This is a genomic window from Nocardia sp. bgisy118 (assembly GCF_057708605.1).
Window position 1 is genome coordinate 1 of the sequence record NZ_JBYISM010000012.1, and the last position, 56,823, is coordinate 56,823.

The following is a 56,823-nucleotide window of genomic DNA, read 5'->3' on the forward strand; positions in this document are numbered from 1 at the left end:
CCCCCCCCCCCCCCCCCCCCCCCCCCCCCCCCCCCCCCCCCCCCCCCCCCCCCCCCCCCCCCGCTGCCGCTGTGCGCAGCAGGTGCGCTCCCAGCCGGGGCAGCAACTCCGCCTTGACGGCCTGCCAGGAGCGGATCTCCGCTGCCGACAGGAGCGTGGCGGGTTCGTCCCGCATCTGGAGCCAGACCGTGCATGCTGCCGCCAGCACCGACATGGTGGCCACTGCCGTGGCCGGGCCGCTGCCCATCGCGATCGCACCGTTGCCACGCAGAATCATCGCGTCCGCCGACCCCATCGCCTCGGCGAGCCTGCGGCCTCGGTCGGCCTCGCGGACCAGCAACGCGGACGGATACACCGGTATGTAGTCGCCGAGCCAGCACGCCTGACCATGTGTCGGGGCGATGCGGTCGGTGCGCATGCCGACGGCCAGCGAGGCCGCCGGCTGCGCACGAGCGATCGCTCCGGTCGCCGGGTAGCGCTGGTAGAGGGCCAGGTGGGCCCATGCCTCGGCCGGGCACCCGGGTGGCAATTCCGTGGCGGTCAACGGGACGCGGAGGCAGTCCGAAGCCGCGACGGTCGCCAAATCGGCCGCGGGGGTAATGACCATGTGGTCGACGTCCCTGGCGGAGACGTGCCCGAATGCGTCGACGAGCCCCAGCGCGGCCAAGGCTCGCGCCGCGTCGGCAACTTGGATATCGGTGGGGGAGCGCATAAGAGGTAACTGTATGCACTCAGGGGCGGCGGCACCACGCCGGAAGCAAAGTCGATGACCCTGCCGGGAACTCGTTCCGCTAGGTGAAATCTGCGAGCGTCCAACGTGACCAGCATCACTATTGAAGGTCAAGGTGTATACACTTCTGTTCGAAAGGATCCACCATGACCAGCGCTTTGACCGCCGCAGCATTCCAGGCGGTCGACACCCTCGACGCCGAGGGCTTTGCCGAGCTTTTCGCACCGGACGGCAAGATCACCTTCGGCAATTTCCCCACTCTCGAAGGCCGTGATGCGGTCGAGGCGGGCTGCGCCGGCTTCTTCGGCACGGTCGGTGGGATGCATCACGACATCGTCAACGAGTGGATCGTGGGCAAGAACACGATCGTCGAACTCGTGGTCACGTACACGCGTAAGGATGGCGGAAAGGTCCCGATCCCGGTGGTGTCGATCTGGACCGTAGGTGACAGCGGCCTGATCGACGAATACCGGGTCTTCTTCGACTTGGCGCCGGTGTTCGCATGAGCACGCGCAAGGCGACAGGACGCGTCGCGGTCGTCACCGGAGGCGCTGCCGGCATCGGGCAGGCGTTCGCCGAGCGCCTGGCCGTGGACGGACATGTGGTCGCCGTCGCCGACGTCGGCCCGGCGGACGAGACCCTGCGCCTGATCGAGAAGGCGGGCGGCCGCGGGTTCGCCGCCCATTGCGATGTGTCCTCGCCCGAGTCCGTGCGCGCATTCGCCGCCGAGGTCGAGGGCGAGGGCGAGCTCGGGCAAGTGGACGTCTTGGTGAACAATGCGGGCACAGGCCAGACCTTGATTGTCGACGGGCGGATGGATGCGGGCATGAACGAAAGTGAAGGACTTCATCGTGGCCTTCGTGACGGCTGAGAACGCCGGGCAGAACGTCCCGGCCTGACCCGACCGGCCGGACCTCCGCATGTGAGGTCCGGCCGTCCCGTCAGCCGTTGTCTCGACCATGACCACCGGCTGAATGCGTTCGTCTGGCCGGGAGGCTGTCGTACCGCCGGTGCGGTCGGCACCGGACCAGACTGGAGCGAGGCCCGCCGTCAGGTGAGGTTCTCCGCGATCGCGGTCGCGGCCGCCCTGGCGTCGGGCACGAGATCGATGAGGTGCCTGCGGCTCGAGCTCGCCGCCGGGCACGCCAACACGACAGCGGCGACGACCTTGCCCGACCGGGTGGTGACCGGGACGCCGACGGCGTTGACGCACTGCTCGCTTTCCTCGAGGCTGAGGGCATAACCCGTGCGGCGGACGACACCGAGCTCGCGACGCAGCGTGACAAGATCACGCATCGAGCCATCGCGCATGCGGACATGGCGGTTGGGGTAGAGCGCGACCAGTTCGGTGTCCGGAAGCTGGGCCAGGAGTACCTTGCCACCCGATGTGGTGTGCGCGGGGAGGAGAAGCCCGACTCGACTGGCGACGCGGAGCGCGTGGTTGCTCTCCACGCCGTCGACGAATCGGCAGCCGTTGCCCTGCAACGTCGCCAGAAAGGTCGTGTTGCCTACCTTGCGCGATAGCGCCGCCAGATAGGGGTGGGCCAGGGCGGCCGGGTCCTGCGGCGGCTCGGCGCCCGACGGCAACTGCGCCAGCCGAGGTCCCGGCAGGTAGACGCGTTTTCGGTCCTGTTCGGCGAACTCGTGTCGCTTGAGGGTCGATAACAGCCGGTGTGCGGTCGGGGGCGTCACCGACAGCAGCTCGGCGGCGTCGGCCACTCGCAACCGGCCGTGCTCGCGAAGAGCAATGAGGAGTGTGAGGACGTTCTCGGCTGAGGAGACCGACTCGTGCGACGGCATTGTCGCCGTGGTCATGACGCCACCATTCTGTTCTCCAGCCGGCCGATGCCGTCGATCTCGGTGACGACCAGGTCGCCGACGTGCAGGAAGGTCTTGCGCGGCATGCCCACCCCGGCCGGTGTTCCGGTCAGGATGACGTCACCCGGCTCGAGTGTCAGTACGCGGCTCGCGGCGGCGATCAGTCGTGGCACCGTGATCACCATGTCGGCGGTGGATGCTTCCTGTTTGATCTCCCCGTTGACGGTCAGCCGGAGTGTGAGGGCATGCGGGTCGCCGATCTGCCAGCCGGGAACGATTCCAGGCCCCAAAGGGCACGATCCGTCGAATGCCTTGTGCTGGACCCAGTCCCAGCCGAATGGCGGTTGGACCGCATCCTTCCTCGGGAACCGTCCGCGTGCGGACAGGTCGTTCGCGACGGTGTAGCCCGCGACGTGTTCGAGGGCTGTGCGCTCGTCGATATCGCGCCCGCCGGTGCCGATGACGACGGCCAGCTCGGCCTCCCAGTCCACGTCTGCGTTATCCGGCAGCCGCACATCGTCGTGCGCACTGACCACCGTCGTTGTCGGTGGCTTGAGGAAGAAGAACGGCTCGCCGTCGGGGTTCGGGCGCTGTGTGCCCATCTCCTGCGCGTGTCCGTAGTAGTTCGCCCCGGCGCAGAGTATCTTGCGGGGGTAGGTGAGAGGGGCGATCAGCTCGGCGTCCGGCGCGACCTCGAGTGCCGAGAGCTCGAGATTCTGGAGCAGCGGCGTGAACTCCTCCCACCGGTCGAAGACGTCCAGGAGAGTGCGAGCGGACAGCGACTGCGGCGCTCGACAGACTTTGCCCTCCGCGAGCACACCAATGCTCGGCTCGGCTCGGTTGTTCTCGACGAATTGGACGAGGCACCAACGCTGCGACGACATGCAAACCCCTTAGATCAGTGAGCTCACTAAAGTGCACACACTTTCGCGGGGGTTGTCAAGCTCGCTCGGCCCCGCTGTTCCGCAGGCCGAAATTTGCTGGGCAGTCACTTCTTCTCCCGACGTGCGAGACGAGAATTGTCCAGTGCCTGATTCCGCAAGGCGTGCCGAGCCGGATCCCGACACAGTGCTGGGCAAGGTGATGTCGGTGCTGCACGCGTTCGAGGTCGAGGACCAGGGAGTCGGTTTCGCCGAGTTGCAACGGCGTACGCGGCTGCCGAAGGCAACGCTGCACCGCATACTGGGCGATCTCGAGTCGACACGCCTGCTGGATCGGGTCGGCGGCGCCTATCATCTGGGCAGTCACCTTTTCGAACTCGGCATGCGGGCCTCGGTCGAGCGAGGCCTGATCGAGGTGGCCACACCCTTCCTCGAGGACCTCTGCGAACGCACCCATGAGTTGGCGCACCTGGGGCTCCTAGAGAGCCACGAGGTGGTGTACGTCGCGAAGATAGGTGGCCACCGGCAGGTGCGCTCGCCTTCTCGACTGGGCGGCCGGATGCCCTTGCACGCCACCGCCATCGGCAAGGCGCTGCTTGCCCATGCTCCCGCGGACGTGCGGCGGGCGGTCCTTGCGGAACCGCTGCCACGACTGGCGCCGCGGACGATCACCGCACCGGGGACACTCCGTAATCAGCTCGACGACGTGGTCGAGAGCGGGATCGCCTTCGAGTTCGAGGAGTCCGCCATAGGGATTGTGTGCGTCGCCGCGCCGGTGCTCGACGCCGATGAGCGGGTGGTCGCGGCGGTCAGCGTCACCGGTCCGGTAACCCGTTTCCGCCCGCGGCAGCACGCGGCGTCGGTGCGCGCTGTCGCGGACGGGATCGCAGCGACCCTGGCGCGGCGCGAGGCACTCCGGAAGCGGGATTGACACCGTCGCCGTCCGCGTCGCCTTGAAGTCCGACAAGGCGAATGACAACGGTGTCGTTCCTCTCTGCTACGGTTTCGCGTCGCACACCTCGGGAGGAAATCATGATCAAGTCTTCGTCCGTCACCGCCGCGCTCGCCATCGCTGCGGGCGCGCTGATCGCGCTGCCCGCCACGCCCGCGCACGCCCAGTCCCTGAACTGTGCGAAGGCCATCGAGCTGATCAACATCGCCATCGACACCACCGGCGGCACCATGGACGAGGCGACCGCGACCGCGCTGTCCGGCAGGCTGAGCGGCCTGGCCGAGACGGCGCAGGGCGCCGAACGGGATGCCATCGCGGCCTACGCAGGCGCTCTGATCGATGACGAGGTCGTCGACCTCACGCCGTTCACCGACGGACTCAACCGCGCCTGCGCCTGACCGCGCGCCCACCGGCTGCGCGGTGGATTCCCTGTCGGCAGCGGCATCGCCCAGGAGTCGGCAGGGAATTCGCGCAGTCGTCAAGCGTCGACCACCAGCAGCGGTCCCGGGAATCGGGACACGCACGGGTGGAAGATCTCCGCGGTATCCGCCGCGACATCGGTGCGATGGTCGGGACATTCGGCTTCGCCCCTGAGCACGCAGCTTCCGCGCGGCCATCCCGCCACTTTCGACGGTGTCGCGCCTTCCGTATGGAGCTTGTGCATGCGTGACAGGCGCGTACACCGAACCCCCGCTGCGGCGGTCGTGCGCTATGTAGTGGCCGTCGCCAGCTCGATCAGGCGGGCGCGGACCAGGTCGGGGCGTTCGTCGGCGATGAAATGTCCACAGCCGGTGACGGGTTCGAAGGTGTAGTCGTCGGCACGGGCGGTTTCGGGGGCGGCCAGCGAAGGATGGAGAGCGGCGTCGTCCAGTCCGAAGAGCGCGCGGATGGGGATGGTGGCGCGGCGGCGCTCGGGATTGCGTGCGCTGTTCGGGATTTCGCGCACCCAGAACGTTCGGTAGGTGTCGGTGGCGGCGCGGGCGCAGACCGGATCGCGGAAGCGGTCGGCAAAGATTCGCACCACCTCGGGGCTGACCGCGCTGCGGTCGGTGATCGCGGCGGGGATGAGTCGTTCGAGGACGCGGGTGCGCTGTTGTAACGGCATGCCCGCGATGGCGAGCAGCGGTTGATAGACGAGGAAGCGCCAGACATGGCGCAACACCGTTGCCGCCGGGACCCATGGATGCGCCATGTTCAGTGCGAGATAGCCGTCGAAACGTTCGGGCTGGCGCAGCACCATCAGGTATCCGACATAACCGCCCCAGTCGTGTCCGACGAGCAACACGCGCTCCAGGCCCAGCGCATCGAGGAGCGCGAGCACGTCGGAGGCGATGTCCTCCTTCGCCCACCGATGCGGCGGCGGGCCCGACCAGCCGTAGCCCGGCAGATCGGGCGCGATGATCCGGAGTCCCTCGGGCGGGTCGGCGAGCAGATCCCGGTACGCGTAATGGTGCTGCGGCCAGCCGTGCAGCAGCACGACCGGACGGCCGTCGACCGGCCCGGCTTCGGTGACGTGGAATCGGACGCCACGGGCGGTGCTGAACGACCGGCGCACGCCGGGTATGACTGGCGGTTCGGAAACAGCGATACCGTCGGTAACAGGCATGCTGGTCACGATAGTTCGCCGGGCGGGTTCCGGACTACCGTCTGCGGGTGGATCCGGCCACCGACCGTGGGTGGAGAGAACCGTTCGGCGCCGTCGTCGCATGGGGGAGCGTCGGCCGGTGAACGTGCCGCCCGATCATGGCGGGTAACCGCTCACCGTGCTTCGTCATCACGTCGTTGCTGTTGGGGCAGTGGTCGTATTCCATGGCCGATGCGACACGACCGCTCGACACGACGTGCTCGGCGACGCCGTCTCGTCCAGCACCCGCATTTCGGCCGCGGCCTTGCGTACGTTCGGGAAAAGAAAGGCGTGCCAGGAGCTTTCGCGCACTTCGACGTCCAATTCCACGGCGAGGACATCACAATCCGGCCGGGCTCTCTCGGCTGGGTTCCGGTCCGCGATCAGTCGGGCACCGAACTCGAACCTGGCCACCAGATTCCGATCGACGTCCTGCGTGCACGAACGGAGGCAGCCGAAGCGATTGCACGGAATCCGTATGTAGGAAGGCCGCACATGACACCTGAGATCGCGGAAAGGGTCCGCAATAATGCCGACTGCTTCGTGAAGAGCTCACTCGTGCCGAGGTCGCGGAACTCGAGGCCGACCGCCCGACGGAGTGAATGTTCGGCGCAGGAATCGTCACGATGCAGGGCAAACAGCCGGACGGTCGTGAGGGTGGCGCGGTCGGCGAAACCGGGCACCGATAGTCAATAGGTGGGTCGCCGTCGTCGGTGCTATCGTTCGGGCGCGGCCGGACCGACCGGTACGGCCGGTATTGCGTTGGGGGGTCCCATGTTCAATTGGTATGTAGGTCTGCTCGCCGTCAGTGGTGTCGTCATGATCGCGATGGCCCTGATGGAGAACGGGCAGAGCAAGGCTTCGCGCATCATCAACGCCATCTTGGGGCCCATCTACCTGGGCTATGCCATCTACCTGGCCTTCATCTTCGAGAGTGGCTCGTACTGGGTCTTCTTCCAGGCGTTCATCCTGCCGGTGCTGCTGGTGGTGGATTTCTTCCGGAACCGAACTCCGCGCCAGAAGCTGACCGAGACCCAGAAGGCGTGGCGTGAGCATCAGCGTTCCGAGCAGAAGCGGTAGGGCGAGTACACGCAAATCCGGTGCCCTACTGCACCATTCGATGTGTTGGTGTAGCGGACACGTGGCCAGGTCGCAGCGCACGAGCTACTGGGTCGGGGCCCTGGACTGTCTACTGCCAGATGTCGTGCCGCAGTTGCGGAGTCATGAGCTGCGGTGTGCCAGGTATCTATCCGACCGTCGCGTCGCGCGTCTGCCCGATAGTCGACGCAACGTCATTCGGGGTATGCGGCGATCTCGTTGTCGCCTTTCGTGCTGCCCGTGTTCGGCAGCGCCTAGCGTGGCGGATAGTGCGGCGAATACCCCACAACTAGACAGGGACGACAACGATCAACCTGCGTCAGGTTGGCCGAAGATGGTACGGCCACGGTCGACGGTGACCACCGAGCGACTGAATGACGTTGTGCTCGTTGATGGCAACCTTCCGTTCCATCGAGCTCGCTCCACCCGCTGAATGATCGCAGGTTCGGTTCGGATGCTCTCGGTGCGTTCGTGGTTGCCATGTCGGGTATCGGATCGGGATCTGGAGGCGGGGTGTCAATCGTCGTCTGGCGCCGATGTCGCGACGGGGTCGCGGTGTTGTGCGCCGTCACTCCGGCCGGACATCGACCGAAGTTGGGAGTTGAGCAGGTCCAGCAGGTAGGCCAGTTTCTCGGGGTCGCCTTCGCCCTGGATGCGTCCGGCGGTGAACGCGTCCGCGATCGTGGTGCGTCCGCCGATGACGGCGGCCACGGTGGCCGAGTCGGAATGCAGAACGGCGTCGACGGGTGTGTCGTGTGTGCCGGACAGCACGTCGGCGTGTCCGTCGGCGATCCGCAGCCGGGTGACGCTGTCGTCTACGTGGAACTCGTATTCGGCGCACAGTCCGGGTGATTGTCTGGCATTGAGGCTGTCGGCGAGGAACACAAGCCACCATTCGGCACGGAAACTCTCCTCGGCCGACCGAGGGGCGTCGGTGAAATGGCGTGCGCCCCACATCGCGAGCGGGACGGCGGCTCGGCCGAGTTCGCGACCGATATCGGTGAGTTCGTAGGCAACGTGGACATTGGGCGGATCGAGCAGGCGCCGCCTGAGCACGCCCTCGGCCTCGAGTTGCCGGACGCGGGTCGCGAGCAGGCTGGTGCCGATGCCGGCGAGCGCCTCGGCCAGATCCGAATACCGTTTCGGCCCTGACATCAACTCGCGCACGATCAGCAACGTCCAGCGTTCGCCGACCACGTCCAGAGCGTGCGCCAACCCGCAGTACTGGTCATAGGAACGTCGACGCACCATGCGGTCACCCTACCAAGCAAGGACCTGAAATCGACGCTATCTGCAAATATGTATAGCTCACTTTAATTTCTTATGTTAGCGTGGTCGCGGGTCGGTCGGGGTCGGTGGGTTCCGAGCAAGCGTCCGACGTCGACCGAGACGGAAACACCTGGTCGTGAGGAGTACCGGATGTCGGAAACGGCGACTGTCTGCACATTGGACGGGAACGTGGTCATCGACGGTGCCGCGTTCGCTGCCGAGGCCGAGCGGCTGACGAACGGGGCGTTGGTCGAGGAGTGGATTGCTTGGTATCACCCCGAAGCCGTCGTCGAATGGATCGTCGACGGCGCATACGAGCGGCACGTCGGTCTCGATGAGATCCGGCCCAAAGTTGTGCGACTGCGACCCGAAGGCGGTCGACTGGGCCTGCCCGCCGATTTCCTCATTGCCGCCGACGGACGGATTCTCGCCGCCAGATACGGCGAACATGCGGGCGACCAATGGTCGGTCGACGAACTTCTCGATCTCGCGGCACAACACACCATCTGAGACAAGGAGAACCGACATGGCACGCGCCACGACGACCACAACATCGAGCTCGGCCGAGCCGAAAACGGAGTTGATCGACGAGAAGGCCGAGTTCGTCGACTATTTCGCCGCGGGTCTGGCGAAAGGCAACCGGGACGAGTTTCTCGAGCACTTCCTGCCTCGCGTCGCTGCCGACGTTCGATACCGGCAGCCACTGGCGCGGCGCGGATTCGGACCGGAAGGTTTCCGGCGAATGTTCGACGGCGTATTCGCGGCCGCACCGGACCTGCACGGCGTCGTGCACCGGTGGGGACCCACCGACGACGGTGTGCTCGTCGAATTCACCCTCACCGGGACACTCGGCCACCGATCCGTGTCGATCGACGTCGTCGATCGCATCGTGCTGCGTGACGGCGGAATCGCCGCCAACGACACCTACTTCGACTCGGCATCGCTGGTGCCGCGGCTGCTCGCGCATCCGATCCTGTCGCTGAAGCTGTTGCCGCGATTCTTCCCGACCGCCGCCGAACGCGCGGCATCGCGCAAGCACTCCCGCACCGAAGGGATGCAGCCCGTGACCACCACACCCACCACCGGCGTCCGCGCCGACGCGCTCGACCGCATGGCCATCGGGCGGCTCGTTCTCGCCGCCATCTCGCTGACCGCCCCCAGACAGTTCGCCAGGGCGGTCGGGATCAAGAGTTCCCCGGAGCTGACCTACCTGACCCGGATCTACGGGGCACGTGCCTTGGTGATGGGTCTGGGCTACCTGACCGGCAGCGAGGAGGAACGCGCCCGCTGGAAGCGGTTCGGGCTGGTCGTCGATACCTCCGACACCCTCACCGGTATCGCCCAGCTGGTTCGTCGCGACGTTCCAGTGCGTGCCGCAGTCAGCATGCTTGCACTGACCGGCTCCTATGCCGCGGTCGGCGCGGCCGAGGTCGTGTCGGACCGACGAAGGTGAACTCGTCCAGTGTGGTCCACGAGTGACATCAGCCGCGAAACGGCAATAGGCGTTCTGCAACGCTGAAAGTCGGCATGCCAGGGTCCGGGAACGGCGCCTGTGATAGATCCGATTCGCCGTTGACCAGGGAAAGTCGGGCTTCTCACCTTCATGTGCGTGCACAGGAGGTCGCTGCCTACGGTCGGTGCTGTGACCGAGAAGACGATTCCTCTGTTGATGGCTCGATCCATTGAGCCGGTGGCCGATTTCTACACCGCGTTGGGGTTCGAGATCACGTTCCGCCAAACCAAGCCCTACCAGTTTCTGAGCGTGAAGCGTGGCGGTATCGAGCTGAACTTCCATGGAGACAAGGCTTTCGATCCGCAGTCGTGCACGCATGGCTGCCTGGTCGACACCGATGACGTCGACTACCTGTACGTGGTCTTCACCGCGGCGCTGGGCGAGGTCTTCGGGTCGGTGCCCACGCAGGGCGTCCCTCGGGTGGGCGTATTGAAGGACACGACCTACGGGGTGCGACAGTTCCTGATGACGGACCCCGGTGGGAACACCATCCAGATCGCGCAGCTGATCAGTGAGGACCAGCGACACCGGCCGGTGCCGCGGTCGACCTTCGACCGAGCCGTTCACTTGGGCTCGCTGTTCGCCGATTCCAAACAGGACCTGGAGTTGGCAGTGAAGGTCCTCGACCGTGCGTTGCACCGAACCGACGAGCGGCCGACGCCGGTCCAGCTGGTGAAGCTGCTGGTACTGAGAGCCGATGTGGCGCTTCGCCGCGGCGAGACGGACCTGGCCCGAGAACTGTTGGCTCGGGTCCGAGCGGCAGGGGTCAGCGAACCGGAACTGATCGATGACCTGCGGCGAGCCACCGAACTCGAAGCCGCACTGTGACAGGGATTCCCGCCGCCGCGTCGCCTGGATCGTGATCAGCGGCCGAGCACGAGTCGGACCGGCCGAGCAACGGCGCCGCGGCCTGCTGCTGGCAGAACCGGGCAATAGCGAAGTGAACGCGATATGTCTCGCGACGCCGACCCGCCGCGCACGTTGCGACGACAGAACATCAGCCGCTGTGGTGTCATTGCTGTCGATAGCCTCGCTCGCTGTGATGGAGGTGGGGGATGTCCGGCACGACCCTGTTCGCTTGGACGCTTGTCGCTCTGCTCGGTGTGATGACGCCCGGCATCGACACCCTGCTCGTCCTTCGAACCACCATCCTGACCGGGCGTCGGGCAGGTTTGGCCACCGTCGCAGGGATCACCCTCGGGTACTTGGTCTGGGCGGGCGCGAGTCTGGCCGGTCTCACGGCCGTACTGGCTGCGTCGGAGACCGCCTACGACGTCGTCCGCATCGCGGGTGCCGTGTACTTGATCCGGCTCGGTGGGAGCGCCATTTGGAAGTCCCTGCCGCGCAATAGAGCACCGGGCATCGGCGAAAATACCGCCACGGCTCCGATGGCTACGCGGGCGACGGAGGCTCTGCGCGCGGGTGCGATAACCAATCTGCTGAATCCGAAGGTCGGCGTCTTCTACATCAGTATCCTTCCGCAGTTCCTGCCCGTCGGTTCGGCCACGGCGGCGTCAGGAGCGGTGCTCGTTGGCATCCATATCGCCGTCACTTTCCTCTGGTACCCGGCACTGATCTGGACGGCGAGCAAAGCCCGGCACATGCTGCTGCGTGAGCGGGTGCGCGCCTGGATGGATCGAATCAGTGCCACCGTCCTGATTGGGGTCGGGCTGAAGCTGGCCGTGCAAACCCGTTGAGCCGCAGCCAGCTCCATCGACAATTGGCCGAGCAGTAGGTGTGGCCCGACCGGCGTCCCACGTACACAGCTTGGGCCTGTTGTGAAATGGCAAGACGTGGGTGGTGGCTGTCGTAATTCGTCGGGGAGCCGTTGGTTGATGGCGGCGATGTGGATGGTGGCCAGGTAGCGGACGGCGAGTTTGTCGAATCAGGCTGTGAGGACAACGGGTTTGGATCGGGAGCGGGGTCGGCTCAGCGGTGTCCGCCGGAGTGGTCGTGGGCGCAGACGTCGGTGCGGCGGCCGTCGGGGCCGACTGCTGCCTGCCCGGCGCCGTGGCCTTCCAGGGCGGCGAACGGGCCGCACTGGTGGACGGTGATCCAGACGTGGACCATCGGGTTGCCCGCGCCGGGGTTGATCGAGCCGGGCGGGCAGGCGCCCTGGGCGTCGGTGATTCCGGCGACCCGGGGGCCGTTGGCTCCCGCGCTCCAGCAGAGGTTGTCGTGGACGTGCCACTGCATCAGCGAGCCGCCGTAGTCGACGAGTTCGGGGTCGTCGAGCCTCTTGTCCGCGATGTACATCGCCGAAACCAGGGTGCGGTTCCGTCCGTCGACTCGGTAGACGAGCGACTCCGGGCGGGTCGCGTCGAGGAACCGGCCGTCGCGGATGTAGGCGGAGTTGATGTAGTGCTCGTAGCCGGTGGACGAGTCGCCGATGGAGCGGTAGCCGAGGGCTCCGACGGATTGCACGTCGGCGAAGGCGGGCAGGTTGTCGAGGGTGCTGCGGATCAGCGCGGTCGCGCGCTGTTCCTGCGCGGCGGTCACGCCGGGGACGCCGGATACGTCGATCGGGTTCGCGGGGTCGAACGGGCGCGGCCACTGTGCGCTCGCACCGTGGTCACCATGGTCGCCGTGCGCTCCTTGGTCGGCATGTGCGTGGTCGTCACCGTGCGCGGTCTGATCGCCGTGTGCGTGGTCGTCGCCGTGGCTGTGCACGTGCCCGACTCCGCCGAGCATCGCCGCCACCGCCAGCACACCCACCGCGGTCGCGGCGATACCGGTCCGCATCGCGGGCAGCTGCGCCTGCGGCAAGGCCAGCGCGACTCCGGCCGCCACCGCCGCCAGCACACCCAGCGCCGCGCACACACTGTCGATGAACTGCGGGGCTTCCGCGTCCAGCCCGTCGATCCACGGGACACTCGCGAACCGGGTGTAGACCCACATCGCCGCCGCGAACAGGTTGACCCCGACAACCGCCGCAGTCACCGCGCGGCGTGGGCTCAGCGTCGCCAGCAGCCCGGCCACGCATTGCAGCGCCGCCAGCGCGACCATGAGCCGGGCCAGTGTGGCGTGCTCGGTGTGCAGCCCCGCGGCGAACAGGTGCAGCGCACCCGCCCCGATCGATGCCAGGCCGCCGAGTAGCAGAAATCCGTTGCGCCCGTTCGCCATATTCGCCGTCCTACTCTCTCGCGTTCCGGACATTATCCTGTCGAGTTGAACCACCTTTGTCGCGTTCGTGAGAGAACTCTGAGGCTTCCGCGTTCACCCCGGGGTGGAGAACGGGTTCGGCGTCGACGGAGGATGGCACCTCGGTGTAGCTCGTCGGGCAACGCTCACCCGGGGGGGCCTACCCGCGCAACGGGGTGGCGACGACGCCGCTGCGAGCGATGGTGTCCGGCAGTCGTTCCCGATGAACTCGAGCGGACGCAGTGCAGTTCCGCGAACACGTCGCCGACAAGACTCCGTCGCGGTAGCCTGCCGGGTACCGTGTTTCACCACCCATGGATTCGACAAGCCGAACAAAAGCCCTGCCTTCCAACGTAATTGGGACGATGCCCACCTGATTGTCATTCACAGATGGTGGTGGAGGTCGACTCGCGACCATGCACAGCTACCGCCGCGATTGGTCGCGGGCTGCCCTCGCCACTTCGATCGAAACGACCGCACGCTGACCACTACGCTACCGCTGTCGACGGCGGTCGGGGACCACGATTTCACCGATGGCCGGGTGATCATCGCGCCGACGCCCGACGCCCGACGTCGGCGATGGGGCTGGCCACCGACTCGGCGACAACGCCATGGTCAACGGTGTCGGCAGCTCGGCTCAGATGGGTGCCGCGCCGCGCCGCAAGCGGTCGTCGAGGATGACTCCACCTGCCCGGATACTCCGCGCGCTCCGAGCCGGACACGCCCACGCGAAGCGGCGGCCACGGCCCGCCCGACCGCCTAGAGTCATCGGCTATGGGAGGTAAGCATCGCGAGGGTGACCGCATCGACTCCGTCGCGTTCGCAAGCGTCCTCGCTGCGGTGCAGCGTGATCGGGAAGTCTCGGCCACGCACAGCGGGTTCGCCGCCCGGGCGCTGGCCGTACAACCGGAGGTTCCGGCGTGGATCGCATGGTTGTTCGAGCATGCCGGTGAACAACTGGCGCGGATGGCGCACCAGATGCATTACCCCCTCGACCACACCGGACACCCCGACCGGCATACCGCCGACGAATGGCTGATCATCCAACGCGCCTACCATGCCGAATTCTCCGCTCGCGCGGTCGAACGCGCCCGCCGATTCCACAGCGACCGCCCCGGTGTCGTCACGGCCCATGCCCCCGAGTTGCCCGACGACAGCGAGTTCTACGCAGCGCTGGCATCCGGCCGGGAATGGACCGGACACTGGTATTCCCGCGACCCGATCGAAGCCTGGGAAATATCGAGCTCACCGGCCTGAAACCGGCTGACACGCGAGCGCGGGTGCGTGGGTCGTCCTCGCGGAAGACGAACCGGTCGAACTTCGGCGGGGTGTCCACCGGCGTCGCGCTGGATCACCCGAGCACATCGTTCCGATCACGCCCGAGCCTTGCGCTGGCATGCGCCGGAGATCATCATTCATCGATAGGAGAACACCGCGCACGTCGAGGGCGATCCCGCGAATCATCTCGGGCGGACGGTGTTATGGGCCGGTTCGAGCGCACTCCAGAGCTTGCCCGAACACTTCGAAAAGCACCTCGCTCAGATCGTCCTCACCTCCTGGCTTCGAACCAGGGCCGTCGATGCCGACGGGAGCAACTAGGGCCTGCCACCCGCCCAGGGTCTCAACTGCTGCGGATTCGGTGTCCGAACCGCGCCCCTGAAACCCGCCCACCCGGAAGCGGTCATCCCATAGCGAAGGAGCAAACAATGTCCACCATCCACTTCAAGGAGACGACGAGTTCGACACCGGAGCAGTTCGTGGCGGCGCTGACCGATTTCGGGCCGGGCCGCTCGCAGGTGTTCGGCAACAGCGCCGACCGATATCTCGAGGTCCACGACCAAGGCCGACGTGAAGCCGACGTCACGGAGGGCTCGCACGGCATCTGGGAACGCCTGCACTACGACTGGTCAGACCCTGACCGCGTCGTCATGACAACCACCGACTCGAACGTGTGGGGCGGCCACTCGGGTCACACATACACCTTCACGCGCCGGCCCGATGGGACGACCGATGTGGATGTCGTCGTGGTGCGCGAGGGCAAGAACCTCAAGGGACGGGTCCTGGGAGTCGTGGTCGGGACCGTCGGCGGACCCGTGTTGAAGCAGGCCTTCGGAAAGACCGTCAAGGCGATCGAAGCCCGCGACAGCGGCAGGGGAACGCCCGAACGCCCGTGACGGGTGGCCCTCCATCCACCTCGAGTAGAGACCGATGCCGCCGATGTCGAAACGCCAATAGTCGGATCAGATGCTCTCGACTCCGGTGCGATCCTGCGCGGGAGGCAGTCCCCCGTTCGCGTGCCGCCACCGTTACCCGGCCTTGCGGCCGACGCCCAGTCGCTCGGCCGCTTCGACCGGACCGACACCGGCTAGCTCAGCTCCCGGTAACGCCAAATGCCGTTAGGCTCTATGCTTTCCAGCCACTCGCACACCCGTCTCTCGGCAGGAGGTTGCGACAACTCTGTAACGTGTTGCGGAATAGCTTCGAATGCATCCCATGTAATCAACCACAACAACATTCGGAGCTCAGTATGCGAATCTCGGCTCGAGCACTGGCGATGTGCCTGGCAACTCCCGCTGTCGCAGTGGCCCTCACGGGGACGGCCACCGGAACGGCCGCCGCCGAGCCCGGCTGCTCAGGATCGATGAACGGCCCATGGGCCTACAACGGGATCTGCCAAGGCGGTGCGGGCAGCTACCGACTCGAGATCGATTGCATCGGATACAATTTCACCGCCTTTCCGCCGATTCTGGGCCAGTACACGGCGCGCGAAGACCTGTCCGACGGGCAGGCGGGCACGGTGGCTTGCTTCGGCCCCAACTGGTCCAGCGCCGGTTGGGGAGTGAGCGGGCGCATCTTCCGGCTCTGACCGGAGGCTCGAATGACCGCCCGCGGGACTGGCTTTGGCGGTGGTCGGCCACGCCGTGCAAGACTGGTTCGCTGTGAAGATCCGTGGTGATGCGCGGCCCGCCACGCTGTTTGCGGCCATGCCGACCCTGGTGGTCGATACCGCCCTCACCGTGGCGGTGACGGCGGCTACGACGCTGCCTGTGGTGTTCGAGGGGCGGTCGTGGTGGGTGCTGCTGCTGGCGGCATCCGCTTCGGTGCCTGTGCTGTGGCGGCGCCGGGCGCCGCTGGTCGTGTTCAGCGTGGTCGGCCCGGCGCTCATCTGGCTTGCCTGCGTCGGCGCTATGCCCGCGCTGCCGTACGGAACCATCGTGTGCGCGTACACGATTGCCGCCTACAGCCCGCCTGCGCGCCGCGCGGTCGCCGCCGTGAGCGGGATCATCGGCATCCTGATCTCGCTGATCGTGCCCAACGAATCTCCGGATGCGTACGGCTACGCGGCGATGTCGTTTCTGACGGCGTGGACGCTCGGAACCGGGGTGCGGGCCAGACACGCTCACATCGTTCTGCTGCAGGAGCGCGCGCTGCGGCTCGAGGAGGAGCAGTCGGCCGCGGTCGCCAACGAGCGGGTCCGCATCGCGAGGGATATGCACGATATCGTCACCCACGCGGTGGGGCTGATGATCGTGCAGGCCGAGACCGGCCCCCTGCTCACCCACACCGATCCCGATCGCGCCGCCGCCGTCTTCGCCGGTATCGCGGACACCGGGCGTGATGCGGTGCGACAACTGCGCGGCAGTCTCGAGACATTGCGCGGCGACGCCGATCCTCGACACCAGCCAGGTATCGCGGCGATCGCCGACCTGGTCGAACTGACCAAGCGTGCCGGGCTGACCGCCACCTACCGTGCGTACGGCACGCCCCGGACGTTGCCCGGCGAGGTCGAGGTCGCTGCATACCGGGTCGTGCAGGAGGCGCTGACCAACACGGTCAAGCACGCACATGCCAGCGATGTGCAGGTGGTGCTGTGCTGGTCCGATCAGTGGCTGACGGTGCAGGTCCGTGACGACGGTACAGGCGACGCCTCGGGCGCGTATTCGGCCGGGTACGGCCTGCGCGGAATGCGGGAGCGGGTCAGTGCGTGCGGCGGCCTGCTGCACGACGTCCGATCCGATTGCGGGTTCACCGTTTTCGCCGAACTACCCATCGCGAGGGTGAGCTGAACATGCGTGTACTCATCGCCGACGACCAAGAGCTTTTCCGCGTCGGATTCGAGATGATCCTCGACGCGGAGCCTGATATCTCCGTCGTCGGCACAGCGGCCGACGGACAGGACGCCGTGGACCGGGTGATCGCGACGGCGCCGGATGTCGTCGTGATGGATGTGCGAATGCCGCGCCTCGACGGCGTCGCCGCCACTCGGCAGATCTGCGCCCGTACGGCGGCAAAGGTGTTGGTACTCACCATGTTCGACGCAGACGAATATGTGTACGCCGCGCTACGCGCCGGCGCGAGCGGCTTCCTGCTGAAGGACATGCGTCGTGCGGAGTTGGTCTCGGCGGTGCGGGTGATAGCGGCGGGGGAGTCGCTGCTCGCGCCGACGGTGACCCGCCGGCTGATCGAGGACCTGACTCGTCGCGGCGCTCCCCGGCCCGACCTGGCGCACCGACTGGCCGAGTTGACCGAACGCGAACGCGACTGTCTCCGCCAACTCGCCAGAGGTCAGTCGAATGCGGAGATCGCCGCGGCGTTGGTGGTCTCCGAGCACACGGTCAAAACGCATGTCAGCTCTGTGCTTTCGAAGCTGGGCTTGCGAGACCGTCTGCAGGCGGTGGTATTCGCGTACGAAGCAGGATTGGTCGTTCCGGGCACACCCGCCTGAGCGTCCGAGCGGTGGCGCTGCGACGGGCCGACAGCGCGAAACGCCGGGATTCGAACCGCTCTCGAGAGGGAGTGCCGGTTCATTCTTGTCGGCGATGCGTCGTGTCCGCCGCATGACGAGCATTCCAGGTGACCTTCCCAGATCCGAGGAGTTCACCGTTGAAGCGTCTGGTAACCGCCTGCGTGGCAATCGTTCTGTCGGCCCTGCTGTGGTTTCTCGGCACCGGCCTGCACCCTTTGCCGTGCGTTGCTTTCCTCGCGCCCCTGCCGGTGCTGCTGCTCGCCTCCAGGGCGTCGGGCGGTGTGGCGTTCCTTGCCGGGCTGCTGTCCTGGCTCGGCGGTGCCTGCCAATTCTGGCCGTATTTCACAGGAACGCTCGAACAGCCGCCGGTCGCACCGGCGGTGCTGCTCGGCGGCACCTCGGTGGCTTTCGGCCTGCTGGTCCTGCTCACTCGCGCGCTGCTGGTGCGCAACCGCCCTGGGCCGGCTCTGCTCGCGCTACCCGTGGGCTGGGTGACAGTGGAGTACCTCATTTCGGTCTTCGGCTCGATCGGTGCGTGGTGGAGCCTGGCATACACCCAGACCGATGTATTGCCCGTCATTCAGTCCGCCGCACTCACCGGTCCGTGGGGCATCACTTTTCTGATCATGCTGCCTTCCTCCGCGATCGCGGTGTTGACCGCACCGAATGTGACCCGCGCGCAACGGCTTCGCCTCGGCAGCGGCACAGCGGCACTGCTCACGGCGACACTCGCCTTCGGCTACACGCGGATGGCGCTGCCCACGGACTCGGTGGCGGTTCGCGTCGGCCTCGTCGCCTTGGCTCAGCCCGATGACTACGTTCCGGTCGACAGCGCAGCAGGCCAGGATATGGTCGCGCGTGCCGTCACCGAGATAGATCGACTCGCGGACCAGGGCGCCGAGGTGGTTGTACTTCCCGAAAAAGCCTGGCGTGCTACCGAATCCACGCTTCCTATGCTGTCCGGTCCGCTGACCGAGGTCGCCGCGCGGCGCCATACGACCGTGGTCGCGGGGCTGGTTCTCGCCAGGCCGGAGGCCGCCGTCAATGCCGCCATCGCGTATCCGTCCGGCGTCGTCTACGCGAAGCACTACTTGATTCCCGGTCTGGAAGACGAGCTGCGCCCGGGCACTGCATGGCAGCAAGTCCCCGGTACTTCATGGTCACTCGCGATTTGCTACGACCTGGACCGTCCGAGTCTCGTGCGCGCCAACCGGAACCGCGGCGCCACCCTGATGCTGGTCCCGGCATTGGATTTCACCGTCGACAAGTGGCTCCACAGCCGCATGGCAGTCCTGCGCGGCGTCGAATCCGGCGTCGGCGTCGCCCGCGCAGCACAACTCGGCGAGCTGGTCGTCGGCGATGCCACCGGCCGTGTAGTGGCCTCGGCGGCGACCGACACTGCGCATGACCGAACCGTCATCGCCGACATCCCCCAGCCCACTTCCGCCACCCTCTACGCACGCTTCGGTGACTGGTTCGGATGGCTCGCGGCGGTCTTGGCGGCAGCCTGTGCCGCCGCGGGATTCGCGCCGGCCCGCCGCACCGCGCCGGCCGGTGCGGGATCCGGCACCGTCCGTGTACGGGCGCGAAGGTAGGTTCGTTCCCGTGTACGTGAAGATCTGCGGACTGACCTCCGTTGCCGCTGCGGACGCGGCCATCGCGGCGGGCGCCGACGCGATCGGTGTCGTCATGAACCGGACCAGCCCCCGGCGACTGGAGTTCGGTGCGGCTGCCGAGATCATCGCGGCGGCCGGTGACCGGGTCGACACAGTCCTCGTCGTCAACGACATGTCCGCCGCCGATGCCGCGGAAAACGCCGCGAAGCTCGGCGTGGCGGTGCTGCAGTTGCACGGTCCGTACACGCGCGAGGACTTCACCAACGCGTTGGCGATCGTGCCGAGAGTATGGCGGGCGACGTCGCTGAAGAGCGACCCCGACCTCACCGTTGGCGCATTCGGCGAGGAGGCGCTGCTTCTCGACGCACCGAAGCCGGGGTCCGGTGAACGGTGGGACCTCGCCAAGCTCGGTGCCCGCAAACCCGAGGGCAAGTGGATGCTCGCGGGCGGACTGGGCCCCGACAACGTCATCGAGGCAATTCGCGCTGTACAGCCGTGGGGCGTCGATGTGTCCAGCGGTGTGGAGGCGAGCCCGGGCGTCAAGGACCTGCAGAAGGTTCGTGACTTCATCACCGCGGCGCGCAGCATCGGCGGGGCTTGACCGCGATCGCTTGCCGGCAGGCGTACGTATCGCACTCGAGCAACATCGGACACCGAGGTGTGGGGATCCACACCCCTGGGGTGGCTATTTGCTGAGCGTTCGCTACTCGACGATGGGAGTACCCATTCCCCAATCACTCGAGCGAGGAAGAACGGGCCTTATGTCGATCACCCTTGGTCAGGCACTCCTCACCCGCACAGCTACGCAAGCGCATGAGCACGCAACTTCGTCGGCGCCGCCGACGACCGTACCCGTCATCGAAGCCATTGCGACCGGTGCACCCAGCCTGGTCCTCGACCAATCCGTCGCAGCGGACTGGGTTGCTGGGCAATTCACCGATCCGGAGCAGCAAAGCCGGATCAGGCGCATCTTCCGCAAGACCATGATCGACACCCGGCGGTTCGCGGTGGACCCGCTGGATCCTCGAGTTCATGCGCCCGGCGGCAAAACGGCGACGATCCAGGATCGCATGCAGTTGTTCTACCGCCACGCCGTTCCACTGGCGGTCGATGTGGCGCGACGCGCGCTCGACGGTGTCGACCCTGCCGACCTCGGACTTCTCGTGTTCGCCACGAGCACCGGCGTCATCGCGCCCGGCGTCGATGCCGCGGTCGTCGAAGAACTCGGACTGCCTCGGTCGATCGCTCGCCTGGTGGTCAACTTCATGGGCTGCGCGGCAGCGATGAACGGAATTCGCACCGCCTCGGACTTTGTCCAGGCCAATCCGGACAAGAAGGCGATGGTCTTGTGCATCGAGCTCAACTCGGTGCACGCCGTCCCCGTCGAAGACATCGACGACGCGGTGATCCGCAGCCTGTTCGGAGACGGCTGCGGCGCGGTCGTCATCGGGGCAAACCGAGGGGAGGAGCAGGTCGAAGCCGGGACGATCGTCATTCGGGACAAATTCACCCACCTGTGCGAGGGCACAGAAGACGGCATCGCGGTCGGCGTCAACCACGACGGCATCACGTGCGAGTTGTCCGAGAACGTACCCCAGTACATCTACGACGGCGTCGCTCCCGTCGTCGGAGACGTTCTGCGCCGCAATGGATTGCGGCAGCAAGACATCGATGTGTGGGCAATCCACCCGGGCGGGCCGAAGATCCTGCTCGAATCCGCGCGATCGCTCGGCCTCCCGCCGGAAGCCTCGTCGACGAGCTGGCAGGTTCTCGGTGAATACGGAAACATGTCGAGCGTCTCACTGATCTTCGTGCTCGAACGGATCGCCGGTGAGGCTGCGGCGGACAAGCCGATCTCGACGGGCGTCGCGTTCTCGTTCGCGCCGGGCGTCACGATCGAGGGATTCGTCTTCGACGTTGTGCAGGCTTCCCACGCCGTCGTGCGGTCGTCCCGGTCGGCAAGCGGCCGGTGGGCGTCGCCTCTCAACCGAGTTCGTGGTGGCGTCGAGCGTCGCTTGATGGATCGGCAATTCGAGTAGTCGGGTACGCAGGAATCGCTCGCGCCGCGGGTGGATCGTGTCACCACGCGCTTCGGCGGGCAGATCCGAGGAACTTCGCTCCTGATCGCACCGGCGGCCCGGCTCAAGGGTCCAGCCGTGGCTCGCGAGGTGTCGCACGACAGGCAGTCGCGACGAGCGGAGGAAATGATGGCAAGCTTTGTATCAGGGCGTTTCGACGAGGACGCGCTGCTGGAAGAGATTCTCAACGATCCGGATACCGGCACCAAGAAGCTTCAGGCGGGTAGCCCGCCGGAGAGCGTCAAGTAGGTGCAGCAAGCGTTGTTCGATCTGACCTGGACGCAGCGGATCGACACACCCGTGTCCGACCGGTCCCAGTTCGTCATCGGTACTTACGGGCCGCTGACGACGAAGACGGTGAAGGCCTACAAGACGCATTACGACATCCGTTTTCCGCCCGGTGACCCGAACGGTTTCATCGATGGACTCACGGGACCCCGCACGCTCGCGAAACTCGATCGCCATTGCGTCCTCTTCGATCTGTGTGACGCGAAGCTGGCCGGAAAGGCAGTCGAAGTGCGTAATGCGACCGGCCGCGAACACGATTCGCCGACGTTACCCATCATCGGGACCAAGGGAGCAATGCGGCTGCGTTCCGGGGGCGGAATACCCGGAATTCTGAGCGGCCTTTGGTTCAAGAAGGGGTTGGGCACTTTCGAGGTGTCGGGACCCATTTTCATTGCCTACCAAGACAAAGGAAGCGAGAGCGGGGATCTGGGCTTCCCGTCCACCGACCAGCAGGCAGGTGATGCGCCGGGGCGCTTCTTTCAAAAGTTCGAAGGCGGCGAGATTCGGTTAGAGGATGGTCAGACATTCGTCCTGCTCGGCGATCCGCCGAACGACATGGATGTGTCGGCAGACTCGTTCTGACCATTCACGACGCGTGGACCGCGCGGTTGCTCAGGATGTGCGATGGCGGCATGTTCATCTCGCCCTCGTCGGGCCAATGGCCGGCGGCTGACCCTTCGTGGGCGCCGCCGGCCTCGAACCGTCGCTGCGTCAGCAGTTGCTGGGCGCGGGCTCACCACGAACCCGGGCGCCGAGCCAGTCCAGCACCTGGGGTGCGCCGATCATCGCGGCGGACAGGTGTTCGGGCGCGGACACTCGCAAAGTCTGCAACGGCACCCCGGCCCCGCACCAGCGGCTGTCGGTGTTGACGATGGCGTCGATCGGAATCAGCGGGTCGGTCGGCGAATGCCATTCGAACATCGGTATCTGCGGCACCCCGGGGTAGAGCTCCAGGCTGTTCTGCTCCACCACCGCCCGGGCTTCCGGGCTGTCGAACACCGAGGTGTTGGCGACGTAGTCGCGGACACCGGTGTTGGCGCCTATGGCGAGGAGTTCGTTGGTGCAGCTGTTGGCCAGGGCGTCGCGGACCGCGAGACCGCGTGGATTGAGGTACGAGGTGAGCGCCACCTGGTCCGGATACTCCCGTTCCAGACCCATCGCCACCGCCATCACCAGTCCGAAGGCCGGATGCGAACCGTCGCGCACCGCCTCCGCCATGGTCACCAGGTTCATCGGAACGCCGCCGATGGCCGCGCCCGCGAGTGCCAGCTCCGGCGCGTACGACGGTTGCAGCGCCGCCGCCCACGAGCTGGCGATGCCTCCGCCGGAGTAACCGGCCATCACCACGGGACTGTCGTGCAGGGCGAGCTCGGGTAGTCGTTTGGCCGCACGGATGCCGTCCAAGGTGATTTGACCACCCAGCCGGGCGGCTCCGAGGGCGAACTGCGGCCCGAGATGATCCGGCAGCGCGATACTCCAGCCCTGCTGCAGAAACACGTTCAGGAACGGCGCCGTGGTCGTCAGATTCAGATCGCCGGTGTACAGCTTGCGCGATACGGCACAGTCGGTGCCGAGCGAATTGATGAAGTGCTGATATGACAGCAGCGGCGCGTCGGGCCGGTGGCCCGCGGGCGTGACGATCGTGGTGGTCGCCGCGATCGGTGCGCCGTGCGAGTCGCTGGACCGGAATTCGACCAGCCGCACGGTGGCGCCGGGAAAGAGCAGCAGCGGCGGCATCTCCCGGACTTCGAGCACGTCACCGGGTCTGTGCGCCGCCAGATCTGGCGGCGCGGCGTAGAACGGGTCGGGATCGGGCCGCGGATACAACGGTGCCGCGGTTGCTGTCGCGACGAGCAGCAGCCCGAGTGCTGAACCTCCGAGTGCGCCGAGTACGTCGGTCACACGGTTGCGCTTGGCGCCGAGAAAACGAAGAAACGGACGAGTCACGAGCGTTGACCTCCACGAATAGTGCGCGGATTTCGTCGACCAGCAATCTTCAATCCGAATGCTATATCAGCAAATACTCAGCGACACGTCAAAGGGTAAGCCGAAGTCTCGGCGTGCATGTCCCGAATCGACTCCGAAGGTGCTGATCTAGGTGGAGAAGTCGTAGAAAGCGACCGAGAGTCAGCTTTCTAGCTGCTGTTTCGCCTGAGGGAGGAGATCTCTGGACACAAGCGCGGCCAGCGGCCGCAGATTATGATCCGTCCTGCGCCTGCATCTCGATCGGCGGGTGTCGTCTCGATCAGTATCTGGGCGATCGCAGAGCTATCTCACCCGACGGCACAGCGGCCCGTGGCCGAATGGCCATGGGCCGCTGGATCCGTCATCCGGTCGCGGTCACCCCGCCGCCGGCGCCTCCTGATCGGCGGGGCGCACCGGCGTGATCGGCAGTACGAGCGCGGCGGGTGCGCCGGCCGGGACCGTGGGCTTGGCCGGGGCGGTCGGCGAAATGCGCTGGTATCCGGCGCTTTGCGGGGGCCTGGAATCCACCTCGCCCTTGTTGGGCCAGAAGGCGGCCGCGCGCTCGGCCTGCGCCGTGATCGTCAGCGACGGGTTCACGCCGAGATTCGCGGAGACCGCGGCGCCGTCCACCACGCTCAGCGTCGGGTAGCCGAAGACGCGGTGGTAGCCGTCGATGACGCCGTGCGCCGGGTCCGCGCCGATGGTGGCGCCGCCGAGGAAATGCGCGGTGAGCGGGACGTTGAAGATCTCACCCCAACTACCTCCCGCGATGCCGCCGATCTCGTCGGCCACCTTGCGGGTCACCTCGTTGCCGACCGGGATCCATGTCGGATTCGGCTCGCCGTGGCCCTGTTTCGAGGTCAGCTTGCGCCCGAACAGGCCGCGCTTGGTGTAGGTGGTGATCGAGTTGTCCAGGTGCTGCATCACCAGCGAGATGATGGTGCGCTCACTCCAGTTCTTGGTGCTCAGGAACTGCAGCAGCTGCATCGGGTGGCGCAGTATCAGCAGCACGAACCGCAGCCAGCGCGGGATGCGGCCGCCGCCGTCCACCATCAGCGTCTGCAACAGGCCCATCGAGTTGGAACCCTTGCCGTAGCGGACGGGTTCGATGTGGGTGTCCGGCGTCGGGTGGATCGAGGACGTGATCGCCACGCCTTTGGTGAAGTCGACGCCGGGGGTGACCTTCCTGGTCGCCGCACCGACGATCGACTCGGAGTTGGTGCGGGTCAGCACGCCCAGACGATCGGAAAGGCCGGGCAGCACGCCCTTGTCGCGCATGTCGAACAGCAGCTTCTGGGTGCCCCGGGTGCCCGCGGCGAGCACCACGTGCGCGGCGGTGTAAGTCTTGGGCTGCTTGCGAACCAGTGCGCCGGTGCGCTTGGTCGCGACGTCCCAGGTGCCGTCGGGCAGCGGCCGCAGCGCGGTCACCGTGGTCATCGGGACGACCTCGGCGCCCGCCTGCTCGGCCAGGTAGAGGTAGTTCTTCACGAGGGTGTTCTTGGCGCCGTACTTGCAGCCCACCATGCAGTCGCCGCATTCCACGCAGCCGGTGCGCTCGGGTCCGACGCCGCCGAAGTACGGGTCGGCCACCGTCTTGCCCGGTTCGCCGAAGAACACGCCGACGGGGGTCTGCACGAAGGTGTCGCCGACACCCATGTCCTCGGCGACCTTCTTGAAGATCTCGTCCGCCGGTGTCATGTGCGGGTTGCGCACCACGCCGAGCATCTTCTGGGCCTGCTCGTAGTAGGGCGTCAGCTCCGCGCGCCAGTCCGTCATGTCGCGCCACTGCGGGTCCTGGAAGAACGGCTCCGGCGGGACGTAGAGGGTGTTGGCGTAGTTGAGTGAACCGCCGCCGACGCCCGCGCCGCCGAGAATCAGCACATCGCGCAGCAGGTGGATGCGCTGGATGCCGTAGCAGCCGAGCGCGGGCGCCCAGAGGAATTTGCGCAGGTCCCAGCTGGTCTTGGGCAGCTCGTCGTCGGCGAAGCGCTGACCCGCCTCGAGCACGCCGACCTTGTAGCCCTTCTCCACCAGGCGCAGCGCGGTGACGCTGCCCCCGAAACCGGAACCGACGATGAGTACATCGAAGTCGGTTGCTCGCTGGGACATGCGCGGAACTCCTCGGTTTGTCGGCAGTGACCCGCGTTACGCTAATGCGGACAGTAGGAGCTGTCAACGAAGGATCGGCGGGGTCTCTATGCTGATTCGCGTGTCCCGATACAGCCGAGTCCAGCTGGCCGACCTCAGCGGCGTACCGGCGCGCACCATCCGCTACTACCACTCGCTCGGTGTGCTGCCGAAACCCGGTCGCGCGGGCAAGGAGGCGGTGTACACCGACGAGCATCTGGATCGGTTGCGCGACATCTCCGGTATGCAGGCGCGCGGGTTGCGCCTGGAAGCGATCCGCGAGGTGTTCGACGCCGAAGCTCAGCGCGGCGCCAACGCCGACTGGCGTTCGGTGCTCGATCCGAGGTACGCGGGCGCGGCGGACCAGTCGGTCGTCATCGACGACGACGAACTGTCGTCGCTGCTCGGCGATCGCCGAGCCGACGTCCTCGACGAGCTCATCGCCGCGCAGTACGTCGAACGATGTGAGGACGGCTGGCGGATCCCCGACCAGCCGATGCTCAAGGGCGCGCTGATCCTCTACGACGTCGGCACCGACATCACACTCGCCGGCGCGCTGCGCAAACTCATCCGCGCCAGGATCGCGGAGCTGGCCGACGAGATGGTGCGCACCTTCCGCGACGCCGCCGCGACGAGCTACGGCGGCGAGGGCATCGGCACCGACCTGAGCCGGTTCCGTGAGCGCTTCCGGGCCGCCGCCTGGGAGGTCGGCGGCGCGACCCTGGCCGACGAGATCGAGCGCGCGGTCCGTGAACTGGACGGCTGACGAAACCGCGAGCAGTGTTCACTCTAAAGTGGCTGCCATGACCACGCCGCGCGCCAGGGCAAGGGCCCAGACGATGGAGGACATCAAGCGGATCGGCCGCGAACACCTCGCCACGCACGGCGCCGCGGCGCTGTCCCTGCGGGCGGTGGCTCGTGATCTCGGCGTCGTGTCCTCGGCGGTGTACCGGTACGTGCGCAGCCGCGACGAGCTGCTGACCCTGCTCGTGGTGGACGGCTACAACGCGCTCGGCGACGCGGTGGACACCGCCCTGATCGACGCGCCCGACGATCCGGCCGAGCGGCTGCGCGTGGCGGGCCGCGCCGTACGCGCCTGGGCACTGGCCGAACCCGCTTGGTACGGACTGCTTTTCGGCTCGCCGGTGCCGGGCTACGAAGCGCCCGCCGAGCAGACCGTCGACCCGGGCGTGCGGGTGATCGCCACCCTGCTGCACGTCTTCGCCGACGCCTACCGGGCTGGCCGCTTGGTGGAGCCCGCCCGGCCGGTGCGGGTGTCCACCGCGCTGGCGGGCAGTTTCGCGGCCGTCCGCGACGAATTCGGCTTGGACGTGCCGGACTGGTTGGTGGCGCGCGGCGTCTCGGTCTGGAGTGCGCTGTTCGGCGCGGTGAGCTTCGACGTGTTCGACATGTACGGGCGCGACACCTTCGCCGACCGCGCCGAACTGTTCGAACTGATGCTGGACAACCTGCTGGATCTGCTGGGTTTCCGCGACTGACCTCCGGACGAACCTCACCCGCCCCATTGTGTGGGACCGCCAGTCCCATATATTCTGGATCACACCACGCGAGGAGCGTGCGCAGTGCCGGCGCCGAGCGTCGGCAGGAGCGAGGAGGCATCGATGACGCTGTCCGAATCGGTTCGTACCGGACTGTTCGATCGGGAGTACTGGGAGACGCTGGACACCCTGTCGGAGGGTTCGGTGCACCGGAAATTCGACCCGTACCTGGACATCGACTGGGACGGACCGGAGTTCGCGATCGACAAGGACGATCCCCGGTGGATCCTGTCCCCGGAGTTCGATCCGCTCGGCGCGACCGACTGGTACCGGAACCTGCCGCGGGAGCGGCAGATCGAGATCGGCCGCTGGCGGACCGCGAACGTGATCAAGGTGGGCGCGGCCTTCGAGAGCGTGCTGATCCGCGGGATGATGCAGTACATCATGAAGCTGCCCAACGGCTCTCCTGAATTCCGTTACTGCCTGCACGAGATGACCGAAGAGTGCAACCACATCCAGATGTTCCAGGAGCTGGTCAACCGGATCGGTGACGACGTGCCCGGCATGCGGCCGATCTTCCGCGCGCTGTCCCCGTTGATCGGCGTGGCGGGCGGCTACGCGCACGTCATCCTGTTCATCGGCATTCTCGGCGGTGAGGAACCGATCGACCACTACCAGAAGGCGATCATCCGCGACGGCGGCAACATCCCGCCCGCCGTGCTGCGCACCATGGAGATTCACATCGCCGAGGAGGCGCGGCACATCTCCTTCGCCAACGAGTTCCTGAAGGCACACATCGAACGGATGAGCCCGGCGGGTAAGGCTGTGTGCGCCTTGGCGTTTCCGCTGGCCATGCGCTGGCTGGCCGGGGAGATCATGGTGCCGTCGCGCTCGTTCGCCAGGCAGTTCGACGTCCCGCGCGAGGTGTTCCGCGAGGCGTTCTGGCAGGGGCCGCAGTCGCGCCGGATCCTGTCCGGCTACTTCGGCGACATCCGCAAGCTGGCGGGCGAACTGGGGCTGATGAACCCGGTCACCAAGCGGGTGTGGTCGATGCTGCACATCGACGGCGACGCCGCGCGCTACCGCAGCGAACCCGAACGCCGCATCGCCTGAGCACTTTTCACGCGCCCCTTCCGCGAAGGGCAGCGGCTCAGGGCGCGGTGTCGACGCTCGACAGCCGCGCGAGCGCGGCGAGCAGCGGTTCGTCGGGATCCAGGGTGATCCGGTGTGCCCGCGCCACTCCGTCGAGCACGCTCCAGGCGTAACCGGCGAGTTCGGCGACGAGCTCGTCGCGGCCCATGGCACGGTCCGGATCGCGCGCCCAGCGCGACACGGTGGCTTCCGTCATGGACACGATGGCGAAAGTCATCGTGTCCGCGGCCGCCTCGTCCACCACGCCGACAACTCCGGCCAGACCGGACACGAGCTGGCGGGTGCGGCCCGCGATCCGGTCTTCGAGGCTGCTCACGGCGTCTACATCGTCGGGGTCGCCGAGGGCGGGGCCATGGCGCAGGAAGTCGTAGAGACGCGCGTGCCGGTCGATCCAGTCCACGACCGCCGCGATGGTGCGGCGCAGGATCGCACGGATGGAGCCGTCGGAGATGTCGAGCGCGGTGTCGATGTCGTCGGTGAACCGATCGCCGATCGCGGTCCTGGTACGCCGGTCGAGTTCGTCGCGCCCCGAGAACTGGCGGTAGACAACCGATTTCGACAATCCGGAGCGCTCGGTGATCTGCTGCATGGGCACCTCGACGCCCATCGGCGTCTCCTCGATCAGCTCGATCAAGGCCGTCACGATGCGCTCGCGCCGCCGATCGTTGTGCGGCTGCCAGCGCGCCTGCCTGCCACCGGTCGGCTGCGGGGCGGGTGACGAGGACGTCGGCACGGCTCGAGTCTAGAGCACGGGCGAGACCCGGGGCGGCGTTGTCGATTCCGAGGCCGCGGGGGACGAGTGGTGCATGACCGCCGGACCCGCAGGGTGGTGTCGCTAGGGCACCGAGCCCGGCGGTCATGACGTCCCGACACTAACCGAGCGACGTCGGCTCGAGGGGCGGATCACGGTCGGCGCGGTGTGTCGCGGCGGAGAAGCGTGCGGCGGCCGCTCGACGAAAATGGGTTCGGTTCACACTTTCGCTGGTCGTGCGACGCACAACGACACGGCAACAAGTGGACGAAACTCCACTCTTGCGGAATCGCCCGGCGTATGCTCGCCGTCGTTCGACCGTGGGGATCCGCAGCGGCGACACGTGCTACGGACCGGAATCTGATGCGCGAGGAGGATGTGGTGACTGCCGTAGCTCCCAGGCCGGAGCCGGAACTCGAGGCCGTCCGGCCGTACCCGAGTCGGGTGGGACCGAAGGGCTCGTTCATCTTGAAGTTGGTCACCACGACCGACCCGAAGGTGCTCGGCCAGATGTACTTGGTCACGTCGATGTCGTTCTTCATGATCGGCGGACTGATGGCGCTGCTCATGCGCGGCGAACTGGCCCGGCCGGGTATGCAGTTCCTGTCCACCGAGCAGTTCAATCAGCTGTTCACCATGCACGGCACGATCATGCTGCTGTTCTACGCGACGGCCGTGGTGTTCGCGTTCGCCAATATCGTGCTGCCACTACAGATCGGCGCGCCGGACGTCGCCTTCCCGCGCCTGAACGCCTTGAGCTACTGGCTGTACCTGTTCGGCGCGACCATGGCGACCGCGGGTTTCGTGACGCCGGGCGGCGCGGCCGATTTCGGCTGGACCGCGTACCAGCCGCTCAGCGACATCATGCACTCGCCGGGCGTCGGCGGCGATTTGTGGATCCTCGGCCTGGCCGTCTCCGGTCTGGGAACCATCCTCGGCGGGGTCAACATGATCACCACCGTGGTCGTTCTCCGCGCACCGGGCATGACCATGTTCCGGCTGCCGATCTTCACCTGGAACATCGTCGTCACCAGCGTGCTGATCCTGCTCGCGTTCCCGGTCCTGACCGCCGCGCTGTTCGCTATCGCCTACGATCGCCACCTCGGCGGCCACATCTACGACCCGGCCACCGGCGGCGTCATCCTGTATCAGCACCTGTTCTGGTACTTCGGGCACCCCGAGGTCTACATCATCGCGCTGCCGTTCTTCGGCATCGTCTCGGAGATCTTCCCGGTCTTCTCGCGTAAACCGATCTTCGGCTACACCACGCTGGTCTACGCGACGCTGGCCATCGCCGCGCTCTCGGTCGCGGTGTGGGCGCACCACATGTTCGCCACCGGCGCGGTGCTGCTGCCGTTCTTCTCGTTCATGACCTTCCTCATCGCGGTGCCGACCGGCGTGAAGTTCTTCAACTGGATCGGCACGATGTGGCGTGGTCAGCTGACCTTCGAAACGCCCATGCTCTTCTCGGTGGGCTTCATCGTCACGTTCCTGTTCGGCGGTCTGTCCGGCGTGATCCTGGCCAGCCCGCCGCTGGACTTCCACGTGTCCGACTCGTACTTCGTGGTCGCGCACTTCCACTACGTGCTCTTCGGCACCATCGCGTTCGCCACGTACGCGGGCATCTACTTCTGGTTCCCGAAGATGACCGGCCGCATGCTCGACGAGCGGCTCGGCAAGTGGCACTTCTGGACCACGTTCATCGGCTTCCACACCACCTTCCTGGTGCAGCACTGGCTCGGTGCGGAGGGCTTCCCGCGTCGCTACGCCGACTACCTGCCCTCCGACGGTTTCACCGGGCTGAACACCATCTCCACCATCGGCTCGTTCATCCTGGGAGCCTCGCTGCTGCCCTTCATCTGGAACGTCTTCAGGAGCGCGCGGTACGGTGAGCCCGTCACGGTGGACGACCCGTGGGGCTACGGCAATTCGCTGGAGTGGGCCACCACCTGCCCGCCGCCGCGACACAACTTCTACGAACTGCCCCGGATCCGGTCGGAGCGACCGGCATTCGAACTGCACTACCCGCACATGGTCGACCGCATGCGCGCCGAAGCGCACGTGGGCTGGGGCGCGCCGCGGCACGGCCAAGCCGTCAGCGAACCGGCCGCGACGGCGGCCGACCGGGAGCCTTAGGCGCGTCGCTCGCGAAGGCCGCGGACACCGTTCTGTGACAACAGCTTCGGTGTCCGCGGCCTTCGGCTGTGTTGCGGTCAGGCGCGGGTGAACAGCGGTGCGACGAAGTGTTCCAGCATCGCGCGTTCGTCGGCGTCGTCGATACCGGGGACGGTGAGCAGCGAGACGATCAGCCGCGTCAGCCAGCGCGCCAGCTGCGCCCGATCTCGTTCCCCGGCAATCGAATCCGGCAGGAACGCGGCCGCGAGCGCCACGATGACCTGCGAGGACTGCCCGATCTCCACGGCGAGTCCCGCGTCGGCGGGCCGGAACCAGGCGATGAGCAGCGGGTCGGCGCGCACCGCGCGCACCGCGGTGAGCACCGCCGTCACGATCCGCTCGCCCGGATCGGCGATCCCGTCGACCTCGGCGACCACCGTTGCGCCGATGCGGCGCGCCTCCCGGTGGACGAAGGCCAGCCGCACCGCGCGCCGGTTCTCGAAGTAGCGGTAGACCGTCGCGCGGGAACACCCGGCCGCCTTGGCGATATCGCCCATCTGGGTCTCGGCGACGCCCCGGTCGGCGAACAGGCGCGCCGCGGCATCGAGGATTCGCTGCGCGGCCAGTTCGGTGCGCGCCTCGGCCAGCCAGTCGGCACTCATGCGTTCGCCACGAACGGAACGTGCACCGGCCACCGTACGTAGTTGCCCTCCGCGTATCGGACACCGTCGAGGTCGACGGTGAAGTCCGGGCAGCGGGCGAGCAGCTCCTGCAGCGCGATGGTGGCCTGCATGCGGGCGGCCGCCGCGCCGAGGCAGTGGTGGTTGCCGTGGCCGAAGGTGAGAATGGTCTTCGGTCTGCGGGTGACATCCAATTCCGCGGCGTCCGAGCCGAATTCGCGTTCGTCGCGGTTGGCGGAGGCATAGAGCAGCAGCGCCCGCCTGCCCGCGGGGATGGTGACGCCCTCGATCTCCACGTCCCTGGTCACGGTGCGCGCCATGTTCTGCACCGGAGAGGTGAGCCGCAGGAATTCGTCGACCGAACCGGGAATCAGGGTCGGGTCCTCGATGAGGCGCCTGCGCTGGTCGCGATGCGTGGTGAGCAATTGCACCGCGCCGCCGAGATTGCCGGTGGTGGTGTCGTTGCCGCCGGTGATCATGGTGAACGCGAAGCCGATGATCTGCAGGATGCCGGGAATGTCGTCGGGTTCGCCGAGACCGGAGGCCACCAGGTGGGTGACGGTGTCGTCGGCCGGTTCCAGGCGGCGGCGTTCGATCATCGCGGTGAAGTACTGGGTGAGCTCGCCGACGGCGGCCTGCGCCGAGTAGACGTTGCCGGTCGCCGAGGCGGCCACGATGCTGTCGGTCCATTCGTCGAACTTCGCCCGCTCGGCCTCGGGCACACCGAGATAGTGCGCCACCACCATAGTCGGCAGCGGCTTGAACAGTTCGACGGAGATGTCGCCGCCGCCCGCCTCGCGCAGCCGCTCGATGCGCTCGACCACGAATCGCCGTACCGCGGGCCGGATCTCCTCGACCTGACGTGGGGTGAATCCCTTGGCCACCCGGCGACGGAAGATCGTGTGGTCGGGGGCGTCGGTGAACACGAACGGCTTGTTCTCGCCCAGTCCGATCTTCTCCAGATCGTGGTAGTCGACCGTGATGCCCGAGGCGGAGGAGAAGGTCTGCGCGTCACGCACCGCGTCGTAGACGTCACCGAAGCGAGACAGCACGTAGTAGTCCTCGTCGGGATGGTCGGCCGGGATCACGCGGTGGACCGGATCGTGGTCGCGCAGCGCGGCGTACATCGGCCAGGGATCGCGCCAGGTGTCGCCGGACCGGAGGACGAACCCGCCTGTATGTGACAAAGCTGTCTGCATATCTCGACCGTAAGACGAATGTTTGCCTTTGTCTAGAACATGTTTCAGTAAATGGTTGCCGGATCGAGGCCCGGACGGGCATCGGCAAACCCCATTTGTGCACACGAAACAGCGACACCAGCTGTTATCGTCGTCTGCGCAAACTCTTCGCAATCGAGTGGCTGAGCTCGTCCGCCGGCCCGACCGCATCCACGGAGGTTCCGATGAGCACAGCCGACCTGATCTTCACCGGCGGCGCGATCCTCGCGATGGATCCCGAGCACGAGGGCGCCCGCGCGCTCGCCGTGTCCCGCGGACGGATCGCCGCGGTCGGCGGAGCGGAGGTCCTGGCGATGCTCGGGCCGGGCACCGAGGTGGTCGATCTGGGGGATCGTTGCCTGATGCCGGGATTCGTGGAGGCGCACACTCATCCGACCCAGGACCAGATGCTCTACTCCGACACCGTGATCGACATTCGCCCGGTCACCACCTGTCCCAGCGCGGAGGACGCGCACGCCCAGATCCTGCGCACCGTCGCCACGGCTCCCGCCGGGCGTCCGTTGATCTTCTACGGCCTGGATGTCTTGCTGCAGACGGGTTTTCCCGAGCCGACCAGGGCCTGGCTGGACGAGCTCGGGCCGGACCGGCCGATCGTGATCTGGCAGAACTCCGGACACCTGGCGTGGGCGAACGGCGCCGCCATGCGATTCGCCGGTCTCTCCGACGACCTGCCCGATCCGGCGGGCGGTCACTACGCGCGGGACGACTACGGTCACATGACCGGGAAGGTCTACGAAGCGCCCGCGGTGCTGTCGGTCATCGGGCCCATCCTCGCCGACCAGCTAGTGGGCCCGGACCTGCTCGCCCGCGAACACGCCGACCTCGCCGCGCGCGGCGTCACGCTGTGCAGCGACATGGCTTTCGCCCAGCAGATGCGGCCGTTGACCAGCGCGCTCTACCAACAGCAGCGGGCCAAGGTGCGCATGCGCGCCTACGAGATGGCCGATCCGGCGGGGGAGACGTACTGTCCGCTGGACAACGGCGATGACATGTTCCGGCAGATCGGGATCAAGATCTGGGTCGACGGGTCGCCGTGGGTCGGCAACATCGACACCTCGTTCCCGTACTTGAACACACCGGCCACCGCCGCGCTCGGACTCGGCCACGATCACCGCGGCCACGCCAACTACTCCGAAGAGCAGCTGGACAGCATCGTCGGCGCGTACTACCCGATGGGCTGGCAGATCGCCTGCCACGTGCACGGCGATCTCGGCGTGGACCTGATCCTCGACGTGTACGAAAGCGCGCTGGCCAGATATCCGCGCCCGGATCATCGGCTGCGCCTCGAGCATTGCGGGGCGATGACCCCGGAGCAGTTCCAGCGCGCCGCGCGACTCGGCATCACGTGCAGTTTGTTCGTCGACCACGTCTACTACTGGGGCGACGTGCTCGTCGACGACCTGTTCGGCCCCGACCGCGGTGCGAACTGGGTGCGCACCCGATCGGCACTCGATGCGGGTATGCGCGTGTCGTTCCACAACGACTGCCCGGTCACCGAGGAGGAGCCGTTGCGCAACATGGCCGCCGCGGTCACGAGGACTTCGCGCAGCGGACGCGTTCTTGCGCCGGAGGAAAGAATCACCGTCGATCAGGCGCTGCGCGCCCAGACCATCGACGCGGCCTACCAGTTGTTCGCCGACGACATCACCGGCTCCCTCACCCCCGGCAAGTACGCGGACCTGGTCGTCCTCGACCACGATCCGCGGCGGGTGCGGCCGGAGCAGCTGGCCGATATCGGGGTGCACGCCACGTACCTGGGCGGAGAGCCGACCTTCCAAGCCTGATCCGCGTCCTCTGTCACATGTCACAAATGCCCGTGCGGAGCGGACCCAAGTCTCACAATCCCTGGTCGAGGCGGCCCACCGTACCGTGATTCCCGTTACGTTGGATCGCTGTGCAATTCCGGCCGGAAGGACCCGCTATGACCGCCCCCAACATGGCCGATCCCGATCTGATCGTCTCGGGCCGCCCGGTCTCGACGCACCTCAAAGACACCAGGACGCTGTCCCAGCGCATGGTGGGGCACTTCGTGAAGAACGTGGTGCCGTGTGGCACGCTGCCCGGCGAGGCGCTGAGCGGGGACGTCACCGCCGTGACCCGGGTGTGCTTGGAGCTGGCCGTGCAGATGCTCGACGGCAACGAGGGCGGTGAGGACATCGAGCGGGTCGGCGCCGCGGCCGCGGGCTGGGCGCGCGAGGGCATTCCGATCGACACCATCCAGCACGCCATTCACGAGGGCTTCAAACTCGGCTTCGATCTGATCCTGGCGAACGCCACCACCCAGGACCACGAGAGCCTGGTGAACGTGGCCCGTCGCTTCATGGACATTCTCGACACCATCATCACCACGGTCTCGGTGGCGTACGTGCGCGAGCTACGCGCCGTGGTGAGCGAACACCACACGGCCGTGCACACGCTGACCTCGGCGCTGCTCGGCGGCAACAGCACGTCGACCATGGCACGCGAGTGCGGCATCCAGATCGCCGAGTCCTATCACGTGCTCGCGCTGGCGGTGCCGCCGCACCGGGACGAGAAGAATCCCGCGCTGGACGGCAAGGTGGTCGCCCGTCGCAAGTTGCGCAGGCTGCAGGCCGAGCTGGCCACGCGGTGCGGAGACAGCGCCCTCTCGCTGCTGAGCGTGGACGGCGGCACCATCCTCATTCCGACCACGACCCTCGCCGACGCGCAGCTGGACGAACTGATCACCCACCTGTCCAGAGCCGCCCAGGTTCCGGTGCGCGCCAGCGCCGTCGAGGCCGCGCCCGACCGCATCCCGCAGGCGGCGGACCAAGCGCACGAACTGCTCGACATGGTGCATCGGATGAACAGCGTGTCGGGTCTGTACCGCTTCAACGACCTGGCGCTGGAATATCAGCTCACCCGCCCCGGCCCGGCGCGCGACTTCCTCGGCTCGCTGCTCGATCCGCTGGACGACTACCCCGAATTGCTGGAAACCCTGCAGGTGCACATCGGCACCAACCTGAACCGGCAGCGGACCGCGCGTCTGCTGCACGTGCACACCAACACCGTCGACTACCGCCTCAAGCGGATCGGTCAACTGATCGCGTTCGATCCGACCCAGGCCTCGGGCCTGTGGTATCTGCGCTCTGCGTTGGTCGCCCGCGCGCACCGGAGCGGAGATCCCGGTGGCACCATGCCCCCTCTCGCCGGCTACGACGAGGCGGAACGCGGCGGCGAGCAGGACGCCGTGGTGCACGACATCGCGGAGTCGCCCCGCGTACGGCGTTCCTGACGGGACGCCCGCCGTGCGGCGGTCGAGCCGCACGGCGGGGTGGACAGGTCAGCGGGGAATGGTGACCGGATCGGCGCAGCTGGCGAGCGCGTCCACGAAGGAGCACTCCTTCGGCAGTCGTGTCGGCAGGTAGTCGGCCGGGACGCCGCCTTCGCCGGTGATGGCGCGATAGGCCGCGACGGCGTCGGTGGGGCGCCGGGTCAGCGTGGGGTCGGTCGGCACGTCGACGGTGTAGAGGCCGAAACGCGGTGTGTAGGAACCCCATTCGTAGTTGTCGGTGAGGCTCCAGTAGTTGTAGCCGATCAGGTCGATGCCGTCGGCTTTCGCGCGTTGCAGCCAGTAGACGGTGTCGCGCAGATTGTCGGCGCGGCTGTAGGCGTCCCAGCGCGGCAGGCCGTTCTCGGTGGGCATGCCGTTCTCGACGATGTAGAGCGGCTTGCCGGGGAAGGCGTGCGAATAGTGTTGCAGCGCATAGTAGATGCCCTCGGGTTGCAGCGGGTTCTTCCACAGCTCGGTGAAGTTGGTCATCCCGGTGAGGTTGTCGGGGGAGAGGCCGTAGTAGTAGTCGATGCCGACGTAGTCCAGCTTGGCGGCGATCTTGTCGATGAGCGGCTTGTTGACCGGGTCCTCTGCGGCGGGGATGTAGGCGACATTGCTCGTCACCATCGCGCCGGGCTGCACGGCATGGATGTGGTCGTAGACGGCGTTGTGCGCCCGGGCGATTCGGTCGTGCATGGCGGGTACGTCGGCAGCGCCGAGGCCGCCGTGGCGCACCTCGTTGAGCACGTACATCATCGGCTCGTTGAAGGTCACCCAGAGGGGGTCGGCGCCGGCGTAGCGGTCGACCACGCGCCGGGCATTGGCCAGCCAGTCCTCGACGATGGCCGGATTGCGCCAGCCGCCGCGGTCGACCTCCCAACCCGGATAGACCCAGTGGTCGATGGTCAGCATCGGCCGCATGCCCGCGGCCTGGATCGCGGCGATCACGTTGTCGTAGAAGCGGAATCCGGCCTCGTCCCACTCGCCGGGCCGGGGCTGTAGACGCGCCCATTCGATGCCGATGCGGTACACCCGCACGCCCAGCTGGGCGGCGAGTTCGATGTCCGACCGGTACCGGCTGTAGAAGTCGATGGCGTTCCCGTACGGATCCTCGGTCTTGCCCGCGGCGACGTACCGCGACCAGTTGCTGTCCGGCGCATGGCCTTCCGACTGATAACCGGACGCGGCGACGCCCCACAGGAAGTCGCTGCCGAAGGGCTGCACGTGTGTGGGCGGCGCGGGGCGGGCCTGCACCGGCGCGTTGCCGCCGACGAGCAGCGCGGCGGTGGTGGCGGCGAGGATGGCCAAGACTCGGCGGCGACTGGGGGATCGCATCGAACTCCTGTTCCGAACGGGTGACCGGCGCTCATAGACCTCCGGTATCCGAGGACACCGGGCCGGGTGGGGTCACGGCGAACACTGTAACTGGTCGCCCGACCGCATCGGGGGAGGATTGCGTTGTGCGGCAAGCTGGCTCGGCGCCGCGACCACAACCGGCGGCAGGCTTCGTGACCTCGACACCGTGGTCCCGAGCTCGGTGGACGTGCCAGCAGCCGCGCCGGTTGCTCGGGTGGGCCACCGATGGGTTGTCGGGCAAGACGGCGCTGCTGTGTCGTACCCTGCCAGGAGATTCCGGTAATTCCCGGTCAGGCGGCGGGCTGGGCGATGAAAACTCGTTCCAGCAGGGCGTACAGGCAGTCCCGGTCCTGGTCGCTGAGCCTGTCCAGGCCATCTTGTGTGGCGCGCATCTTCGCACGAATCGCGTCGGTGACGCACTCGCCCTCGGCGGTGAGGACGACGTTCTTGACGCGCCGGTCGGAGGCGCTGGCCTCGCGGCGCACCAGTCCGCGCTTCTCCAGCCGGTCGACGATCCCGGTCATGTTGGAGGCGTCGCAGGTCATGATGTCGGCCAAGGCGTGCATCGCGGCGGGTCCCCGGCGCAACACGGTCAGCGCCTTGCCCTGGCTCGCTGTGAGGTTCTCGCTCGCCGCCGCGACCGTGAAGTCGCCGTAATAGACGCCGAGCGATACCGAGAGCAGTTCCATGAGCTGGGCCGTGTCGACGCGGGGACGTCCTGTCATTGGAGTCATTCTACTTTGGAAACTTGACAATCTCAAATATCTAACTTTACCGTCTTGTATTGCTTGAAGTTCTCAAGCATCAAGATTGTCAAGTACCTACGAGGAGCATCCCCGTTGACCGTCACTGCGTCCCCCACCTCCCGTGCGGCCGAGATCCTGTCCCGGCCTCTCGCGCTGAACGGCCTGACCGTCCCGAACCGCATCGTGATGGCGCCGATGACGCGCATGTTCTCCCCGGGCGGTGTCCCCGGTGAGAACGTGCGGTCGTACTACGCCCGCCGCGCCGCCGCGGGTGTGGGACTGATCGTCACCGAGGGGACCTACGTCGGCCACGAGTCGGCCGGTCAGAGTGACCGCGTGCCGCGGTTCCACGGTGAGGAGCAGCTGGCGGGGTGGGCGAAGGTCGCCGAGGCCGTTCACGAGGCGGGCGGCACGATCGTGCCGCAGCTGTGGCACATCGGCATGGTGCGCAACCAAGGCGAGCCGCCCTACGCCGACGCCCCTGCCGTCGGCCCCTCCGGCATCCGCGTCGACGGCACCGAGGGCACCGGCAAGGCGATGACCCAACGCGACCTCGACGATGTGATCGGCGCCTTCGCCGAGGCCGCCGCGGCCGCCGAGCGCATCGGCTTCGACGGCGTGGAACTGCACGGAGCCCACGGCTACCTCCTCGACCAGTTCCTGTGGGCGGGAACGAACCGCCGTACCGATGCCTACGGCGGCGATCCCGTAGCCCGTACGAAGTTCGCGGCCGAGATCGTTGCCGCGGTCCGCGAGACCGTCTCGCCCGACTTCCCGGTGATCTTCCGCTACTCGCAGTGGAAGCAGGAGGCATATGGCGCGAGGCTCGCCGAGACACCGGAGGAGCTGGAGGCGATCCTGACCCCGCTCGCCGCGGCCGGCGTCGATGTCTTCCACGCCTCCACTCGCCGCTACTGGCTGCCCGAGTTCGAAGGCTCGGACCTGAACCTGGCGGGCTGGACGAAGAAGCTCACCGGCAGGCCCACCATCACCGTCGGCTCGGTCGGCCTCGACGGCGACTTCCTCCACGCGTTCGCGGGCGAGGGCGCCCCGGTCCATGGCCTCGACAACCTCCTCGACCGCCTGGAGCGCGACGAGTTCGACCTGGTCGCCGTCGGCCGCGCCCTGCTCCAGGACCCGCAGTGGGCGGCAAAGGTTCTGGGGGACCGGATCGAGGAGCTGAAGCCGTACGACGGGACGGCGCTGAAGACACTGAGCTAGGACCTGCGCCTCGGTCCCACTCGAACTGCCCAGGGCTACTTTCTCGCACGGGGTGCCCCTCGACCCCCTGAGTCGACTCGGGTGGGGGAGGGGCCTCGGAATGGTGGGGTTGTTGGCCGGGGGGAGTGGGCAGGTCGAGCCCGGCTCGCTCCTCGAGGGGCAGTGTCGGCGGTCTGCGCACCTCGGTGCCGGTGTGATTGTCGAACAACATGGCGATACGTAGATATGCGCATCTAACCATGAAAATTCATCCTCGCAGAACCACCACAAATCACCTACTCCTACAAACAAACGACAGAGCACAACCGCCACTGCTTTGGACGAGGAGAGGGTGCGGCGGGATCTGAACGGATTCAGTCGGTGACGATCGCCGTGGCGATGACGTAACCCTTGGGATCGCGCCAGGTGCGACCGGGGTGGTGCGCGAACCAGTCCTCGACGTCGGCGCTGAGATCGGCGAGGACGGCGTCGCGATCGGGGTGGTCGGCCGGGATGCCGCGGGGGCCGAAGATGGCCTCGGCGAAGCGGATCAGCGGCGCCGGGGTGTCGAAGACGAGCGCGTTGTCACGGCGTTGGACTCGCACAGCCCGGAAGAGGTCGGACATGAGCCCGGGCAAGGTTTCCGAATCCACGGTGCGGGACGGCGTCTCGCCGAGGTCGATGCCGTAGCTCGCGGCGTGCGCGTCGACGAGTTCGCCGATGTGCGGACAGGTTTCGGCGTGGTTGACGACGATCGCGACGGTACCGCCGGGTTTGGTGGTGCGCCGGAATTCGCGCAGCGCCGCCACCGGGTCCGGAACGTGGTACAGCATGTGGCGGGCGGTGAGCACGTCGAAGGTGTTGTCGTCGAAAGGGATCCGGCGGGCGTCGGCGCGGACGCCACGCACGCCCGGGACGGCGTCGGCCGCGGCGACCATGGCCGCGGACGTGTCGATGCCGAGGAGCGGGCCGCGGTGCCCGAGCGCCACGAGCCTGGCGAGGAAGCGGGCGTCGCCGCAGCCGACGTCGGCGAGGTATTCCGCGCCGGAGAGGTCGAGCGCGGCGAGCACGTCGGCGCCCGGGTCGTGTGGCTTCTCGGAGTAGCGCTCATGGGTGTCGATCCGCACCCGCAGCGGGGCGGGATCGGCGTATTCGGCGTCGAGACGGCTGCTCATCGGTGCACGTCCTTCGATCCGGTCGGCGGTGGTGACGCTCCCTTCTGGCGGTGAGCGTACTCCGGGCGAGGGTTGCGACCGCGCTTTTCGCGGCCGACTCGGCCGACCGTCAGATCCGCGTGGCCACGGATGCCGCGACCGGAGCCGCGTCGGGCGCGCCCTGTGCCTGCGGCTCGTCGTCGAGGACGGGGTCGCCGAGGCCGATCTTCCGTTGGATCCGCTGCATCCACGCCGGGGCCCACCAGCACCTGTCGCCGAGCAGTTTCATCACCGCGGGAACGAGCAGCATGCGCAGGAGGGTGGCGTCGATGAACAGCGCGGCGATCATGCCGTAGGCGATGTACTGCATCATCACCAGATCCGAGAAGGCGAACGCCCCGGTGACCACCAGGAGGATGAGCGCGGCGGCGGTGATGATGCCGCCGGTGTGGGCGGTGCCGACGCGGATGGCCTCGGTGGTGTTCGCGCCCCTGGCTCTGGCTTCGACCATGCGGGACAGCAGGAACACCTCGTAGTCGGTGGAGAGCCCGTAGATGATGGCGATGATGAGCACGAGTACCGGGGACATGATCGGCTGGGGTGTGAATTCGCTGAGCTCGGCGCCGTGTCCGTCGATGAATATCCAGGTGAGGATGCCGAGGGTGGAGCCGAGTCCGAGGGCGCTCATGAGCGCGGCTTTGATCGGCAGGACCAGGGATCCGAAGGTCAGGAACATCAGCAGCGTGGTGACGAGCACGACCGCCGCGAGCATATACGGCATGCGGTCGAGGAGGGTGTCGATGCTGTCTTCCTGGATGGCGGGCTGGCCGCCGACGAGCAGGGTGAGTCCCTCGGGCACGTCGAGTGCGCGCAGGTAGTCGATGGTCGGGCCCGCGTCGTTGGAGTCGGCGAGGGTGGCGCGCATGCGGTAGAGGTCGGTGCGGCCGGGCGCGGAGGCGGGCACGCTGAATTCGCTGGCGAGTCCAGGGGCTTGGTTGACCTGACGGTAGAGCTGTCCGATGGCTGCCCGGTCGTCGGAGACGACGATGAGTTGCAGCGGGTCGGGCTGGCGTTTGGGGAAGAGCTCGTCGAAGTGCTGCTGAGCGAGTCTGGTGGTGTTGTCCGGGGGCAGATAGGTCTCGCTCATGCCGCCGAAGGCGAGGTTCTTGACGGGGATGATGAGCAGGCAGAGTCCGAGGACGATGGGAACGGCGACGCGGAGGGGGCGGCGCATGACCCAGTCGGTGGTGCGGCCCCAGAATCCGTTCTCGATCTCGGCGGTGGTCTTGGTGCGGCGGAATCGGCTGAGGCCGAGGCTGTCCACCCGCGGTCCGAGAATGCCGAGGGCGGCGGGCAGGATGGTGATCGCCGCGAGGGCTGCGAGCAGAACGGTCGAGATCGCGCCGTAGGCGAGGGATTTGAGGAAGCCCTGCGGAAAGAGCAGCAGGCCGCCGAGGCTGGCGACGATCATGGTGGCGGAGAAGACAACGGTGCGGCCCGCGGTGCTGACGGTGCGGCGGACGGCGGTGCGGGTGTCGTGGCCGGCGGCGAGTTCTTCGCGGAAGCGGCTGACGATGAACAGGCCGTAGTCGATGGCGAGGCCGACGCCGATCATCGAGACTACGCCGGTGACAAAGGAATTGACCTCGGTGAAGTTGGTGAAGATCCGCATGATGCCGTTGGCGCCGGTGACGGTGAGCGCTCCGATGGCGAGGGGTAGCGCGGCGGCGACGAGTCCGCCGAAGACGAAGAAGAGCAGCACCGCGACCACGGGCAGGGCGACGACCTCCATGCGGTGCACGTCGTCGGTGAGGGTGTCGGTGAGTGTGCCCGCGATGGGTTGCAGGCCGGCGACTTGGATGTCGACGCCGGGAATGTGGAAGGCGTCTTTGACTTTTCGGTAGTTGCGCACCATTTCGGTGTCGTCGTCGCCGTGGATGGCGATGAGGACGAAGGCGTGGCGGCGGTCGTCCCTGGCGAAGAGGGGTCCGCTGGCCCTGCCGGTCTCGGTGGCCCAGTAGGTGCCGTTGATGCCGGCGATCTCGTCGGGGTGGTCGCGGGGGAGGCTGTCGAGGTGGGTGACGACGGTGCGGGTGAGTTCGGGATCGTCGACGGTCTTGCCCACGGGTGCGGTGACGAGCAGGACGACGTCGGATTCGTGGTCGCGGCCCCATGCCTCGTCGGCGATGCGGCTCGCGCGGGCGGATTCGGAGGTGGGGTCCTCCAATCCGCTGGAGCTGAGGTGGTTTTCGATGCCGATGCCGTAGCCCGCGAGTGCGAGCAGTCCGGCGATGACGACGCCGAGGACGCCGAATCGGTATCGGTGGACCAGATCCCCCCATCGCGCGAACATCAGCGGTCTCCGTGAGGGCAGGGCGGGGCGTCGGGGGCCGGGTTCGGTCGGTGAGCCGATCCTGCTGCGCGGAAGACCAAGGGGCCGCGTCCTTTCCGTGGGGCGACAGGGCGTCTGCCATCTAAGGTACAGACGTGAGTGAAATGTAGGCGTTTAACTATCATTTCCGGGTCGTGTGACATCAATTCGCTTCGCACGCGTGTGCGGTCGGTGATCGGACGCGGGCGTGCGGGCGTGTGAATTGCCCCGCTTCGACGCGCGCGGACCGGACGGGCTCGCCGCGTCGTGGCACCATGCGGTTATGGTCTCGAATCCGTTGCCGACCCTGGCCCGGCGCTTCGCGCAGCAGCGATGGGTGATGCGCCTGGCGCCGGTGGTGCTGCCGCTGGAACGGTTCGTGCGGTGGCTGAGCCGCGGCCGGATGGGCGTGCTCGACCTGGTCGGGCTGCCGTCGATCGAGGTGACCGTCGCCGGGCGCAAGACCGGCATGCCGCGCACCGCGTCGCTGCTGTATGTGCCGCGGGGGACGGATTTCCTGGTGATCGGTTCGAACTGGGGAAGCGCGAAGCATCCCGCGTGGTCGGCGAATCTGCGTGCGGCGAGCACCGCGACGGTCGGGCATCGGGGTGAGCGTTTCGCGGTGCGGGTCACCGAGATCACCGGGGTGGAGCGCAAGCGGGCCTGGGATCTGGCCGTGGAGTTCTGGCCCGGTTACGAGATGGAGTACGAGCTGTCCGGTGGCCGCGAGTTCCGGATCTTCGAACTGCGCCGGGAGTGAACGGGGTCAGTCGATCTCGGCCCGTACGGCCGCGGCGAAGGCGGCGATCGCGGGATGCGCGTGCGCTCCGGCGCGGCACGCGATGGTTGTGGTGCGCGCGATCGGGAGCCGGATGAGTCGCACGCCGGGCGGGGGATCGGTGGCGCTGAGTTCGGGGACCAGGGCGACGCCGTGTCCTGCGGCGACGAAGGCCAGCACGGTACTGAAGTCGTCGACTTGGTGCCGGATGCGCGGGCTGAATCCGGCGGCTTCGCAGGCGCGGAGGGTCATGGTGTGGCAGCGGGTGCCCGCGGTGGCCACGATCCAGGGCGCGTCTCGCCAGGTGTCGAGTGTGGCGCCGGGGACGGCGGAATCGGCGGCGAGGAACATGGCTTCGCGGTAGAGCGGTGCGGTGTGCACGCCGGGTTCGGGTGGAAACGGCACCAGGTCGTAGTCGTGCACGAGGGCGACGTCGAGTTCGCCCGCGCGCAGTGCGTCGGCGACCCTGGCCGGATCCAGTTCTGTCACACAGGGTTCCAGCCCGGGGTGGACGGCGGCAAGTCGGGTGAGGGTGGCGGGGATGAAGGCCTGGGTGGCGCTGGGGAATGCGCCGATACGCAACGGGCCGGTGACTCCGGCCCTGGCGTCGGCCAGATCCGCCTCTGCCTCCTCCAGCCGAGCCAGTACCGCATCGGCATGGGCGACGAGGGTGTGCCCGGCGGGGGTGAGCGTGACTCGGCGTCCGGTGCGTTCCAGGAGCGCGACGCCGGATTCTCGTTCCAGCGCGGTGAGTTGCTGGGAGACCGCGGACGGGGTGAACGCGAGTGCTTCGGCGACGGCGGCGATGGTGCCGCGGCGCGCGAGTTCCCGGAGCAGGCGCAGTCTGCGCACGTCGAGCATCAGCTGAGCTTACGCTCAGCGGAACATATGCGAACTGGTTCTTAACGTCGGGGTGCGGCACGCTGGCCTTATGTACCGATTTCGAGGGATTTTCGTACCGCTGATCACGCCGTTCACAGCCGAAGGCGCCGTCGCGTTGCACGCACTGGAGACGTTGGCGCGTGACGTGCTCGACGAGGGTGCGGCGGGTCTGGTGGCGCTCGGCACGACCGCCGAGGCGGCGACACTGGACGCCGAAGAGCGGCGCGCGGTGATCGACGTGTGCGCTCGGGCGTGCGCGGCAGCGGGGGCTCCGCTGATCGTCGGGGCGGGCGGCAACGACACTCGCGCCGGCGTCGGCGCGCTGACGGAGCTGACGGCTTGGCCGCACGTCGCGGCGGCGTTGGTGCCGGTGCCGTACTACACGCGGCCCACCGAGGCCGGGGTGGTGGCGCATTTCGCGCACCTCGCGGCGAGCTCGCCCGTGCCGCTGATCGTGTATCACATTCCCTACCGGACCGGGCGTGCGTTGAGCGCGAACACGCTGCGGGAACTGGCGGCCTTGGATGGTGTCGTCGGTGTGAAATACGCGGTCGGCGGTGTGGATGCCGACGCGGTGGATCTGCTCGCCGAACCGCCCGCGGATTTCGCGGTGCTGGCCGGTGACGACGCGTTCGTGTCGCCGCTGCTCGCGCTGGGCGCGGTAGGTGGTATCGCGGCGACCGCGCAGCTGGCGACCGCGCGCTATGTCGCCCTCGAAAGTGCCTGGCGGACAGGCGACCTGACGGCCGCGCGGGCGATCGGCGCGGAGCTGGCCGCGGTCTCGGCGGCGGCGTTCGCCGAGCCGAACCCCACGGTGATCAAGGGTGTGTTGCACGCGCAGGGGCGCATTCCGAGCGCGGCGGTGCGATTGCCGCTGTTACCCGCCGCGCCGGAATCGGTGGATCGGGCTCTGACGGCGCTTCTCGATCACCTTCCATCCCGATAGCCGATTGCTATTCTGACGTAGTCCGGTGCCGCCGGGCGGCGAGAACCGCACAGACCGGAGGGCGTTGTGAACGATCGTCGCGGCGCGTTGCAGGAGTACCTGTTGCGGACTCAACCCAGGACCATCGACCGGGGGCGGATGGTGGTCGTGGAGCGGGAGCTCACCCGGGCGGTGCGCGGCGGCGTGACCGGCGCTGTGGTCGAATTCGGTTGTTACCGAGGCGGAATGACCGCGTGGATGCGCGCCGTGCTGGACGCCCTCGGCGCGGATCCGCCGGTGCACGCCTACGACTCGTTTCGCGGGCTGCCCGCGGTCGGCAGCTACGACAGCGACTACTTGGCCGAGGGCGAGTTCACCGCCTCGGTGGGTGATGTGCTGAGGCTGCACGAACAGTTCGGTCTGCGTCGGCCGCACGTGCACGCCGGTTTGTTCGCCCACACCCTGCCCGAGCAGCTCCCCGCCCGGATCGCTTTCGCCTACATGGACGGCGACCGATACGAGTCGACGGTGCAGTGCCTGCGTGCCACCCTGCCGCGACTCGCGCCCGGCGCGATCCTGGTGTTGGACGACTATGCCGATCCCACGGCGTCGCTGCCCGGTCGGGCGGTCGCGCAACCGAAGGCGCCGGGGGTGATGAAGGCGTGCGAGGACGTCTTCGGCACCCCGCTGGCGGTCACCGCGGTCTGTGAGGATCCGACCTGGGCGTTGGGCGTGTACCGTCACACAGTCCCGCCGACCGTCTCCGCTGCGACGTCCGCGCGGCCGGAGGCGGCGCGCTGAGGGGCCGCACGGGATCTCCGTAGATCCCGTGTTCGGGCGAATGCGTTGCGTACGAAAGGGATCGGTTCGGCCATCCAGACCGATCCGCTCCACGCTCCCTCTTTTCGTATCGGCTGAACTTCGATACAGTTTGTCTCGAAGATATGAGACAAACTGTTTCGTAAGGGGATACCGTGCGACCACCGGATCCTCGGACGGTGCGCAGCCGCGATGCCGCGCTCGCATCGGCCCGAGAGCTGTTGATCGAGCAGGGATTGGCCGGTCTGACCCACGGTGCTGTCGCGGCGCGCAGCGGGATCAGCCGGGCCACGCTGTACCGGCTCTGGCCCGAGCCGCCCGATCTGGTTCGCGCCACGATCGCCTGGCACATCACCCTGGCGCAGTCACAGCCGACCGGTGATCTGCGCGAGGACCTGCTGACCGAACTGGCGGGAACCCGCGCGATGCTGCACGAACCGGCCAGCGAACAGGGCATGCGCGTGATGATCGAAAGGGCTGCTGTCGAACCGAAATTCGCGGAGGTCAAGGAGGCGCTGTACCGGTCGGGCACCCGGGTGGTGCGCGCGATCCTGGCCGATGCCGTCGCACGCGCCGAACTGCCCGCCGAACTCGATATCGACATCGCCGTCGATCGACTGCTCGGTCCGCTGTTCTTCCGCCGCCTGGTCGCCAACCGAACCTTCGACCTCGACTACGTGCACGATGTCGTCGACGACTTCTTGCGCTGCCACTCCACGAAACCCCCACACCAGCAAGGACCTTTGTGACATGACGTCTCCGGTAGCCAGAAGTCTTTCCGCTCCACGGATTCTCGCCGTGCTCGTCGCACTCGTCACTGTATTCGGTGCGTTGCTTGCCGATTTCGTCGTCCCGGAGAGCGCGGGCCAGCACTTGCACAACGACGCGTGGCCGCCGCACGCGAAATTCCACGACGCGCAGTACATCGTCATGTCGATCCTGCTCGGCGCGGTCGCGCTGACACTGCTGGTACAGCGTGGAGGCGGTACACGATCCCGGGTGTGGACGGCCTGCGCGATCCTGGCCGCGCCGTGGCTGGGCCTGCTGAGTGCGATGCTGTTCCCGGGCGCCGCCGTACAGGATCCCGAATTCGACAACCCGTCGATCGTCGGCCTGCACCCCCAAGTGCTGCTGGCCGCGATCCTGCTGACGCTACTGCTTGTGGCCGTCCTGCTCATCGCCCGAACCGAACGGCAACACTGAATGGCAGGTGCCGCACTCGGTATTCCCCGGCGCGGGCATCTTGTCCCCGTTACCCACCACCGCGACGGCGCGCCGCTCGAACTGGGTGCGCTGCAACGCCAGTGCGCTTGCGGCTGGCCCCGGCCGCAAGCGCGGATCGGACAGCACCAGATCGAGCAGCAGTCGCGTCCAGCATCCGGCCAACGGGGCCGTGGGGTCAGTCCAGTGTCGACAACGCGGCGCGGAGCCGCTCCGCGAGCTCTACGGCCTGCGGCAGCGACCACGGCAGCACGCCGTTATCGGCCATCAGCGCGTGGAACTGCTGTTCGCGGTAGGGGACGCCAGGCGGCAGCGGCGCGACGTGCCGGTGCAGGTGCGAATTGCCTTGCTGGCTACCGAGACTCAGCACATAGGTGCGCTCGCTCGGCACCACCGCCTCCACGGCGCGCGTCACCGGGTGCACCAGCGACATGATCCGCAGGAAAGCGTCCTCGGGGAGGTCTCGCACGACGTGTTCGCGGTGCAGTTTCGGTGCGACGAGGACGGAGCCGAACAGCGTCGGATAGCGCGACAGGAACGCGAAGTTCTCCTCGTCCTCCGCGATGATCAGCACGGAGCGACCCGTTCGAGCGGGAAGTAGAAGTGCGCGCAGGCAAGGATCGGCTCTACGCCGATTTCGCGAGCAAGGACGGGCTCTATCCAGCGGTCATCGAGCAGTGGCCGGGCCAGATCACCGACGGGACCGCACTCGACGTCGCGGACTTGCCGGATACACCCGGGGGGATGTTCGACCACTATCTGCCCGAGAACGCCCGGCTGCAGGCCTGGGCCGAGGTCCGGGCCACCCGCATCCCCGCGGCGGAGAACGCGGTGCGCCGCATCATCGCGACCGAGATCAGCGAGATCGAACGCGGGCAGCGCGAGGGTCTCGTCACCACCGACTTCCAGCCCGTGGCGCTGGTCGTCATGCTCACCGATCTGGTGCCGCCGCCGTGCACGCCGGCCGGGCGGAGGAGACGCACGACATCGCCGAACGCCTGCCGCGGTTGCCGGCCGCACGCTGGCTCACCGCCCAGGAATGACCGCGCCGACCATGCGCGGATGCTGGGAGTTTGCCGGAAATCGATGAGAGCCACGCAGGCCCGGGCGTAGACTCACCGGGATCGCTGCGTGAACATCCACTTCGAGGTGATGTGGCATGGTCGACACAGAGGTGCTCATTGCCGGCGCTGGTCCGGTCGGACTGACAGCGGCCATCGAGTTGGCCCGACGCGGAGTGACTTGCCGGATCATCGACGCGGCCGCCGAACCACCGCGGTATGCCAAGGCGGTCGGTATCCAACCCCGGACGCTCGAGGTGTTCGAGGGCATGGGGGTGTTGCGGCAGGTGCTCGACTCGTCGATCCAGCTGCGCGGGCAGATCGTGTACGTCAACGGAGCCGAAGTCGAGCGCGTCGCGCTGACGCTGCCCGCCGACATCCCCTACCAATTCGTCGGATTGCCGCAGTACGAGACCGAACGGATCCTGCGTAAACGCCTGGACGCCACCGGTACGCACGTCGAACGGGGCACGGCGCTGACCCATTTCGAACAGGACGGCTCCGGCGTGCACGCCGTGCTCACCGACGAGAAGGGCGAGCGCCGGGTGCAGGCGGAGTATCTGATCGGTTGCGATGGCGCGCACAGTATCGTGCGAAAAGGGTTGGGGCTCAGTTTCGAAGGCGCGGCGTTCGCCGAACAGTACATGCTCGGGGATGTCGAACTGGGCTGGTCGATGCCGCGCGGTTATGGCATCCGTGCGATGCACCGCACCGACGGTGTCACCGACGATCTGCTGGTGTGTATCCCGTTGCCCGGCGATTACCGGTATCGGGTCTCGATGCTGGTGCCCGAGGAACTCGCGACAGCACCGGCGACGGGCGGCGACGCCGTCGAGCACGGTTTCGAGGGCAGTCATCCGCCCGAGCTGCACCACATCCAGGCGGTCCTCGACCGGCTCGCCCCCGAGCGGGTCACCGCGTCGAGCCTGCGCTGGTCGTCGGTGTTCCGCATCAGCCATCGCATCGTCGACTCCTATTCGCGCGCACGGGTGTTCGTCGCCGGAGACGCAGCGCACATCCATCCGCCGACCGGCGCGCAGGGCATGAATACCGGCATCCAGGACGCGCACAACCTCGCCTGGAAACTCGCGCTCACCCTCGCGGGCATCGGCGCGCCAGATCTGCTCGCCAGCTACGACGCCGAACGCAGGCCCGTCGGCGCGGAGGTAGTCGGACGGACCGTGCGCAGCGCGCGGGAAGGCATCGGCGCGGGGGAGACCGACCCCGACTTCGTCATCCGCCGCGAAGCGCAACTGCTGATCGACTACTCCGCCAGCCCGCTGGTGAGCAATGCCCCCGCCGACACGGGCGGTCCGCTGCCCGGACGACGCGCCCCCGACGCGGCCGGTCTGACCCGCGACGCCGTCGCCTTCCCGATCCGGCTGTTCTCCCTGTTCGGGCGAACCGATCACACCGTCCTGATCTACGTCGACGACACCGCGGGCCCCGAGTCGCCCGCCGCGGTGGCCGCGCTCACCGATGCCGCGCGCCGCGCCGCACACGGCCGGATCGACGTCTACCTCATCGCCGCCGCCGACGCCGAACCCGAATCCTCACCGCTGCCGGTGATTCGCGACCGCGACGGTGACTTCGCCCGCGCCTACGGCGCGAAAGGGTTGTGCGCCTATGTCATCCGGCCCGACGGCTATCTCGGATTCACCGAACACGCGCCGACGCCCGAAGATCTGACCAAGCACTTCGCGGCGATCTTCCGCTGAACCGGGTTCAGCGGGATTCCGGCGACAGGATCTGGATCAGCTGGCGAGCGAATTCCCTGGGGTCGGTGCGTATCCCGTTGTGCGCGCCGGGAAATTCGACGACTGTCGAGTTCACCATGCACACGCTGTGGTTTTACGGCTTCGCGACGGGCCACGATATGGGCGACTCGCTCGCGAAACGGCGTGATCGAGGCAGTTGGGTCACCGAAGGCCTTGCGCCACACAGCGAAATGGCCGCCGGGACGCAGCACGCGATGCAACTTCGGCAAGACCACCTCGAGATCGAACCAATGCACAGCGGTGGCCGCGACAGCGAGATCAAAGACTGCCGTGGGCAGCTCAACCTGCTCGGCCGTGTCGACGTGCACAACTGCGGCCGGCCAGCGACGGCGCAGACGATCGGCCAGGGCCGGACCCGGTTCGACCGCGTCGACCGACGCGCCCGCTTCGAGGAGCGGTCCGGTGGCCAGTCCACTACCGGCCCCGAGATCGATCGCCCGGATCCCTGGCTGCAGCAATCCGAGATCTTGCAGCTCGGCCCACGGAACAGCCGGATACGGCGGCCTGGCCCGGTCGTAGACATCGGCATGGGTATCGAAATGCAGCGGGTTGGGCACCCGGAAAACTCTAATCCGGTTGTGGCCGAACCGGACACCGCGATCAGCGGCATCACCGGAGGTAGATGACAGGCGCGGCCATGCCTGTCGCCACGAGGTCGGAAGAGGGTGTCGCGGACGCGCAGCGGCCGGTACCGGTCGGCCCGGGCTGGTCGAGTCCGGCGGCGATGTCGACCTGGTGCCGTGCTTCGGGCCACCCAGCTCAGCGCCACCCGAACCTGGCGCCGCTCGACTCTTGATCAGATCGGCGGCCCTTGCATCCGGATCGGATGTCGGGACGCGGTCTCGGGCCGGGCAGTTGCACCAGCACCGCGCCGGTGAGCAGTATCGCCGCCCCGGCCAGTTGCGTCGGCCCGAGTGACTGGCCGAGCAGCAGCCACGCCAGCACCGCGGCGACCAGCGGTTCCACCAGGGACAGCACGCCGGCCAGGGCCGCGGGCAGATCGCGCAGCGCCCGCAACCCGGCCAGGTAGGGCAGCACGGTGCCGGCCACGGCCAGCGCCAGCAGCACCAGCCACACCGGGGCCCGCAGACCGCCCAGTACCGCAGCGGTAGTGAGCAGGCCCGAAGGCAGCGTCCACGGCGGAGCGACCGCCGCCACCATCACCGCGCCGATCGCCAGCCCAGCCGCGGTCAGCCCGAGCGAGTCGTGCCTGCTCGCGCCGTGCTCGCCGAGCAGGAAGTACCCCGCTGAGCAGATCGCCGCGCCGAGCCCGGCGGCGACGCCGAGCAGGTCCAGCCGGGTGCCCTGCCAGATCTGGGCGACCAAAGCCAATCCGGTCGAAGCCAACCCGATACCCAGCCACACCAGTCCGGGCAGCCGGGTGCCCCGCACCACCCGAACCCAGAGCGCGACCAGCGCGGGCGCCACGTTGACCAGCACCATCGCCACCCCGACCGGAACCCTGGCCACGGCAACGAAGAACAGCAGTTGCACCCCGGCGACGCCGAGCAGACCGTAGCCGAGCAGCAACCAGAGGTCGGCGCGGCCGAATCGCAGTGCCCGCGGCCGCAGCACCGCAACCATCGGCACCAGCAGTATCGCGGCCAACACGATCCGCGCCGAAGTCACCTCAGCCGGAGACCAGCCCGCCGCCATCACCGCCGCGGCCAGCGAGCCCGAACTTGCGAACAGCACCCACGAGATCAGACTCAGCCCGGTCGCCCGTGCCTGGCTCGGCGCCCGCACGGCCTTCTCCGATACGACCACGCCTGGCAGTGTGCCTGAGCGATCACCGCCCTGACCAAAGGTTTTCCGGCCGAGCCGTTCGGCGGCCCGCCACACGAGAGCGGGATCACCGACCGGCTCAGCGGCGGCGATCAGCAGGAGCAGCCTGCTCTGCTCGGGTAACCCTTCGATCCGCGTCAGGAAGCTCTGTTCGATCCGGGCTCTCCGAAGCATCCGAGAGCAGACTCAGCACCGCCAGTCCGACCGGGAAGCGTTCCGGCGGGGTGCCCGCCCGCATCCCGAACACTGTCTCGAGCGCGTCGCGCTGCGGCGCGGGAAGTTCTTTCAGCCGATCCAGCAGCGGAACACACAACTGGTGCAAGGTGGCGAACGCGAGCTCCATCTCGGACTCGACACCGACCGCACGCAGCATCCGCATGCCCGTCGCCGAACGCTTCAGGTACTCGAGCAGCGCGGACTTTCCGACTCCCGGCGCGCCGTGCATGACGAGCACGCGTCCGGCGCAGCCATGATCGATGCGATAGGCGCCCGAGCGTGCGAGGCCGGCGGTGCGACGTCCCGCGAACACCGTTGTGGCGTCTGCCCGGTCAGCGTTCGTCGTAGGTGCGGCGAGCGGTGGCGATGTATTCGCGGTGCCGTTCGGCCCAGTCGATGAGGGCGCCGACCTCGCGCGACAGTGTCCGCCCCGCCGCCGTCAGGTCGTAGTCCACGCGCGGCGGCGTGGTCGGGGTGACGGTTCTGGTGACCAGCCCGTCGCGTTCGAGGCTGCGCAGGGTGAGAGTCAACATCCGCTGGGAGATGCCGTCGATCGAGCGACGCAGCTCGGCGTAGCGGCGCGGTCCCGTGCCGAGCACCGCCATGATCAGCACACTCCACTTGTCGCCCACCCGGTCCAGCACATCGCGCAGCTCACAGGTGGCCGAATCCGCGCTGACCTGCATGGAAACATCGGTGTGCGTAGCGAATTCCGAAGTGCCTACTTCTGTCACCCCGGGAGGATCGCCCAGAATCCTGTCGAACACAAGTAGTGACCAACGCACAAAAAGTGCGTTACCGCGCAGGAGGACACCGTGACCGCCGATCTCACCGCCTTGCCCGCCCGAAGCGGGGACAGGCCCGCGACGACCGGGCTGGAAATCCCGCACGATCAACTGGAGGCGTTCTCGCCGCCGCAGATCCGTTCCGTGCTCATCGAATTCGCGCGCTCGCTACCCGGGGTGCGGACCGGGCCGAGTGCGGTGTCCGAACCCGGATCGCTGGCCTTCCGCCTGCCCCGAGCCGATCGCGACTTCGACGCGTTCCTGCATCCCTCCGTCGACGAATTCGGCCACGTGCACCGCACCGGATTCATGCACCTGACCATCCCGGTGAGTTCTGTTGCGGTGCTGACGGACCTGGGCTGGGTGGAACCGCATCCGATCAGCAAGCGACCCGAGTTCCCCAGCGGCATCGTCATGTTCTACGCACCGCGCGACACCGACGAACTGACCGTCGCGACCACCGTGCTGCAAGCCTCCTACGACCAGGCCGCCGCCTGAGCGCGTTCGTCGCGTGATCGCTTCGGCGACAAGTGCGTTCGACGCGCTCGGTCAGTGCTCGAAGATGCTCGTGTCTCCCGGCTCGGTCTCGAGCGCCTCGCGGTCGAAGATCAGCAGGGTGAGGAAGAACAGCCCGCCGGCGACGAGCAAGCCGACCACGATCAGCACCGGGACCACCGCATGCTCGGGCGTCACCAGCACGAACAACGCGACGGCCGACCAGACCAGTGCCGCGATCGCGACCGGCAACTCGAAGCGCCCGAGGTCGAACGCGCCTTTCCTGCGGTCCAATCGTCTGCGCACCGTCAGGTAGAGGACGATCGTCGAGCCGTAGATGAGCGCCGGGAGGATCGTCGAGGCTGTGACCAGCTCCAGCAGCGCGTCACCAGGCAGTGCGACCATCAGGACGACGCCGAGGAAGAAGATGAGGATCGTTGCCGGGACCGGTGTATGCGTGCGCGGGTCGACCCGTCGCATCAGCCGGTGGGCGGGGAAGCGCGCGTCGCGCGACATCGCGAAAACCAGCCGCGAGCACGCGGCCATCACCACCATCCCGGCACCGAAGAACGCGAACGTGATGGCGACCAGCAGGATCCTCTCCATCACCGGACCGAGCTGGTCGCGCATGATCGCCGCGACCGGCGACTCGCTGGCGCTGATCCGGGGGATGTCGTCGATCGCCACGGTGAGTGCGATCACGAACAGCAGACCCAGCACCCCGGCCGCCACGACCGACCCCACGATCGCGCGCGGGACGCTGCGATAGGGATCCTTGGCCTCCTCGGCCAGATTGGCCGCGGCGTCGAAGCCGACGAGGGTGCCGAGTCCCATGATCATCGCGAGCATCAAACCGCCGCCGACGGCGAAATAGCCGGGGGCGTTCTCGGTGACACCGCGCGACGTGAGGTTGTGGGCCGTGCCGTTGCCGGTGATCACCACCGCGACGACGAGCGCGATCGCCACCACCACGACGAGCGCCGGTTCGAGCCCCACCGCGCTGGTGTTGATCATGCTGACCAGGCGCGTCGAGGCGACGGCGAGTACGGCCTGGATGAGCAGCACCGCGAGGGTGATCAGGCGAGCGGTGCCCTCGTCGGGTGCGAGGCCGGCCAGCGGCATGAACGCCTGGCTCGCCAGCGCATTGTCGACAGCCATCACCGCGACCGCCAGGTAGCAGAACGTCAGCCAACCGAACCCCCAGCCGATCTTGGGGTTGGCCAGCCGTGAGGCCCACTGGTAGGACGAGCCGCTGAGCGGGATGCGGGCCGCGAACTGCGCGACCACCAAGGCCACCAGGACCTGACCCACCGCGGCGATGATCCACAGCCAGATCCCGACCGGGCCCGCGTTCTGCAGCACGTCGTCGTAGGTCGCGAAGATGCCGACCGCCACCGAGATGAACGCGAACGAGATCGCGAACACCTGGAAGGGGCCGAGCGTGCGCTTCAGCTCCTGCCGATAGCCGCCGAGCTCGACGGAATTCTCGTTGGTCTGCGCCTGCGACGAAGCGTCCGCCACCTCGCTCACCTCACCTTCTCGGAGGGTGCGCCACCAGCCGTGAACACGATCGACTTCGTGCGATTTTACCGAAGTGGCCTCGAGCGGAGCGTCTGCGAGACGGGTGGCGAGCAACACCGTGAACAGCGCGGCGAGCCCGGGACAAAACAAGCAACCCATGGGTGGGAATCGCCCACCCATGGGTTGCCCTTCGAATCGCGACGGCAGAGGTTGTCAGCGATCGAGGTCGACCTCGCGTGCGCCCGGCAACCGGCACAGAACGAAGATCGCCACTGCGAGGACGCCCGCGGTGATCGCTCCCGCCCACATGATCGCGTCCATGCCCGAGGCGGACGCCTGGATAGCGATCCGGTCCACGGCTGGGGCGAATCCCGACATCTGGTCGGGCAGATAGTCGACCACCTTTCGACCGACCCCGGAGCCGAGGGCATCGGTGAGCCGGTTCACCTCATGCGGCGGTATCCCGCGGACGAAAGGTCCCAGGCCCGTGAGCGAACGCTCCGTGGATGCGGTCGCCCGGTCGGCGAACAGCGCGCCGAGGCCTGCGATGCCCAACGCGGTACCGACCTGACGAGCGGTGAGGACAGTACCGGTCGCCATTCCGCTGCGCTCCACACTGACGAAGGCGAGCGCACCCTGCGAGACGATCACGCTCGCGGCTCCCAGTCCGACACCACCGATGATCGAACCCAGTACGAAATGTGTCCACTGCGTGCCCACCGACACTCCCGTGCACAGGAACAGCCCGGCCGCGATCAGCACGACTGCACCGGGCAAAGACCAGCGAATCGGCATGCGCCGCTGCAGGATCGCGACAACGGGTGAGACGAAGAACGCAGCCAGAGTCAGCGGCAGCGCACACAGACCCGCTTGCAGCGGACTGAACTGCAGGGTGTTCATGTAGTAGAGAGCGAGGTAGTTGACACCGGCGAAAATGGTGCCGCCGATGGCCAATCCGCCCAGGGTCAGCGCCGCGAATGTCGGCTGCGCGATCAGGCGGAGGTCGAGCATCGGCTCCGGCGTGCGCAACTCCCAGCCGACGAACACCACGAGAGCGACCAGCGAAGTGATCACTGCGGCGATGATCGTTGCGGAGGTCCACCCTGCGTTGTTGCCTTCGATCAATGCGAAGACACCGGCGAACAGCGCGATGCTG

General features: G+C 67.4%; 54 protein-coding genes and 2 pseudogenes (1 of these 56 only partly in view). 33 read left to right on the top strand and 23 right to left on the bottom strand.

The genetic code is table 11. The annotated features are described in order from the left end of the window. The coding region (locus AC3EO7_RS16590; RefSeq protein ID WP_435591667.1) for a class II aldolase/adducin family protein at window positions 1-712 on the bottom strand (712 nt) is incomplete at its 3' end. Between the two features lie 176 nt (window positions 713-888). On the opposite strand from AC3EO7_RS16590, the gene AC3EO7_RS16595 reads away from it, so the two are divergent. Both AC3EO7_RS16595 and AC3EO7_RS16600 read left to right on the top strand, forming a co-directional pair. Further along, the gene (locus AC3EO7_RS16595; RefSeq protein ID WP_431970213.1) at window positions 889-1,236 is read left to right on the top strand and encodes a nuclear transport factor 2 family protein; all 348 of its coding nucleotides are present in this window, start codon (window positions 889-891) and stop codon (window positions 1,234-1,236) included. Continuing rightward, window positions 1,233-1,601 carry an SDR family NAD(P)-dependent oxidoreductase gene (locus AC3EO7_RS16600; RefSeq protein ID WP_435591668.1) on the top strand — a complete coding sequence of 123 codons (369 nt, stop codon included), beginning with the start codon at window positions 1,233-1,235 and terminating at the stop codon, window positions 1,599-1,601. The genes AC3EO7_RS16595 and AC3EO7_RS16600 overlap by 4 nt, the downstream gene beginning before the upstream one ends. 179 nt (window positions 1,602-1,780) lie before the next feature. Here the strand turns inward: AC3EO7_RS16600 and AC3EO7_RS16605 are convergent, their stop codons facing one another. Beyond that, complete coding sequence (locus AC3EO7_RS16605; RefSeq protein WP_431970211.1) at window positions 1,781-2,545, bottom strand: IclR family transcriptional regulator; 765 nt, start codon at window positions 2,543-2,545, stop codon at window positions 1,781-1,783. Then, window positions 2,542-3,432 carry a fumarylacetoacetate hydrolase family protein gene (locus AC3EO7_RS16610; RefSeq protein ID WP_431970210.1) on the bottom strand — a complete coding sequence of 297 codons (891 nt, stop codon included), beginning with the start codon at window positions 3,430-3,432 and terminating at the stop codon, window positions 2,542-2,544. The genes AC3EO7_RS16605 and AC3EO7_RS16610 overlap by 4 nt, the downstream gene beginning before the upstream one ends. A 199-nt stretch (window positions 3,433-3,631) precedes the next feature. Between AC3EO7_RS16610 and AC3EO7_RS16615 the strand changes: the two genes are divergently transcribed. After that, window positions 3,632-4,360 (top strand): IclR family transcriptional regulator, encoded by a 729-nt coding sequence (locus AC3EO7_RS16615; protein WP_435591770.1) that lies wholly within the window; start codon window positions 3,632-3,634, stop codon window positions 4,358-4,360. Between the two features lie 101 nt (window positions 4,361-4,461). Further along, window positions 4,462-4,779, top strand: a complete 318-nt coding sequence (locus AC3EO7_RS16620; protein ID WP_431970209.1) for a hypothetical protein — start codon at window positions 4,462-4,464, stop codon at window positions 4,777-4,779. Window positions 4,780-5,090: 311 nt separating this feature from the next. Here AC3EO7_RS16620 and AC3EO7_RS16625 read toward each other — a convergent pair whose 3' ends face one another. Then, window positions 5,091-5,987 (bottom strand): alpha/beta fold hydrolase, encoded by an 897-nt coding sequence (locus AC3EO7_RS16625; protein WP_435591669.1) that lies wholly within the window; start codon window positions 5,985-5,987, stop codon window positions 5,091-5,093. A 792-nt stretch (window positions 5,988-6,779) separates the two neighbouring features. Between AC3EO7_RS16625 and AC3EO7_RS16630 the strand changes: the two genes are divergently transcribed. Continuing rightward, window positions 6,780-7,085: a hypothetical protein gene (locus AC3EO7_RS16630; RefSeq protein WP_435591670.1), complete on the top strand. Its 306-nt coding sequence runs from the start codon at window positions 6,780-6,782 to the stop codon at window positions 7,083-7,085. 534 nt (window positions 7,086-7,619) lie between these two features. On the opposite strand, the gene AC3EO7_RS16635 is transcribed toward AC3EO7_RS16630, so the two are convergent. Then, window positions 7,620-8,354, bottom strand: coding sequence for a winged helix-turn-helix transcriptional regulator (locus AC3EO7_RS16635; RefSeq protein WP_435591671.1), 735 nt, complete (start codon window positions 8,352-8,354; stop codon window positions 7,620-7,622). Window positions 8,355-8,738: 384 nt separating this feature from the next. Between AC3EO7_RS16635 and AC3EO7_RS16640 the strand changes: the two are divergent. The 4 genes and pseudogenes from AC3EO7_RS16640 to AC3EO7_RS16655 all read left to right on the top strand — a co-directional run. After that, window positions 8,739-8,882: pseudogene (locus tag AC3EO7_RS16640) on the top strand (AhpC/TSA family protein); the annotation flags it as partial. Between the two features lie 16 nt (window positions 8,883-8,898). Further along, window positions 8,899-9,825 carry a nuclear transport factor 2 family protein gene (locus tag AC3EO7_RS16645; protein WP_435591672.1) on the top strand — a complete coding sequence of 309 codons (927 nt, stop codon included), beginning with the start codon at window positions 8,899-8,901 and terminating at the stop codon, window positions 9,823-9,825. 189 nt (window positions 9,826-10,014) lie between these two features. Further along, window positions 10,015-10,713 (top strand): VOC family protein, encoded by a 699-nt coding sequence (locus AC3EO7_RS16650; RefSeq protein ID WP_435591673.1) that lies wholly within the window; start codon window positions 10,015-10,017, stop codon window positions 10,711-10,713. Between the two features lie 227 nt (window positions 10,714-10,940). After that, complete coding sequence (locus AC3EO7_RS16655) at window positions 10,941-11,582, top strand: LysE family translocator (protein ID WP_435591674.1); 642 nt, start codon at window positions 10,941-10,943, stop codon at window positions 11,580-11,582. A 232-nt stretch (window positions 11,583-11,814) separates the two neighbouring features. On the opposite strand, the gene AC3EO7_RS16660 is transcribed toward AC3EO7_RS16655, so the two are convergent. After that, window positions 11,815-13,008: a hypothetical protein gene (locus AC3EO7_RS16660; RefSeq protein WP_435591675.1), complete on the bottom strand. Its 1,194-nt coding sequence runs from the start codon at window positions 13,006-13,008 to the stop codon at window positions 11,815-11,817. 792 nt (window positions 13,009-13,800) lie between these two features. Between AC3EO7_RS16660 and AC3EO7_RS16665 the strand changes: the two genes are divergently transcribed. The 9 genes from AC3EO7_RS16665 to AC3EO7_RS16705 all read left to right on the top strand — a co-directional run bounded on the left by AC3EO7_RS16665 (window position 13,801) and on the right by AC3EO7_RS16705 (window position 22,337). After that, the gene (locus AC3EO7_RS16665) at window positions 13,801-14,283 is read left to right on the top strand and encodes a hypothetical protein (RefSeq protein ID WP_431970201.1); all 483 of its coding nucleotides are present in this window, start codon (window positions 13,801-13,803) and stop codon (window positions 14,281-14,283) included. 449 nt (window positions 14,284-14,732) lie between these two features. After that, window positions 14,733-15,200, top strand: a complete 468-nt coding sequence (locus AC3EO7_RS16670; RefSeq protein WP_431970200.1) for a hypothetical protein — start codon at window positions 14,733-14,735, stop codon at window positions 15,198-15,200. 467 nt (window positions 15,201-15,667) lie between these two features. Then, window positions 15,668-15,892: a hypothetical protein gene (locus tag AC3EO7_RS16675; RefSeq protein ID WP_431970199.1), complete on the top strand. Its 225-nt coding sequence runs from the start codon at window positions 15,668-15,670 to the stop codon at window positions 15,890-15,892. A gap of 73 nt (window positions 15,893-15,965) precedes the next feature. After that, window positions 15,966-17,093, top strand: a complete 1,128-nt coding sequence (locus AC3EO7_RS16680) for a sensor histidine kinase (protein ID WP_435591676.1) — start codon at window positions 15,966-15,968, stop codon at window positions 17,091-17,093. Next, on the top strand, window positions 17,090-17,752 hold the full coding sequence (locus AC3EO7_RS16685; RefSeq protein ID WP_435591771.1) for a response regulator: 663 nt from the start codon (window positions 17,090-17,092) through the stop codon (window positions 17,750-17,752). The genes AC3EO7_RS16680 and AC3EO7_RS16685 overlap by 4 nt, the downstream gene beginning before the upstream one ends. Window positions 17,753-17,910: 158 nt before the next feature. Continuing rightward, entirely contained in the window at window positions 17,911-19,368 is a 1,458-nt protein-coding gene (locus AC3EO7_RS16690; protein ID WP_435591677.1) for a nitrilase-related carbon-nitrogen hydrolase, read from the top strand. 10 nt (window positions 19,369-19,378) lie between these two features. Beyond that, window positions 19,379-19,990: a phosphoribosylanthranilate isomerase gene (locus tag AC3EO7_RS16695; protein ID WP_435591678.1), complete on the top strand. Its 612-nt coding sequence runs from the start codon at window positions 19,379-19,381 to the stop codon at window positions 19,988-19,990. Between the two features lie 160 nt (window positions 19,991-20,150). Continuing rightward, complete coding sequence (locus AC3EO7_RS16700) at window positions 20,151-21,428, top strand: type III polyketide synthase (RefSeq protein WP_435591772.1); 1,278 nt, start codon at window positions 20,151-20,153, stop codon at window positions 21,426-21,428. A 288-nt stretch (window positions 21,429-21,716) separates the two neighbouring features. After that, complete coding sequence (locus tag AC3EO7_RS16705) at window positions 21,717-22,337, top strand: LGFP repeat-containing protein (protein WP_435591679.1); 621 nt, start codon at window positions 21,717-21,719, stop codon at window positions 22,335-22,337. A gap of 129 nt (window positions 22,338-22,466) precedes the next feature. Here AC3EO7_RS16705 and AC3EO7_RS16710 read toward each other — a convergent pair whose 3' ends face one another. Both AC3EO7_RS16710 and AC3EO7_RS16715 read right to left on the bottom strand, forming a co-directional pair. After that, window positions 22,467-23,657, bottom strand: coding sequence for a lipase family protein (locus tag AC3EO7_RS16710; protein ID WP_435591773.1), 1,191 nt, complete (start codon window positions 23,655-23,657; stop codon window positions 22,467-22,469). Window positions 23,658-24,095: 438 nt separating this feature from the next. Beyond that, complete coding sequence (locus AC3EO7_RS16715) at window positions 24,096-25,829, bottom strand: GMC oxidoreductase (RefSeq protein ID WP_435591680.1); 1,734 nt, start codon at window positions 25,827-25,829, stop codon at window positions 24,096-24,098. A gap of 100 nt (window positions 25,830-25,929) precedes the next feature. Between AC3EO7_RS16715 and AC3EO7_RS16720 the strand changes: the two genes are divergently transcribed. The 3 genes from AC3EO7_RS16720 (at window position 25,930) to AC3EO7_RS16730 (ending at window position 28,459) form a co-directional block, all read left to right on the top strand. After that, complete coding sequence (locus AC3EO7_RS16720; RefSeq protein WP_431970193.1) at window positions 25,930-26,613, top strand: MerR family transcriptional regulator; 684 nt, start codon at window positions 25,930-25,932, stop codon at window positions 26,611-26,613. A gap of 37 nt (window positions 26,614-26,650) precedes the next feature. Continuing rightward, window positions 26,651-27,346, top strand: a complete 696-nt coding sequence (locus AC3EO7_RS16725) for a TetR/AcrR family transcriptional regulator (RefSeq protein ID WP_431970192.1) — start codon at window positions 26,651-26,653, stop codon at window positions 27,344-27,346. A gap of 123 nt (window positions 27,347-27,469) precedes the next feature. Beyond that, on the top strand, window positions 27,470-28,459 hold the full coding sequence (locus AC3EO7_RS16730) for an AurF N-oxygenase family protein (RefSeq protein WP_431970191.1): 990 nt from the start codon (window positions 27,470-27,472) through the stop codon (window positions 28,457-28,459). Window positions 28,460-28,496: 37 nt separating this feature from the next. On the opposite strand, the gene AC3EO7_RS16735 is transcribed toward AC3EO7_RS16730, so the two are convergent. Then, window positions 28,497-29,231 carry a TetR/AcrR family transcriptional regulator gene (locus AC3EO7_RS16735; RefSeq protein WP_431970190.1) on the bottom strand — a complete coding sequence of 245 codons (735 nt, stop codon included), beginning with the start codon at window positions 29,229-29,231 and terminating at the stop codon, window positions 28,497-28,499. A 399-nt stretch (window positions 29,232-29,630) separates the two neighbouring features. On the opposite strand from AC3EO7_RS16735, the gene ctaD reads away from it, so the two are divergent. Then, window positions 29,631-31,385 (top strand): aa3-type cytochrome oxidase subunit I, encoded by a 1,755-nt coding sequence (gene ctaD / locus AC3EO7_RS16740; protein WP_431970189.1) that lies wholly within the window; start codon window positions 29,631-29,633, stop codon window positions 31,383-31,385. A gap of 77 nt (window positions 31,386-31,462) precedes the next feature. Here ctaD and AC3EO7_RS16745 read toward each other — a convergent pair whose 3' ends face one another. Further along, window positions 31,463-32,026, bottom strand: a complete 564-nt coding sequence (locus tag AC3EO7_RS16745; protein ID WP_435591681.1) for a TetR/AcrR family transcriptional regulator — start codon at window positions 32,024-32,026, stop codon at window positions 31,463-31,465. Continuing rightward, entirely contained in the window at window positions 32,023-33,243 is a 1,221-nt protein-coding gene (locus tag AC3EO7_RS16750; RefSeq protein ID WP_435591682.1) for a cytochrome P450, read from the bottom strand. The genes AC3EO7_RS16745 and AC3EO7_RS16750 overlap by 4 nt, the downstream gene beginning before the upstream one ends. A 203-nt stretch (window positions 33,244-33,446) precedes the next feature. On the opposite strand from AC3EO7_RS16750, the gene AC3EO7_RS16755 reads away from it, so the two are divergent. Both AC3EO7_RS16755 and AC3EO7_RS16760 read left to right on the top strand, forming a co-directional pair. Further along, window positions 33,447-35,066: an amidohydrolase gene (locus tag AC3EO7_RS16755; RefSeq protein WP_431970186.1), complete on the top strand. Its 1,620-nt coding sequence runs from the start codon at window positions 33,447-33,449 to the stop codon at window positions 35,064-35,066. A gap of 137 nt (window positions 35,067-35,203) precedes the next feature. Further along, the gene (locus AC3EO7_RS16760; protein WP_435591683.1) at window positions 35,204-36,535 is read left to right on the top strand and encodes a PucR family transcriptional regulator; all 1,332 of its coding nucleotides are present in this window, start codon (window positions 35,204-35,206) and stop codon (window positions 36,533-36,535) included. 48 nt (window positions 36,536-36,583) lie between these two features. Here the strand turns inward: AC3EO7_RS16760 and AC3EO7_RS16765 are convergent, their stop codons facing one another. Together AC3EO7_RS16765 and AC3EO7_RS16770 are read right to left on the bottom strand one after the other, a co-directional pair. Then, window positions 36,584-37,909 carry a glycoside hydrolase family 1 protein gene (locus tag AC3EO7_RS16765; protein ID WP_435591684.1) on the bottom strand — a complete coding sequence of 442 codons (1,326 nt, stop codon included), beginning with the start codon at window positions 37,907-37,909 and terminating at the stop codon, window positions 36,584-36,586. Window positions 37,910-38,220: 311 nt separating this feature from the next. Next, window positions 38,221-38,655: a MarR family winged helix-turn-helix transcriptional regulator gene (locus AC3EO7_RS16770; protein ID WP_431970183.1), complete on the bottom strand. Its 435-nt coding sequence runs from the start codon at window positions 38,653-38,655 to the stop codon at window positions 38,221-38,223. Window positions 38,656-38,769: 114 nt separating this feature from the next. Between AC3EO7_RS16770 and AC3EO7_RS16775 the strand changes: the two genes are divergently transcribed. Then, window positions 38,770-39,897: an NADH:flavin oxidoreductase gene (locus AC3EO7_RS16775; protein WP_435591685.1), complete on the top strand. Its 1,128-nt coding sequence runs from the start codon at window positions 38,770-38,772 to the stop codon at window positions 39,895-39,897. Window positions 39,898-40,250: 353 nt separating this feature from the next. On the opposite strand, the gene AC3EO7_RS16780 is transcribed toward AC3EO7_RS16775, so the two are convergent. Then, window positions 40,251-41,051 (bottom strand): class I SAM-dependent methyltransferase, encoded by an 801-nt coding sequence (locus AC3EO7_RS16780; protein ID WP_431970181.1) that lies wholly within the window; start codon window positions 41,049-41,051, stop codon window positions 40,251-40,253. Between the two features lie 109 nt (window positions 41,052-41,160). Beyond that, window positions 41,161-43,383, bottom strand: coding sequence for an MMPL family transporter (locus AC3EO7_RS16785; protein WP_435591686.1), 2,223 nt, complete (start codon window positions 43,381-43,383; stop codon window positions 41,161-41,163). Between the two features lie 301 nt (window positions 43,384-43,684). Between AC3EO7_RS16785 and AC3EO7_RS16790 the strand changes: the two genes are divergently transcribed. Beyond that, window positions 43,685-44,161: a nitroreductase family deazaflavin-dependent oxidoreductase gene (locus tag AC3EO7_RS16790; RefSeq protein ID WP_431970179.1), complete on the top strand. Its 477-nt coding sequence runs from the start codon at window positions 43,685-43,687 to the stop codon at window positions 44,159-44,161. A 6-nt stretch (window positions 44,162-44,167) separates the two neighbouring features. Here AC3EO7_RS16790 and AC3EO7_RS16795 read toward each other — a convergent pair whose 3' ends face one another. Continuing rightward, the gene (locus AC3EO7_RS16795; protein ID WP_431970178.1) at window positions 44,168-45,040 is read right to left on the bottom strand and encodes a LysR family transcriptional regulator; all 873 of its coding nucleotides are present in this window, start codon (window positions 45,038-45,040) and stop codon (window positions 44,168-44,170) included. 70 nt (window positions 45,041-45,110) lie between these two features. On the opposite strand from AC3EO7_RS16795, the gene AC3EO7_RS16800 reads away from it, so the two are divergent. From AC3EO7_RS16800 to AC3EO7_RS16815, 4 genes are all read left to right on the top strand, one after another. After that, entirely contained in the window at window positions 45,111-46,007 is an 897-nt protein-coding gene (locus tag AC3EO7_RS16800; RefSeq protein ID WP_435591687.1) for a dihydrodipicolinate synthase family protein, read from the top strand. Window positions 46,008-46,073: 66 nt separating this feature from the next. Next, the gene (locus tag AC3EO7_RS16805; protein WP_431970176.1) at window positions 46,074-46,787 is read left to right on the top strand and encodes a TylF/MycF/NovP-related O-methyltransferase; all 714 of its coding nucleotides are present in this window, start codon (window positions 46,074-46,076) and stop codon (window positions 46,785-46,787) included. Between the two features lie 197 nt (window positions 46,788-46,984). Continuing rightward, window positions 46,985-47,554 (top strand): TetR/AcrR family transcriptional regulator, encoded by a 570-nt coding sequence (locus AC3EO7_RS16810; protein WP_435591688.1) that lies wholly within the window; start codon window positions 46,985-46,987, stop codon window positions 47,552-47,554. A 1-nt stretch (window position 47,555) separates the two neighbouring features. Further along, complete coding sequence (locus tag AC3EO7_RS16815) at window positions 47,556-48,008, top strand: DUF6640 family protein (RefSeq protein ID WP_435591689.1); 453 nt, start codon at window positions 47,556-47,558, stop codon at window positions 48,006-48,008. Window positions 48,009-48,204: 196 nt separating this feature from the next. Here the strand turns inward: AC3EO7_RS16815 and AC3EO7_RS16820 are convergent, their stop codons facing one another. Beyond that, window positions 48,205-48,600 (bottom strand): HIT family protein, encoded by a 396-nt coding sequence (locus AC3EO7_RS16820; RefSeq protein WP_435591690.1) that lies wholly within the window; start codon window positions 48,598-48,600, stop codon window positions 48,205-48,207. A gap of 29 nt (window positions 48,601-48,629) precedes the next feature. Between AC3EO7_RS16820 and AC3EO7_RS16825 the strand changes: the two genes are divergently transcribed. Both AC3EO7_RS16825 and AC3EO7_RS16830 read left to right on the top strand, forming a co-directional pair. After that, entirely contained in the window at window positions 48,630-49,139 is a 510-nt protein-coding gene (locus AC3EO7_RS16825) for a hypothetical protein (protein ID WP_435591691.1), read from the top strand. Between the two features lie 46 nt (window positions 49,140-49,185). Further along, window positions 49,186-50,805, top strand: a complete 1,620-nt coding sequence (locus AC3EO7_RS16830) for an FAD-dependent monooxygenase (RefSeq protein ID WP_435591692.1) — start codon at window positions 49,186-49,188, stop codon at window positions 50,803-50,805. 284 nt (window positions 50,806-51,089) lie between these two features. Here the strand turns inward: AC3EO7_RS16830 and AC3EO7_RS16835 are convergent. The 4 genes and pseudogenes from AC3EO7_RS16835 to AC3EO7_RS16850 form a co-directional block, all read right to left on the bottom strand. Beyond that, window positions 51,090-51,422 (bottom strand): annotated as a pseudogene (locus AC3EO7_RS16835) (class I SAM-dependent methyltransferase); the annotation flags it as partial. Between the two features lie 202 nt (window positions 51,423-51,624). Next, entirely contained in the window at window positions 51,625-52,632 is a 1,008-nt protein-coding gene (locus AC3EO7_RS16840; protein ID WP_435591693.1) for an EamA family transporter, read from the bottom strand. A gap of 97 nt (window positions 52,633-52,729) precedes the next feature. Continuing rightward, complete coding sequence (locus tag AC3EO7_RS16845; RefSeq protein WP_431970169.1) at window positions 52,730-53,179, bottom strand: hypothetical protein; 450 nt, start codon at window positions 53,177-53,179, stop codon at window positions 52,730-52,732. 19 nt (window positions 53,180-53,198) lie between these two features. After that, entirely contained in the window at window positions 53,199-53,600 is a 402-nt protein-coding gene (locus tag AC3EO7_RS16850; protein WP_435591694.1) for a winged helix-turn-helix transcriptional regulator, read from the bottom strand. An 81-nt stretch (window positions 53,601-53,681) separates the two neighbouring features. Here AC3EO7_RS16850 and AC3EO7_RS16855 point away from each other — a divergent pair, with 81 nt between their 5' ends. Beyond that, window positions 53,682-54,149 carry a luciferase domain-containing protein gene (locus tag AC3EO7_RS16855; RefSeq protein WP_435591695.1) on the top strand — a complete coding sequence of 156 codons (468 nt, stop codon included), beginning with the start codon at window positions 53,682-53,684 and terminating at the stop codon, window positions 54,147-54,149. A 51-nt stretch (window positions 54,150-54,200) separates the two neighbouring features. Here the strand turns inward: AC3EO7_RS16855 and AC3EO7_RS16860 are convergent, their stop codons facing one another. After that, complete coding sequence (locus tag AC3EO7_RS16860) at window positions 54,201-55,667, bottom strand: APC family permease (RefSeq protein WP_435591774.1); 1,467 nt, start codon at window positions 55,665-55,667, stop codon at window positions 54,201-54,203. A gap of 213 nt (window positions 55,668-55,880) precedes the next feature. Beyond that, window positions 55,881-56,823, bottom strand: partial view of a DHA2 family efflux MFS transporter permease subunit gene (locus tag AC3EO7_RS16865; RefSeq protein WP_431970166.1) — the 3' portion only. Its footprint extends 662 nt past the window's final position; 943 of the gene's 1,605 nt are visible here — the last part of the coding sequence; its start codon lies beyond the right edge, outside the window; the stop codon is at window positions 55,881-55,883.

What these genes read in the sequence shown, in the direction of transcription:
- AC3EO7_RS16700 (WP_435591772.1), top strand. Translation starts at nt 20,151, where the DNA reads ATGTCGATCACCCTTGGTCAGGCACTCCTCACCCGCACAGCTACGCAA.
- AC3EO7_RS16675 (WP_431970199.1), top strand. Translation starts at nt 15,668, where the DNA reads ATGAACGGCCCATGGGCCTACAACGGGATCTGCCAAGGCGGTGCGGGC.
- AC3EO7_RS16785 (WP_435591686.1), bottom strand. Translation starts at nt 43,383, where the DNA reads ATGTTCGCGCGATGGGGGGATCTGGTCCACCGATACCGATTCGGCGTC.
- AC3EO7_RS16755 (WP_431970186.1), top strand. Translation starts at nt 33,447, where the DNA reads ATGAGCACAGCCGACCTGATCTTCACCGGCGGCGCGATCCTCGCGATG.
- AC3EO7_RS16725 (WP_431970192.1), top strand. Translation starts at nt 26,651, where the DNA reads ATGACCACGCCGCGCGCCAGGGCAAGGGCCCAGACGATGGAGGACATC.
- AC3EO7_RS16665 (WP_431970201.1), top strand. Translation starts at nt 13,801, where the DNA reads ATGGGAGGTAAGCATCGCGAGGGTGACCGCATCGACTCCGTCGCGTTC.
- AC3EO7_RS16745 (WP_435591681.1), bottom strand. Translation starts at nt 32,026, where the DNA reads ATGAGTGCCGACTGGCTGGCCGAGGCGCGCACCGAACTGGCCGCGCAG.
- AC3EO7_RS16605 (WP_431970211.1), bottom strand. Translation starts at nt 2,545, where the DNA reads ATGACCACGGCGACAATGCCGTCGCACGAGTCGGTCTCCTCAGCCGAG.
- AC3EO7_RS16795 (WP_431970178.1), bottom strand. Translation starts at nt 45,040, where the DNA reads ATGCTCGACGTGCGCAGACTGCGCCTGCTCCGGGAACTCGCGCGCCGC.
- AC3EO7_RS16615 (WP_435591770.1), top strand. Translation starts at nt 3,632, where the DNA reads ATGTCGGTGCTGCACGCGTTCGAGGTCGAGGACCAGGGAGTCGGTTTC.
- AC3EO7_RS16625 (WP_435591669.1), bottom strand. Translation starts at nt 5,987, where the DNA reads ATGCCTGTTACCGACGGTATCGCTGTTTCCGAACCGCCAGTCATACCC.
- AC3EO7_RS16760 (WP_435591683.1), top strand. Translation starts at nt 35,204, where the DNA reads ATGACCGCCCCCAACATGGCCGATCCCGATCTGATCGTCTCGGGCCGC.
- AC3EO7_RS16730 (WP_431970191.1), top strand. Translation starts at nt 27,470, where the DNA reads ATGACGCTGTCCGAATCGGTTCGTACCGGACTGTTCGATCGGGAGTAC.
- AC3EO7_RS16660 (WP_435591675.1), bottom strand. Translation starts at nt 13,008, where the DNA reads ATGGCGAACGGGCGCAACGGATTTCTGCTACTCGGCGGCCTGGCATCG.
- AC3EO7_RS16610 (WP_431970210.1), bottom strand. Translation starts at nt 3,432, where the DNA reads ATGTCGTCGCAGCGTTGGTGCCTCGTCCAATTCGTCGAGAACAACCGA.
- AC3EO7_RS16655 (WP_435591674.1), top strand. Translation starts at nt 10,941, where the DNA reads ATGTCCGGCACGACCCTGTTCGCTTGGACGCTTGTCGCTCTGCTCGGT.
- AC3EO7_RS16635 (WP_435591671.1), bottom strand. Translation starts at nt 8,354, where the DNA reads ATGGTGCGTCGACGTTCCTATGACCAGTACTGCGGGTTGGCGCACGCT.
- AC3EO7_RS16790 (WP_431970179.1), top strand. Translation starts at nt 43,685, where the DNA reads ATGGTCTCGAATCCGTTGCCGACCCTGGCCCGGCGCTTCGCGCAGCAG.
- AC3EO7_RS16645 (WP_435591672.1), top strand. Translation starts at nt 8,899, where the DNA reads ATGGCACGCGCCACGACGACCACAACATCGAGCTCGGCCGAGCCGAAA.
- AC3EO7_RS16770 (WP_431970183.1), bottom strand. Translation starts at nt 38,655, where the DNA reads ATGACAGGACGTCCCCGCGTCGACACGGCCCAGCTCATGGAACTGCTC.
- AC3EO7_RS16765 (WP_435591684.1), bottom strand. Translation starts at nt 37,909, where the DNA reads ATGCGATCCCCCAGTCGCCGCCGAGTCTTGGCCATCCTCGCCGCCACC.
- AC3EO7_RS16630 (WP_435591670.1), top strand. Translation starts at nt 6,780, where the DNA reads ATGTTCAATTGGTATGTAGGTCTGCTCGCCGTCAGTGGTGTCGTCATG.
- AC3EO7_RS16750 (WP_435591682.1), bottom strand. Translation starts at nt 33,243, where the DNA reads ATGCAGACAGCTTTGTCACATACAGGCGGGTTCGTCCTCCGGTCCGGC.
- AC3EO7_RS16780 (WP_431970181.1), bottom strand. Translation starts at nt 41,051, where the DNA reads ATGAGCAGCCGTCTCGACGCCGAATACGCCGATCCCGCCCCGCTGCGG.
- AC3EO7_RS16830 (WP_435591692.1), top strand. Translation starts at nt 49,186, where the DNA reads ATGGTCGACACAGAGGTGCTCATTGCCGGCGCTGGTCCGGTCGGACTG.
- AC3EO7_RS16815 (WP_435591689.1), top strand. Translation starts at nt 47,556, where the DNA reads ATGACGTCTCCGGTAGCCAGAAGTCTTTCCGCTCCACGGATTCTCGCC.
- AC3EO7_RS16670 (WP_431970200.1), top strand. Translation starts at nt 14,733, where the DNA reads ATGTCCACCATCCACTTCAAGGAGACGACGAGTTCGACACCGGAGCAG.
- AC3EO7_RS16800 (WP_435591687.1), top strand. Translation starts at nt 45,111, where the DNA reads ATGTACCGATTTCGAGGGATTTTCGTACCGCTGATCACGCCGTTCACA.
- AC3EO7_RS16620 (WP_431970209.1), top strand. Translation starts at nt 4,462, where the DNA reads ATGATCAAGTCTTCGTCCGTCACCGCCGCGCTCGCCATCGCTGCGGGC.
- AC3EO7_RS16600 (WP_435591668.1), top strand. Translation starts at nt 1,233, where the DNA reads ATGAGCACGCGCAAGGCGACAGGACGCGTCGCGGTCGTCACCGGAGGC.
- AC3EO7_RS16715 (WP_435591680.1), bottom strand. Translation starts at nt 25,829, where the DNA reads ATGTCCCAGCGAGCAACCGACTTCGATGTACTCATCGTCGGTTCCGGT.